The organism is Embleya sp. NPDC055664 (assembly GCF_053618075.1).
In genome coordinates this window covers 22,288-79,958 of sequence record NZ_JBSHGZ010000029.1, presented here as the reverse complement: position 1 = coordinate 79,958, position 57,671 = coordinate 22,288, and the positions used below count along the sequence as shown (strand labels likewise).

At 72.1% G+C, this 57,671-nt stretch carries 50 protein-coding genes and 2 pseudogenes; 32 read left to right on the top strand and 20 right to left on the bottom strand.

The features are described 5' to 3' along the window. Positions 1-263: 263 nt before the first annotated feature. Entirely contained in the window at positions 264-425 is a 162-nt protein-coding gene (locus tag ACWGR4_RS34710; RefSeq protein ID WP_380009711.1) for a hypothetical protein, read from the bottom strand. Between the two features lie 356 nt (positions 426-781). On the opposite strand from ACWGR4_RS34710, the gene ACWGR4_RS34705 reads away from it, so the two are divergent. From ACWGR4_RS34705 to ACWGR4_RS34690, 4 genes are all read left to right on the top strand, one after another. After that, positions 782-934: a hypothetical protein gene (locus ACWGR4_RS34705; RefSeq protein WP_380009708.1), complete on the top strand. Its 153-nt coding sequence runs from the start codon at positions 782-784 to the stop codon at positions 932-934. Positions 935-1,097: 163 nt separating this feature from the next. Further along, positions 1,098-3,026 (top strand): DUF4135 domain-containing protein, encoded by a 1,929-nt coding sequence (locus tag ACWGR4_RS34700; protein ID WP_452128775.1) that lies wholly within the window; start codon positions 1,098-1,100, stop codon positions 3,024-3,026. Then, the gene (locus ACWGR4_RS34695; protein ID WP_452128776.1) at positions 3,023-4,330 is read left to right on the top strand and encodes a hypothetical protein; all 1,308 of its coding nucleotides are present in this window, start codon (positions 3,023-3,025) and stop codon (positions 4,328-4,330) included. Before ACWGR4_RS34700 ends, ACWGR4_RS34695 begins: the two co-directional genes overlap by 4 nt. After that, positions 4,327-5,631, top strand: a complete 1,305-nt coding sequence (locus ACWGR4_RS34690; protein WP_452128777.1) for a JmjC domain-containing protein — start codon at positions 4,327-4,329, stop codon at positions 5,629-5,631. Before ACWGR4_RS34695 ends, ACWGR4_RS34690 begins: the two co-directional genes overlap by 4 nt. Here the strand turns inward: ACWGR4_RS34690 and ACWGR4_RS34685 are convergent. Both ACWGR4_RS34685 and ACWGR4_RS34680 read right to left on the bottom strand, forming a co-directional pair. Beyond that, entirely contained in the window at positions 5,618-7,093 is a 1,476-nt protein-coding gene (locus ACWGR4_RS34685; protein ID WP_452128778.1) for a sensor histidine kinase, read from the bottom strand. The genes ACWGR4_RS34690 and ACWGR4_RS34685 overlap by 14 nt on opposite strands. Beyond that, positions 7,087-7,821, bottom strand: a complete 735-nt coding sequence (locus ACWGR4_RS34680) for a response regulator transcription factor (protein ID WP_452128779.1) — start codon at positions 7,819-7,821, stop codon at positions 7,087-7,089. The genes ACWGR4_RS34685 and ACWGR4_RS34680 overlap by 7 nt, the downstream gene beginning before the upstream one ends. Positions 7,822-8,213: 392 nt before the next feature. Here ACWGR4_RS34680 and ACWGR4_RS34675 point away from each other — a divergent pair. After that, positions 8,214-8,666: pseudogene (locus ACWGR4_RS34675) on the top strand (MMPL family transporter); the annotation flags it as partial. Between the two features lie 242 nt (positions 8,667-8,908). After that, complete coding sequence (locus tag ACWGR4_RS34670) at positions 8,909-9,301, top strand: hypothetical protein (protein ID WP_452128780.1); 393 nt, start codon at positions 8,909-8,911, stop codon at positions 9,299-9,301. 89 nt (positions 9,302-9,390) lie between these two features. On the opposite strand, the gene ACWGR4_RS34665 is transcribed toward ACWGR4_RS34670, so the two are convergent. After that, on the bottom strand, positions 9,391-10,287 hold the full coding sequence (locus tag ACWGR4_RS34665) for a sigma-70 family RNA polymerase sigma factor (protein WP_452132856.1): 897 nt from the start codon (positions 10,285-10,287) through the stop codon (positions 9,391-9,393). Between the two features lie 102 nt (positions 10,288-10,389). Between ACWGR4_RS34665 and ACWGR4_RS34660 the strand changes: the two genes are divergently transcribed. Further along, positions 10,390-10,851: a carboxymuconolactone decarboxylase family protein gene (locus ACWGR4_RS34660; RefSeq protein ID WP_380009685.1), complete on the top strand. Its 462-nt coding sequence runs from the start codon at positions 10,390-10,392 to the stop codon at positions 10,849-10,851. A gap of 151 nt (positions 10,852-11,002) precedes the next feature. Here ACWGR4_RS34660 and ACWGR4_RS34655 read toward each other — a convergent pair whose 3' ends face one another. Then, positions 11,003-11,782: an alpha/beta fold hydrolase gene (locus ACWGR4_RS34655; RefSeq protein ID WP_452132855.1), complete on the bottom strand. Its 780-nt coding sequence runs from the start codon at positions 11,780-11,782 to the stop codon at positions 11,003-11,005. Positions 11,783-11,969: 187 nt separating this feature from the next. Here ACWGR4_RS34655 and ACWGR4_RS34650 point away from each other — a divergent pair. Together ACWGR4_RS34650 and ACWGR4_RS34645 are read left to right on the top strand one after the other, a co-directional pair. After that, positions 11,970-12,940 (top strand): annotated as a pseudogene (locus ACWGR4_RS34650) (S1C family serine protease). Positions 12,941-13,159: 219 nt separating this feature from the next. Continuing rightward, positions 13,160-13,807 carry a hypothetical protein gene (locus ACWGR4_RS34645; protein WP_452132854.1) on the top strand — a complete coding sequence of 216 codons (648 nt, stop codon included), beginning with the start codon at positions 13,160-13,162 and terminating at the stop codon, positions 13,805-13,807. On the opposite strand, the gene ACWGR4_RS34640 is transcribed toward ACWGR4_RS34645, so the two are convergent. Next, positions 13,790-14,347 (bottom strand): hypothetical protein, encoded by a 558-nt coding sequence (locus tag ACWGR4_RS34640; RefSeq protein ID WP_452132857.1) that lies wholly within the window; start codon positions 14,345-14,347, stop codon positions 13,790-13,792. The two genes, ACWGR4_RS34645 and ACWGR4_RS34640, sit on opposite strands and share 18 nt — an antisense overlap. On the opposite strand from ACWGR4_RS34640, the gene ACWGR4_RS34635 reads away from it, so the two are divergent. After that, entirely contained in the window at positions 14,282-14,443 is a 162-nt protein-coding gene (locus ACWGR4_RS34635; protein ID WP_452132858.1) for a hypothetical protein, read from the top strand. The two genes, ACWGR4_RS34640 and ACWGR4_RS34635, sit on opposite strands and share 66 nt — an antisense overlap. A 267-nt stretch (positions 14,444-14,710) precedes the next feature. Further along, complete coding sequence (locus ACWGR4_RS34630) at positions 14,711-14,926, top strand: hypothetical protein (RefSeq protein ID WP_452132853.1); 216 nt, start codon at positions 14,711-14,713, stop codon at positions 14,924-14,926. Positions 14,927-15,069: 143 nt separating this feature from the next. Here ACWGR4_RS34630 and ACWGR4_RS34625 read toward each other — a convergent pair whose 3' ends face one another. Further along, positions 15,070-15,993, bottom strand: a complete 924-nt coding sequence (locus ACWGR4_RS34625; RefSeq protein WP_452132852.1) for an anti-sigma factor RsbA family regulatory protein — start codon at positions 15,991-15,993, stop codon at positions 15,070-15,072. A 197-nt stretch (positions 15,994-16,190) separates the two neighbouring features. Here ACWGR4_RS34625 and ACWGR4_RS34620 point away from each other — a divergent pair, with 197 nt between their 5' ends. Beyond that, positions 16,191-16,766, top strand: coding sequence for a DsbA family protein (locus ACWGR4_RS34620; protein WP_380009664.1), 576 nt, complete (start codon positions 16,191-16,193; stop codon positions 16,764-16,766). 85 nt (positions 16,767-16,851) lie between these two features. Here ACWGR4_RS34620 and ACWGR4_RS34615 read toward each other — a convergent pair whose 3' ends face one another. The 3 genes from ACWGR4_RS34615 to ACWGR4_RS34605 all read right to left on the bottom strand — a co-directional run bounded on the left by ACWGR4_RS34615 (position 16,852) and on the right by ACWGR4_RS34605 (position 20,751). Continuing rightward, complete coding sequence (locus ACWGR4_RS34615; protein WP_452132851.1) at positions 16,852-18,288, bottom strand: MFS transporter; 1,437 nt, start codon at positions 18,286-18,288, stop codon at positions 16,852-16,854. A 163-nt stretch (positions 18,289-18,451) separates the two neighbouring features. After that, positions 18,452-19,030, bottom strand: coding sequence for a TetR/AcrR family transcriptional regulator (locus tag ACWGR4_RS34610; RefSeq protein ID WP_452132850.1), 579 nt, complete (start codon positions 19,028-19,030; stop codon positions 18,452-18,454). Positions 19,031-19,194: 164 nt separating this feature from the next. Next, complete coding sequence (locus ACWGR4_RS34605) at positions 19,195-20,751, bottom strand: class I adenylate-forming enzyme family protein (protein ID WP_452132849.1); 1,557 nt, start codon at positions 20,749-20,751, stop codon at positions 19,195-19,197. 423 nt (positions 20,752-21,174) lie between these two features. Between ACWGR4_RS34605 and ACWGR4_RS34600 the strand changes: the two genes are divergently transcribed. The 3 genes from ACWGR4_RS34600 (at position 21,175) to ACWGR4_RS34590 (ending at position 25,823) form a co-directional block, all read left to right on the top strand. Further along, on the top strand, positions 21,175-24,234 hold the full coding sequence (locus tag ACWGR4_RS34600) for a hypothetical protein (protein WP_452132848.1): 3,060 nt from the start codon (positions 21,175-21,177) through the stop codon (positions 24,232-24,234). 246 nt (positions 24,235-24,480) lie between these two features. Next, a complete protein-coding gene (locus tag ACWGR4_RS34595; RefSeq protein ID WP_380009628.1) occupies positions 24,481-24,891 on the top strand; it encodes a BlaI/MecI/CopY family transcriptional regulator in 411 nt (136 codons plus the stop codon). Positions 24,892-24,893: 2 nt separating this feature from the next. After that, positions 24,894-25,823, top strand: coding sequence for a M56 family metallopeptidase (locus ACWGR4_RS34590; RefSeq protein WP_380009875.1), 930 nt, complete (start codon positions 24,894-24,896; stop codon positions 25,821-25,823). Between the two features lie 52 nt (positions 25,824-25,875). On the opposite strand, the gene ACWGR4_RS34585 is transcribed toward ACWGR4_RS34590, so the two are convergent. After that, the gene (locus ACWGR4_RS34585; protein WP_380009625.1) at positions 25,876-26,106 is read right to left on the bottom strand and encodes a helix-turn-helix transcriptional regulator; all 231 of its coding nucleotides are present in this window, start codon (positions 26,104-26,106) and stop codon (positions 25,876-25,878) included. A gap of 229 nt (positions 26,107-26,335) precedes the next feature. On the opposite strand from ACWGR4_RS34585, the gene ACWGR4_RS34580 reads away from it, so the two are divergent. Further along, entirely contained in the window at positions 26,336-26,776 is a 441-nt protein-coding gene (locus ACWGR4_RS34580; RefSeq protein ID WP_439679260.1) for a hypothetical protein, read from the top strand. Between the two features lie 322 nt (positions 26,777-27,098). On the opposite strand, the gene wecB is transcribed toward ACWGR4_RS34580, so the two are convergent. After that, a complete protein-coding gene (gene wecB, locus ACWGR4_RS34575) occupies positions 27,099-28,235 on the bottom strand; it encodes a non-hydrolyzing UDP-N-acetylglucosamine 2-epimerase (RefSeq protein WP_452132847.1) in 1,137 nt (378 codons plus the stop codon). A 46-nt stretch (positions 28,236-28,281) separates the two neighbouring features. Beyond that, positions 28,282-29,694, bottom strand: coding sequence for a glycosyltransferase family 2 protein (locus ACWGR4_RS34570; RefSeq protein ID WP_452132846.1), 1,413 nt, complete (start codon positions 29,692-29,694; stop codon positions 28,282-28,284). A gap of 245 nt (positions 29,695-29,939) precedes the next feature. Between ACWGR4_RS34570 and ACWGR4_RS34565 the strand changes: the two genes are divergently transcribed. The 3 genes from ACWGR4_RS34565 (at position 29,940) to ACWGR4_RS34555 (ending at position 32,612) form a co-directional block, all read left to right on the top strand. After that, positions 29,940-31,208, top strand: a complete 1,269-nt coding sequence (locus ACWGR4_RS34565; RefSeq protein WP_452132845.1) for a glycosyltransferase 87 family protein — start codon at positions 29,940-29,942, stop codon at positions 31,206-31,208. Between the two features lie 82 nt (positions 31,209-31,290). Beyond that, positions 31,291-31,971: a hypothetical protein gene (locus tag ACWGR4_RS34560; RefSeq protein ID WP_452132844.1), complete on the top strand. Its 681-nt coding sequence runs from the start codon at positions 31,291-31,293 to the stop codon at positions 31,969-31,971. A 62-nt stretch (positions 31,972-32,033) separates the two neighbouring features. Next, a complete protein-coding gene (locus tag ACWGR4_RS34555; protein WP_452132843.1) occupies positions 32,034-32,612 on the top strand; it encodes a TetR/AcrR family transcriptional regulator in 579 nt (192 codons plus the stop codon). 235 nt (positions 32,613-32,847) lie between these two features. Here ACWGR4_RS34555 and ACWGR4_RS34550 read toward each other — a convergent pair whose 3' ends face one another. From ACWGR4_RS34550 to ACWGR4_RS34540, 3 genes are all read right to left on the bottom strand, one after another. Then, complete coding sequence (locus ACWGR4_RS34550) at positions 32,848-35,049, bottom strand: beta-glucosidase (RefSeq protein ID WP_452133980.1); 2,202 nt, start codon at positions 35,047-35,049, stop codon at positions 32,848-32,850. Between the two features lie 363 nt (positions 35,050-35,412). After that, entirely contained in the window at positions 35,413-35,607 is a 195-nt protein-coding gene (locus tag ACWGR4_RS34545; protein ID WP_380009869.1) for a ferredoxin, read from the bottom strand. 20 nt (positions 35,608-35,627) lie between these two features. Beyond that, positions 35,628-36,884: a cytochrome P450 gene (locus ACWGR4_RS34540; protein WP_380009601.1), complete on the bottom strand. Its 1,257-nt coding sequence runs from the start codon at positions 36,882-36,884 to the stop codon at positions 35,628-35,630. Positions 36,885-37,024: 140 nt separating this feature from the next. Between ACWGR4_RS34540 and ACWGR4_RS34535 the strand changes: the two genes are divergently transcribed. The 4 genes from ACWGR4_RS34535 to ACWGR4_RS34520 all read left to right on the top strand — a co-directional run bounded on the left by ACWGR4_RS34535 (position 37,025) and on the right by ACWGR4_RS34520 (position 39,642). Beyond that, the gene (locus tag ACWGR4_RS34535; RefSeq protein ID WP_452133979.1) at positions 37,025-37,648 is read left to right on the top strand and encodes a TetR/AcrR family transcriptional regulator; all 624 of its coding nucleotides are present in this window, start codon (positions 37,025-37,027) and stop codon (positions 37,646-37,648) included. Between the two features lie 256 nt (positions 37,649-37,904). After that, positions 37,905-38,192: a hypothetical protein gene (locus tag ACWGR4_RS34530; RefSeq protein ID WP_452133978.1), complete on the top strand. Its 288-nt coding sequence runs from the start codon at positions 37,905-37,907 to the stop codon at positions 38,190-38,192. A 371-nt stretch (positions 38,193-38,563) separates the two neighbouring features. Then, positions 38,564-38,959 carry a nuclear transport factor 2 family protein gene (locus ACWGR4_RS34525; RefSeq protein WP_452133977.1) on the top strand — a complete coding sequence of 132 codons (396 nt, stop codon included), beginning with the start codon at positions 38,564-38,566 and terminating at the stop codon, positions 38,957-38,959. A 212-nt stretch (positions 38,960-39,171) separates the two neighbouring features. Beyond that, complete coding sequence (locus ACWGR4_RS34520) at positions 39,172-39,642, top strand: group III truncated hemoglobin (RefSeq protein WP_452133294.1); 471 nt, start codon at positions 39,172-39,174, stop codon at positions 39,640-39,642. Between the two features lie 387 nt (positions 39,643-40,029). On the opposite strand, the gene ACWGR4_RS34515 is transcribed toward ACWGR4_RS34520, so the two are convergent. Continuing rightward, the gene (locus ACWGR4_RS34515) at positions 40,030-40,881 is read right to left on the bottom strand and encodes a PAC2 family protein (RefSeq protein WP_380001121.1); all 852 of its coding nucleotides are present in this window, start codon (positions 40,879-40,881) and stop codon (positions 40,030-40,032) included. Between the two features lie 349 nt (positions 40,882-41,230). Between ACWGR4_RS34515 and metH the strand changes: the two genes are divergently transcribed. From metH to ACWGR4_RS34490, 5 genes are all read left to right on the top strand, one after another. Further along, on the top strand, positions 41,231-44,707 hold the full coding sequence (gene metH / locus ACWGR4_RS34510; RefSeq protein WP_380001119.1) for a methionine synthase: 3,477 nt from the start codon (positions 41,231-41,233) through the stop codon (positions 44,705-44,707). Positions 44,708-44,778: 71 nt separating this feature from the next. After that, positions 44,779-45,627, top strand: coding sequence for a putative RNA methyltransferase (locus ACWGR4_RS34505; protein ID WP_380001117.1), 849 nt, complete (start codon positions 44,779-44,781; stop codon positions 45,625-45,627). A 130-nt stretch (positions 45,628-45,757) separates the two neighbouring features. Next, positions 45,758-46,462, top strand: coding sequence for an HAD family hydrolase (locus ACWGR4_RS34500; RefSeq protein WP_380001115.1), 705 nt, complete (start codon positions 45,758-45,760; stop codon positions 46,460-46,462). Between the two features lie 599 nt (positions 46,463-47,061). Next, the gene (locus ACWGR4_RS34495; protein WP_380001112.1) at positions 47,062-48,435 is read left to right on the top strand and encodes a sensor histidine kinase; all 1,374 of its coding nucleotides are present in this window, start codon (positions 47,062-47,064) and stop codon (positions 48,433-48,435) included. Next, entirely contained in the window at positions 48,432-49,109 is a 678-nt protein-coding gene (locus ACWGR4_RS34490) for a response regulator (RefSeq protein WP_078978583.1), read from the top strand. Before ACWGR4_RS34495 ends, ACWGR4_RS34490 begins: the two co-directional genes overlap by 4 nt. A 30-nt stretch (positions 49,110-49,139) precedes the next feature. Here the strand turns inward: ACWGR4_RS34490 and ACWGR4_RS34485 are convergent, their stop codons facing one another. Then, positions 49,140-50,051 carry a RecB family exonuclease gene (locus ACWGR4_RS34485; protein WP_452133293.1) on the bottom strand — a complete coding sequence of 304 codons (912 nt, stop codon included), beginning with the start codon at positions 50,049-50,051 and terminating at the stop codon, positions 49,140-49,142. A gap of 170 nt (positions 50,052-50,221) precedes the next feature. On the opposite strand from ACWGR4_RS34485, the gene ACWGR4_RS34480 reads away from it, so the two are divergent. Continuing rightward, complete coding sequence (locus tag ACWGR4_RS34480) at positions 50,222-51,661, top strand: cellulase family glycosylhydrolase (RefSeq protein WP_380001108.1); 1,440 nt, start codon at positions 50,222-50,224, stop codon at positions 51,659-51,661. 533 nt (positions 51,662-52,194) lie between these two features. Here the strand turns inward: ACWGR4_RS34480 and ACWGR4_RS34475 are convergent. Continuing rightward, positions 52,195-53,370: a M50 family metallopeptidase gene (locus ACWGR4_RS34475; protein ID WP_452133292.1), complete on the bottom strand. Its 1,176-nt coding sequence runs from the start codon at positions 53,368-53,370 to the stop codon at positions 52,195-52,197. A 95-nt stretch (positions 53,371-53,465) separates the two neighbouring features. On the opposite strand from ACWGR4_RS34475, the gene ACWGR4_RS34470 reads away from it, so the two are divergent. Together ACWGR4_RS34470 and ACWGR4_RS34465 are read left to right on the top strand one after the other, a co-directional pair. After that, a complete protein-coding gene (locus ACWGR4_RS34470) occupies positions 53,466-54,374 on the top strand; it encodes a tRNA (adenine-N1)-methyltransferase (protein ID WP_380001104.1) in 909 nt (302 codons plus the stop codon). Between the two features lie 98 nt (positions 54,375-54,472). Beyond that, entirely contained in the window at positions 54,473-55,234 is a 762-nt protein-coding gene (locus tag ACWGR4_RS34465; protein WP_452133291.1) for a hypothetical protein, read from the top strand. Between the two features lie 33 nt (positions 55,235-55,267). Here the strand turns inward: ACWGR4_RS34465 and ACWGR4_RS34460 are convergent, their stop codons facing one another. After that, positions 55,268-55,555 carry a ferredoxin gene (locus tag ACWGR4_RS34460; protein WP_078978591.1) on the bottom strand — a complete coding sequence of 96 codons (288 nt, stop codon included), beginning with the start codon at positions 55,553-55,555 and terminating at the stop codon, positions 55,268-55,270. Between the two features lie 224 nt (positions 55,556-55,779). Here ACWGR4_RS34460 and arc point away from each other — a divergent pair, with 224 nt between their 5' ends. Beyond that, a complete protein-coding gene (arc, locus tag ACWGR4_RS34455) occupies positions 55,780-57,546 on the top strand; it encodes a proteasome ATPase (protein WP_380001099.1) in 1,767 nt (588 codons plus the stop codon). The last annotated feature ends 125 nt before the right edge of the window (positions 57,547-57,671 follow it).

Below are 57,671 nucleotides of genomic sequence, written 5' to 3'. Positions count from 1 at the left end.
TATTGATCGGCTTGTTTGCCATGGATATCGGCGGGTGTATGCGCAGGTCGGGCCATGGGTGGGCGAATTTGATCATCGCCGGCCGACAGGATCGATGAAGATCGATGCGCGCATTTTTGGCGACGGCATATCGTCGCGGTTCCCGAGGAAGGGGAGTCCTCGATTTCGGGATCGTCCGGGTGCCGGCTCGGCCGGGACGGACGCATGAATGTGGTCCGGGCGCTCGTCGAGCCGACGATGCCGCCGTGCTCGGTGCGCGTGGATCAGGTGCGTACGGCCGTCGCCGTCGTGGCGGTGTGCCGCGCGGCGTGCTCCGGGCGCGGCCGGCTCATCACGCGGGCGAGGTACCGGCCCAGGGACAACAGCGCCCAGAGCGGTACCCCGAGGAGGGTGAGGGCGAGGAACAGGCCGCCGATGAGGAACATGAATCGGAAGTATGCCGGACGAGATGGGGCACGTCACCCTCTTCGGGTCGATCGACTCGGCTCCGCCCCGGGACCGACGCCCTCCCCGATCCCGACGGATCGTCCGGAGGAGCGATTTCCGGCCTGCCGGCAGATCCCGCCCGTCGGCGCCGGGCCCGCCGTCGCCGACCGGGAAACGGGGCCGGGCGCGGTCGGACAACGGGGCCGGGCGCGGTCGGACAAGTGTCCGGAATTCGGCTGCCGTCCCCAGGAATTCCCGCCAATGATGAGATCTGTCGGCGGGTATGTGGGCCTCTCCGCCCGTGATCGATTCGCCGACCCACCCCTCACCGAAAGCATACGGAAGGGAGATTGCGATGGAATTGCGCGGCGGTACGGAACTCCACATCGAATCGGCCGACGAGGACGAATCGTTCGACATTCTCGTGGGTGACCTGGAGTTCGAACTCGTGGACGACCGGCTCCGTCCTCCGACGAGCTGTACCCACTACGGGTACTGCCCGGCCTGAGGCTGAGCCCGCACGTCGGATGCCGTGCCCGAGGGTGCGGCATCCGGCGTGTTCCGGCGCATCCGACGCCCGGATTCGCACATCCCGAGCCCGGCCCGAGTCCGGCCCGAGTCCGGCCCGAATTCCGCTCGAGCCCAGCCCCGTCACGGAAGGACGATTCGTCTTGGCCACCACGCTGCCGGTTCCCGTGCTCGACCGGCTGATCCGGCATGTACGGGAGGGCGGCGCCCAGGAGGTGTTCCCGCCCGTCGTCACCGACGGACCGGCCGAAACCCTGGTGCCCGACGGCGCGTTGGGCGGCGAGGGGGACGCCGACCAGGTGACCGCGCTGCTCGCCGAGGACCGGTTCGCCCCCTTCCGGCGCGCGATGGAGCGACTCGACGCCTGGAGCGTCCGCGCCGCCGCCGGCATCGGCGCCGACCTCCTGGCGCCCGGCGTACTCGACCCGGTCGACTCCGCGCTGTTCGGCCCCACGCTGAGCGCGATCTTCACCGCCTGCCACCACTCCCCGGCGTCGGTGGCCGAACGCCTGGCGGAGCTGCGCGTCACCCAACTCCAGTCCGCGCTCGACCTGTTCCTCGTCCGCATGGGCACCGACCTGGGTGCACCGAACCGGCCGCGAGATCCGCGCCTGGCCGGTCCCGTGGTCGAACTGCGCGCGCACGGAGCGGAAACCCACAACGGCGGACTGCGGGTGCTACGACTGGCGTTCGCGGGCGGCGGCGCGCTCGCGTACAAACCGCGACCGGCGAACGGGGAAGCCCTGTTCCTGGCCGACGGCACGATCGGAGACGACCGGCAACCCGCGGAACCGGGCGGCCTGTTCGAGCGGATCAACGCACTGCCGGAAGCCGCCGGACCGGTGCGACTGCCGACCCTGGCCACCTGGACCGGTAGCGGTCCCGGCGCGCGCGGCTACAGCTGGCACGAGTGGATCGAAGCACCGGCCGAGCAGGGTCCCGTCCGCGTCGACGGCTCCACCACGATGACCGGCACGGTCCTCACCCCCGAACAGGCGCGCCGCTTTTGGCATCGGGCCGGCAACCTCGCCGCGACCTGTGTCGCCTTCGGCATCTCCGACCTGATCGGCGGCAACGTCCCGGCCGGAGCGCGCCCGCACCGGGCGCACGACGAACCCATGCTGTACCCGGTGGACCTGGAGTGCTACTTCACCGGATCGAGCGGACTGCGCGCCACCGGCCTCCTGAGCCCGGCCCCGTCGCCCGCCGAGGCCACCGCCGACGACTTCGAATACCCGCCCGGCCTGGAGGACACCGCCGACTGGCGGGCCCTCGAGGGTGGCGCGCTGGTCTGGCGACGCTCGGCCGACGGGACGCTGCGACTGCTGCCCATGGACCGCCCGCCGACCCGAACGGTGGTCCCCTCCGCCGTCGCGGATACCGAGGGCGGGTTCGGCCGCGCGCCCCACCTCCTGTCGATGCTGCGCGGCATGTTCGACGCCTGGACGCTGCTGTGCCGGCACCGCGAGGCGGTGCGGCGCGAACTGGAACCCCGGGCGCGCCGGGCGTACATCCGCATCGTGCCACGCCCGACCGCCGACTACGCCCGGGCCATCGACGCCCGACTGCGCGGCACCACCGCGGAATGCTACCCGGACGGCGAACCGTTCGGCGTCGACGAGAAGGCGCAGCTGAGCCGCTGGGACGTGCCCTACTACTTCTGTGCGGCGGCCTCGGCCGACGGCGACCCGGCCGCCCCCGGCGCACCGCTGCTCACCATGGCCCCGGCGCCGGAACCCTTCCTGGCCACGCCCGTTCCGCTCCGGGAGAGCCCCGAGGCGGAGGTCCCCGATTTCCCCACTGCCGGACTGCACCGCTACGCCGACCCCACCCTGGCCGCGCTCGGCCCGGCCCTGCGCGACGCGGTGGTCGGTGTGGTCGAGCAACTGCCGGACACCCGAGCCCTGATGGACCCCGCACTGGGGGTGACGCTGCGCTGGTCCGAGGGCGGCGCCGAAGGCCGGGTCGACTTCGACTGGCCGCGGGCGAGCCGGCGGATCGGCTACGAGTGGGCCGGCGGCACACTGCGCATCCACCTGGTCAAGCTCGACACCCCCACGGAGGCGTCGTGAGCGGCACGGCGACCGGAAGGGCCGGAACGACCGGGCTGCCGGCCCCTACCGGCGGGTCGACCGACGAGCGGACCGGGGCCGACTGGCGCGATGTCTGCGCCCGCGCCTGGGATCGCGAACCGGCGCGCGTATCGCACGTCGTGCCCCCGATCGACGCGGTCACCGCCTTCCGTACCGCGACCGCGATGAGCGGCCCGTTCCGCGCCGGAGCGCGCCCCCGATCGGTCTCGGCCGTGCGCTTCTTCACCGTCGACGGCCGACTCGCTGCCCCCGGCGCCCTGTTGCCCACCGAGGACGACTACGACCTCGATCGTTACGCGGACCGGCTCGACGACGAACTCGACGGCAAGGGCTGGCTGCTGACGATCCGGCACCCCTTCGTCCTGGACTTTCCCCGCTGGGCGCGAGCCCGGGACGCGCTGGCCGGACTGTGGTCCGGGATCGGGTGGCCGGCACTGCCGCTCACGTCGGAGCTCTGCTTCGGCCACGACTTCCGCACCCCACCACCCGCGCCCGGGACGGACGTGCTGACCTGGGTACTCGCCGGCACCCATCGGCGCGACGCCGGCGCGGGCGACGTGCTGTACCACCCGGCGGCGGCCGTGGAGCCGGACGGGGGCGAGGAGTTCTCCGATCGGGCCGCCGTGTTGCGGATCACCGTGCCCACCGATCCGACCACCGCGCTCCCGGCCGTACGCGGCGTGCTCCAGGACCTGATCCGCCGGGACCCGGTGGCCGCCCAACCGATGCCGTACCTGCCCTATCCGCCGCCGGAGAACGCGGACGGCTCGACGCCGCCGATCGCCGAGTTCGCCGAGGTCGCGCGGGTGCTCGGCCGGGTGGCGGGCGACCCGGACGGGGAGTTGACCCGCACGGTGCGCCGCCGCTGGGCCGCCCGGCGCACGGCGGCCGGCCTCGAACCGGTACCCGAACCCCGCTCCGCCACCGCGCCCGGACCCGGCATCGAACCGGCCATCGACGCCCACTCCCGATTCCGGCTCGTCGCCGAGGTCCTGCGGGTGCCCGAGGGCCCCGCGGCCGAAGTATGGGCGGTCAACGGCCTGTTGCTCCCGGTACGCGGCGCACTGGCCCCGCGCGTCCTGGCCGCACTGGACCGGCGGCGCACCAGCGACCTCGCCGAGGTGTGCGCCGACGTGGGCGTGACCGGGCACACCACCCGTGAGGAAGGCGTCCTGACCCTGCTGCGCGTGCTGTACCGGGTGCGCGCCATCGAATCGGCGGCCGAGGCGGACACGACCGAAACGACGGACACGACCGAAGCGACGGCGGGGGAACCGACATGACCGACCGCACCGGTGGCGTCGACGTCATCGACGGCCTCGACTGGGACCTGATCGCCGACCGCTACTGGGACCGCCGTCCGGTCCTGATCCGCCTCCCGGGCGGCCCGTCGGCCCACCCCTTCCGCCCGGACGACGTGTTCGGCTCCGCCGTGGCCGCCACCGCTGCCAACGCCGCCGGGGAGATCCCCAAACACGTGCGCTTCGCCGTCGACCGTGACCTCAAGTCCCGCCCCGACGGCTGGTTGCCGCTCGCCGAGGACGACTCGCTCGACGGCTACGCCACGCGCCTCGCCGAACGCCTCGACGGCCGCCGGTACTCGCTGACCGTGCAGGCGTTCCACGCCTTCAACCACCCGCTGTGGCGCCGCGAACGGGCTTTCTACGACGGCGCCTTCCGCCGCTTCGGGCTGCCGCTGAGCAGCGCCATCACCACGATGTTCCACGGCAACTACGAGCACACCCAGATCGGCGCGCACAAGGACCGGTTCGCGTCGTTCATGTTCGCCCTCCAGGGCCGCAAGGTGATGCGCTTCTGGCCGGAGCGGCCGTGGACGGAGGCGGTCACCTCGGTGCTGGACTACGAGCGTTACCTGCCGGGTTCGTTCGCGGTCGAGGTGCACGCAGGCGAGATGCTCTACTGGCCGTCGAGCCACTACCACGTCGGGGAAAGCGCGCTCGACGACACCCCCGCGACGAGTGTGAATGTCGGCCTGCCCCGCGAATTCACCCGCGTCGCCTTCGAGGTGGCGGAGTATCTGACCGACCCCACCCCCGAGTCCATGCTCAGCGAGGAGATGGAGACGGCCGGGCTGCCGCCGCTCGCGGGACCGTCCTGGGCGCCACCCGACCAGGACGAAAGGCCGCTGTCGGCAGATGTGTTACCCGCCGCGCTCGACCAGGCGGTGGACTTCTTCCGCTCCGGCGCGAACGAGGAGGCGGCCCGCGAGTGGGTGGCGACGTTGTCGCTGCGCCGCTGGACGGCCGGCGGCTTCTTCCCCGCGCCGCCGCCCGCGCCGCACCGGTCGCTGACCGACGAGGTCGCCGTCGGGCTGCCCGCCGACGAGCCGGTGCGTTGGCAGGACATCGGCGCGGTACGGATCGTCGCCGCGTGCGGGCACACCACGCGCACGCCCCTGCCCGCCGAGGCCGTTGCCCGCCTGCTCGCCGCGCTGCGCGCGCCCGCACGGGACCAGCGGGTCGGCTCGCTGCTCGACGAACTGCCCTCACCCGCCCGGGAGGACGGCCGACGCCTCCTGGAGGACCTGACCGGCTTCCACGCCCTCACCGTCACGGGGGATTGAGCCCGCGGATCGGCCCGCCGGCCCCACCGACCCGGCCGGCCTCCGTCGTCTTCGCCTCCGCCAAGGCGGGCAACCGCACCTCGACCACCGTCCCCCCACCGGGCGCCGGCCCGATCGTGATCGTGCCGTGGTGCATCTCCACGATCGCCGCGACGATGGACAACCCCAGACCGCTGCCGCCCTGGGTGCGACTGCGGCTCTTGTCGGCCCGATGGAACCGGTCGAAGACGTGCGGCAGATCGGCGGCCGGGATGCCCGGGCCGCGGTCGCGGACGGTCAGCACCGCCTCGCCGCCGGCGGCGCGCAGTTCGACCTCGGCCGGGGTATGCACGGGCGTATGCATCCGGACGTTGCCGAGCAGGTTGGCCGCCAACTGCCGCAGCCGGTCCTCGTCCCCGAGCACGCTCACCCGATCCCCGACCGGCAGGCCGGCCCAGGTCAGTGGTCGGTCGGGCTCGATTGCGGCGGCGTCGCGGCAGGAGTCGGCGACCACCCGGGTCAGGTCGACCGGTTCCAGGTCGGTGTCCTGTTCCTCGTCCAGGCGCGCGAGCAGGAGCAGCGCCTCGACCAGGCCGTTCATCCGGCGTATCTCGGCGCGCATCCGGCTCACCGCGTCGTCCACCGCGGCCCGGTCGGGCAGCGCGCCGCGCTGGTACAACTCGGCGTATCCGCCGATGGATTGCAGTGGATTGCGCAGTTCGTGCGAGGCGTCGGCGACGAATCGGCGCAACCGTTCCCGGGAGGCGTCCCGCGCGTCCAGCGCGGCCTGGATCCCGTCGAGCATCCGGTCGAGCGCGATGGCCAGTCGGCCGACCTCGGTGCGCGGGCCGATCAGCGGATCGTGCACGCGCTGTGCGTAGTCGCCGGCGGCAATCGTGTCGGCGACTCGGGCGGCGCGCTCCAGCGGCCGCAACTCCCGCCGCACGAACAGCGCGGCGAGCAGGGCCAGGGTCGGCAGCGCGATGCCGACGGTGGCCAGCACGACGTAGAGCGCGTGGTCGGCCGCCGCCTCGGTCTCGCGCACGCTCAGTGCGATCAGGGCGGTGCGCCCGTCGGTCAACGCCTGTACCCGCACCCGGAAGCTCTCCCGCGACCCCGGTTGCGCCGAGCCGGTGGTGAACGTGGCGCCGCTCGCGGGCAGCGGACCGGTCAACCTCGGTCCCGGGCCCTGGGGTTGCCGGTGCACGACGGCGAGCGCGACGTACAGGCCGCCCGGGTACTCCAGCCACACGCCCGGATCCAGGCTCATCGGCGCGTTGCTGCGCTCGCGGGTGTCCAGCGCGCGCAACGCGGCGGCGGTGGTGTCCAGTTGCTCGTCCAGGCGGTCGAACAGCGACTCCCGGAGCACCCCCACGGTCACCGCGGCGCAGGTGTTCAGCACGACCGTGCACACCACGATGATCACCACCACCAGGCGGCGGTGCAGCGGTTGGGTGCGGATCCCGGCGCGCAACCTCAGCACGGCGGGGTGCGCAGGCAGTAGCCGACGCCGCGCCGGGTGTGGATCAGCGGCGGACTCTGCCCGTCGTCGATCTTGCGACGCAGGTAGCTGATGTAGGTGGCCACCACGGTGTCGTCGCCGTTGAAGTCGTAGGACCAGACGTGCTCCAGGAGCCGGGCCCGGGTCAGCACCCGATCCGGGTGCAGCATCAGGTAGCGCAGCAGGCGGAATTCGGTGGGGGACAGGTCGATGTGCCGGCCCGCGCGGCGCACCTGGTGGGCGGAGGAGTCGAGTTCGAGGTCGGCCACGCGCAGGACGTCGCCGCCGGGGTCGGCGCGGCGGGTGCGGCGCAGCACCGCCTCGATACGCGCGGTGACCTCGTCCAGTCCGAAGGGTTTGGTGATGTAGTCGTCGCCGCCGGCGGTCAGCCCGCGCACCACGTCCTTGCGGGTGTCGCGTGCGGTGAGGAAGACCACGGCGACGGGCAGGCCGTCGGCGCGCAGCCGGCGCAGCACCTCGAAGCCGTCGCCATCGGGCAGCATGATGTCGAGCAGGACCAGTTCCGGCAGGAAGTCCCGGGCCACGGTGAGCGCTTGTCGTCCGGTGGCGGCGGTGCGCACGTCGTAGCCGACGAAGCGCAGGAACCGGGTGACGGTGTCCACGATCGCGGGTTCGTCGTCGACGACCAGGAGGCGACCGCGCTCGGTCGGCGGCGCGGACGAACCGCCCGATGGCTCCGCAGTGTTCATCTGGTTCCTTCTCGATGCGCGTTTCGCCGGACGGACGGGCCCCGGTCCGGTACCAGCGTGGCGCACGAACCGGCGGGCATTCCATGGGAGTGGTGTGTGAATGGGGCCTTTCGCGGCCCGGTTCAAGGGGGTTGCCAGGCGGTCGGCTCGTGGCGTGGACGGGATCGGGCCGACCCGATCCCATCCCCGTGCCGTATCCGTCCGGGAGTTCGTGATGTCCTCGCTGTTGTATCGCCTCGACCGTTTCGCCTATCGCCGCCGCCGGTTCGTCATCGCCGCCTGGGTCCTGATCCTGGTGGCCTCGGCGGCGGCCACGCTCGCCCTGATGAAACCATTCGCGTCGCGCAACGACATCCCGGGCACCGAGTCGCAGCGCTCCCTCGGCCGGCACCGGGCCGATCGTGAGCTTCCTGCCGATCCTGCCGATCGGCATCCTGTTCGGCCTGGCCATGGACTACGAGGTGTTCCTGGTCTCGCGGATGCGCGAGGAGTACACCCACGGGCGGCCCGCGCTCGACGCGCTGCGGGTGGGCTACGGGCACAGCGCCAAGGTGGTCGCCGCCGCCGCGCTGATCATGGTGTCGGTGTTCGGGTCGTTCGTGTTGTCCGACAACGTGGTGGTCAAGGGCATGGGCTTCGCGCCGGCCGCGGGCGTGTTGTTCGACGCGTTCGTGGTCCGGATGACGCTGGTGCCGGCCGTACTGGCGGTGCTCGGCGCTCGGGCCTGGTGGTTGCCCCGGGCCCTCGACCGGTTCCTGCCGGACGTGGACCCGGAAGGCGCCGGACTGGCGCGCCGACTCGACGGCGCCGGCGCCGTGCCGACGGAGCGGGTGCCCACGTACTGAACGAGACCCGCTTTCCGCGATCCGGGCCGGTACTCCGGTTGTGCGCTGGTGCTCCAGGCCCTCGACGGCATGTCGTGGGCCGTGGCCGCGCGAGCGGAATCGAGCGACGGATCGGATGTGGTGGACGTGCTGCGGGGCGCTACGGGGGCACCTGAGGCGGGTGGTACGCCCGGTGGGTGGCCCCGACGCCCGATGGGAACAGGTGTTCGAATTCGGGTTCGATCGGGGCTACCATGATCGGCATGACCGAGCCACCGGACGTCGACGCACTGGAGGCGTCGTTCTCCGGTGGCCGCGCGACCCTGGGGCAACGCGTCGACGCCACCCGCGCGCAGGCGGCCCGCGCGGACGCGGAGACGCCGCGCCACGGCCGGCCCGGACCGCCGCCACCGGCGGAGGGCACGTGGGTGTGGGTCCGGCAGCCGGAGGACCGCGGCGTACTGCTGTGTCGTGTGGTGCGCTGGGAGCGCACCGCGTCCGGCGCCTGGGCGCTGCGCGTCGACCTGCCGATCTGGGCCGGATACCGGGTTCCGGGCGGGTACGAGATCGACGGGTCGCACCACCTGCAGATCGCGCCGACGCACGCGCTGATCGAGATCCCGGGCCAGGACTACAGCCGCATCCCGCGCCCGTAGGGCGTACCCGCGTCACGGCGACGCGTCGCGCGTCGGCGGTCGGCGCGAGGCCGAAGGCCCTTCGCACCGACCGCCGTGGGGCGATCCGGTCAGCTCGTGAGCATGCTCAGGTCGATCCCGGCCAGCCGCTCCGGGTCGGTGAGGATGTCCAGCGAGGTGATCCGCCCGTCCTCGATCGTGAACGCCATCACCGACAGCGGCGTGCCGTCGGAGGCCAGCGAGACCACGCCCGGCGTGCCGTTGATCAGCGCCGGAAGCGCGATCTCGGCGAAGCGGGCGAAGGTGATCGCCTGCGACGCGACCTCGGCCGCACCGCGCCGGACCAGGCTCGGCCGCAGCGTGCCGCCGTCGGAGCGGGCCACCACCTCGGGGTGGAGCACGGCGACCAGGGCCTCGAAGTCGCCGCCGCGCGAGGCGGCGAGGAACGCGTCGACCACCGCGCGCCGCCGACCCGGGTCGGGCTCCGGCGCGGGCGAGACGCCCTGGACCCGCCGCCGGGCCCGACTGGCGAGCTGCCGGGTGGAGGCGAGCGTACGGTCCAGAACCGGGGCGATCTCGTCGAACGGCACGCCGAACATGTCGTGCAGGACGAAGGCCAGCCGCTCGTCCGGGGCCAGCGTCTCCAGCACCACGAGCAGCGCGATGCCGACCGAGTCGGCCAGCAGGATCTCCTGCTCGGGATCCATGCCGTCGGGACCGCTGACGATCGGATCGGGCAGGCGCACGAACCCGTCGTCGTCCTGCAGCGGATCCTCCCGGCGCGCCGTCCGCGACCGCAACATGTCCAGGCACACCCGGCCGACCACCGTGGTCAGCCAGCCGCCCAGGTTTTTCACCTCGGAGATGTCGGACCGACTCAGCCGCAACCAGGCGTCCTGAACCGCGTCGTCGGCCTCGCCGAGCGAGCCCAGCATCCGGTAGGCCACCGCTCGCAGATGCGGCCGGGTCTCCTCGAACCGCTGCGCCAGGAAATCTTCTTCGCTCACCTGTCACATCTCCATCGGCCGTTTCGTCAGTGCAGTGAAGGACGATAACCGGCCGGTACTCGAACGAACCGACCGCCCACGATCGAGAGAGAAGAAGACGTCATGAGCGCTCGGATGAAGAACCCCGCCATGGTCCTGCCCGACACGATGAAGGGCATCCAGTCCATCTACAAGGCGATGTACTCCGGCGGCGTGCCGCAGGAGATCCTGGAACTGGTCCACCTGCGCGCCAGCCAGATCAACGGCTGCAGCGCCTGTGTGTTCGCCGGCGTCGCCGGCGCCAAGAAGGCGGGCACCACCGACGAGCGGCTGCACGCCGTCGCGGCCTGGCGCGAGGCCCCCTTCTTCTCCGACGCCGAACGCGCCGCACTGGCCCTGACCGAGGCTTCCACCCGGCTCGCCGACCACAGCGGCCAGGCCGTACCGGACGCGCTGTGGGACGAGGTCGCCGACCACTTCGACGAGCGGCAGCTGTCCGCGATCATCCTGATGATCTCGATCACCAACTTCTTCAACCGGATCAACACCACGATCGAGGAGCCGGCCGGCGCCTCCTGGGGCTGAGCCGCCGCGGCACGGGGCGATACCCGGGATCCCGCGACGGTCCCGGGGCCGACACCACGCGCGGAGGGCGTGCGTGGTGTCGGCGGAACGGGGGTCGAAGGCGTGCGGCGGACACACCTTCGACGGTCGCTCAGGACACGCGGGGCAGGGCTCAGGAGCCGACCGGCAGGAACGCGTCGAGGATCGGGAGCAGCAACTCGGCGCGTCCGGGCACGGCCATGTGCGTGGTGTCCGGCAGGACCGCGAGCCGGGACGAGGGGATCAACCCGTGCATGAGCGCGGCGTGTTCCACCCGGATGAAGTCGGTGTCGCCGATCACCAGGAGGGTGGGCGCGGCGATCGCGCGCAGCTCGTCGTCGGTCCATTCGGTGAAGCCGTGCGCGACGGGCTGGAGCTTGGCCAAGGTGGCTCCGAAGGCGGTCGGGTCGGGGGCGACCCGGGCGTACGCCTCGACCATCGCCTTGAAGTCGGCCTCGGTCGGCAGGCGCGGCGAGGTCTGCTCGGGGGCGGAGATCTCCGGGAAGTAGCCGTCGTGCCGACAGTGCGTGGCCAACAGGGCCAGCCGGTTCACCCGTTCCGGCGCGCGCACCACGGCACGCAGCGCGGTCAGGCCGCCGAGGCTGTAGCCGAGCAGGTCGGCCCGATCGATGTCGAGATGGTCGAGCAGCGCGATCACGTCGTCGGCCAACACCTCCAGCGACATCTCGCGGTCGGAGTCGGCGGTGTGCCCGTGCCCCTGCAACTCGACGCCGATCAGCCGCCGGTTCGCGGCGAGCGCGGGCAACAGCGCGCCGAAGGACAGGTCGATGGTCTGCGCCCCTCCGTGGAGTAGAACCAACGGGGGCGCGGCTCCCTCGACACCGTGCTCCTCGTAGTACATCTCGATCCCGTTGACCGGCGCGTAGCCGGCGGTGCGTGCACTGATCGTCATCCCACTGCTCTCCTGACCCTCGTCCGAGTGAATACGCGACGTCACACTCATTGGACCGCCGGAGCCGGCAAAACTCATCGCGGGCACCCGAACGTGCGGGCGCGCTCCGGGTTGCGGTGTCGGGTTTTGGGGTGGGCTTGGGGGTGCTCTCAGGTGGTCTTCATCTGCGGGATCGAGAGTCTCGGGTATGACGGAAGACAATGCGGGGCGCGCGGAGTCCACCGGGAGCAAGACGCGGGCCCCGGGTCGGCGGCGGGTGAAGCGGGCCTTGCCGGTGCCGGTGGTGGCGGCCGTGGTGGCCGGCCTGGTCGGCGGGTTGTCCGGGGTGGTCGTGGTGCGCCACTTCGAGGACGCCGACCACGCGCCGCCGGCGGCGATCGGCGGGGCGCCCGTGCGCAACGCCTCCGCGGGCGGGGGCGCGGGGTCGGTGTCGGCGGTGGCGGCGGCCGTCCGGTCGAGTGTGGTCGAGTTGCGGGTGACCTCGCGGCGCGGCTCGGTGACGGGTTCGGGGGTGGTCCTGGACACCGCCGGCCGGATCCTGACCAACGATCACGTGGTGACCGGGGCGGGTCCCGGCGGCCTCACGGTGGTCTTCGCCGACGGTCGCACCGCCGCCGGCACCGTGTCGGCGAGCGACGCCGCCCACGATCTCGCGGTGGTCCGGGTGAGCGGTGTCGGCGGCCTCACCCCGGCCGTGCTCGGCGACTCGGCGTCGTTGCAAGTGGGCGACGGGTGGTCGCGTTCGGTTCGCCCCTCGGCCTGGGCGGCACGGTCACCTCCGGTGTGGTCGGCGCGCTGAACCGGCCCATCACGACGTCCGGAGAGAGTGCGGTCGTGCCCGACGACGCGAGTGGCGTGCGTACCTCGCCCATCGCGGCGACCGACGCGAACACGGTGACCTACCAGGCGATCCAGACCGACGTCGCGTTCGGCTCGGGCAGTTCGGGCGGCCCGCTCGTCGATCTGTCCGGCCGGGTCGTGGGCATCGACTCGGCCATCTACGACACCACCTCCGAGGGCGGCAACGACCTGCCCTGGGGCGGCAGCAGCGGTGGCAGCGGCGGCGCCGAGGCGGACGCCGGCAGTGTCGGCATCACCTTCGCGATCCCGATCGATGTGGTCAAGACCTTCCTGAACACCCTCGGCCCCGACGCCTGACACCGACCCGAGTCGATCGTGCCTACCCGCGTGGGCCGGGCACCGGGTGGCGGACCCAGACGTTCGGCTCGACGTACACCGCGTGCCGTCGATGTCGGTCACGACACGGCAGCCTGCCACAACGACCGAGGCGCGGGGCGGCGGGTACGCGCGGGGGAACCCGTTCGGCGCGGGCCGCGTCCATTCGCCGGATGTGGCGACGGAAGGGGAGTCCGGGCGATGGGTGGACGGCGGGTCACCGTGGGGACGGCGTGGCTGCGCGGGGCGGTCGTACCGGTCGTGATGGCCGTGACGGCGGCGGTGACGGTGACCGCGTGCAGCGATTCGGGTGGGGGTGGGTATCGGCGGTCCTCTCCGGACCAGGCGCCCTCCGCGCTGCCGTGGACCGGGGATGGGGCGCGGCTGGCCCTGGCGACGGTGCGCACCCGGGCCGCGGTGTTCCGGCTGCGGGTGCCCACCGACCGCTGGGTGCAGGGCGATTCGGCGGCGGTGTCCGGCTCGTACTGCCCGGGCGTGCGGGTCGTGGTCAATCGGGGCATGGCCGGCCCGGACCTGGTGATCCAATCCTTCGGCACGGCCTGCGACCCGCGCACCATGCCGGGATGGGAGGGCCTGAGCCCGAAGGACCTCTACCGCACCGAGTCCGACATCCCGACGGACCGCCCGGTCGAAACCGTACCCACTCCGCTCGGGCGAGCCGTGATGTTCGCGGGCACGGACGGCGGACCGACGGCCGTCGTCTTCCTCGCCTCCCCGCTCCTGCCCGACCACCCGACCCTGGTCATCCGTACCGGCGGCCAACCCCAACTCTTCGCGACGACCCAACTGGCCGACCTCCTCCACAACGGCCTACTCCCGGCGGAGTAGCCCCGGGCAGCGCGGGTCGGCGGACGAGCCGTTCGACTTCGCGGCCGGGATGGGAGCCGGACACGAGCGGTGTGCACCGCTTGCGCAGGGCCCGGGTCCAGTGGGCGGCGGCATCGCGGCCGTGCAACGCGGTTGCCACGCAGGCGACTTCGTGCGCGGACAACCCGAGCGGGGCGTCCGCGACCGGCGGCGCCGGTCAGGCACGGCCACCGCCGGCGTCCCCGCCCATGCGTGGTGGTGCTCGCGCGGCACCGCGCGGTACAGGACGGTCCGCCGCGGCCGGTGCACGGCCACCTCCAAGACGCGGTTCGCGAGCAGTACGCCGGCCCCGCTCCTCGTACACCGCGCCCGCGCCGGCGGGAAAGCACGGATGGTCGGCGCCGGGCGAGCCCGATCGGGTCCAGCGGGTGCCCGCCATCGCCGGCGGCGGCGAGCAGGGTGCGCGGCACCCGGTGCACGGTCGTACGAGGCCGCGTGCGGATTGGGCAGCGGGCCCTGCTCGACGAGGGTGGCCCGATGGCCGGCCCGGGCGCGCTCCAGGGCGGTGAGCAGGCCGACCACGCCGCCGCCGACGATCACGGTACGCATCACCGTCCCCACATCGGCGCCGCCGCGGTGTCGCCGACGAGCGGTTGAGCCCTTTTCGGAGTGCCGCCTCCCCGGGCCGCCCCCGTCGCTCCGGCCGCGACGGCCCGCCCGCCGTCCCGGTCGATCACCCGGACGGGCCAACCCCGCCCCGCCCGTCTCGACGGCCGACCACGTGCCGGTGACCTCGTACTCCGTGTCCCCGCACGCGGATCGGGACCACCCGGCCCGGCTCGGCGCGGCTCCGGCCCGGATGCGCGCGGGACCGCCCCCGGATTGCATGGTGAAGCCGGTGAATCCCAGCACACGGGAGCGGAAATGCATGTGATGCGAGCGGTCGAAGGTCCGGACAATGTCGTGTGGCACGCGATGGAGGGCGAGGACACCGCGTTGTGCGGCGAGACCCTGCCGAACTTTCGTGAAGTGCACGGCAGTCGCCGGCGGGAGACGTTCTGTGTGGCGTGCATGATCGAGATCGAACAGATCGCGGCGCCGGGCGCGACGCCGGACGCGACCCCGACGTCCCGACACTGAATCCCCCACCAGTTCGTCCCACCAGCGTCCCACCAGCGTCCCACCAGTCTTTCCCACCCCGCGGCCCCGACCTCACCCGCCCGCTCCTCCGGGCGAACGAGGCCGGGGCCGTCGCGCGGCGGCTCCCGGTTTCGGGCGACCGATCAGTCCGACACCCGCAGGCGCAGCCGCACGGTGGTGCCGGTTTCGGTGGAGCGGATCTGGACCAGGTCGCAGATCTGGTTGGCGATCCACAGGCCGCGGCCGCCGTCCTGATCGGTGGTCGGGCGGTGACGGCCGGCGAGCGGGTCGGTGATCCGGCCGGCGTCGTGGACGTCGCAGAACAGGTGGGCCCCCTCGGACCACAGCACGATCGTGCCGGCCGCACCGCCGTGCACGACGCTGTTGCCGGTGATCTCACCGATCGCGAGCAGCGCGTGATTGACCCGGGTCCGCGTCGCATCGGGCAGTATCCGGCGGACCAGCGTCCGGACACCGGCCAGTTCGCCCGCCCGGAAGGCCAGGCGTTCGGCGTGCCCCGGGGCGGCCGGCAGCGGCGGGCTGCGCAGGGTCGCCGCGTACACCTCGGCGTCCGGGCGCGAGCGCCGCTCGCCGGTGGCGCCGGTCGGCGGCGGGGGGTGGGCGCGCCGCGCCTCGGCGATCACCTCGGGGTGCAGGCCGCAGACGTCGTACGGACACAGCAGCCACCACGCCTCGTCGGCGAAGGCCAGGTCGAGCAGCACCTCGTGGTGACCGCACTCGACCAGTTCGGCGGCGTCGCGGCCGACCCAGATCGGCTCGCCGATGCCGCGCCGGCCCCGCGGGCCCTGCGCCGCCGTCCACTCCCGCCAGGCCGGAATGATCCGCGCCGGATTGCGGCCGACCCGCTCCATGTCGATCCAGGTCACCAGGTCGGCATCGGCGGCCAGTTCCTTGCGCAGCGCGCCGGCGCGCGACTCGATCACCGCGACGGCGACCGCCTCGCCCGCGCGCAATCCCGCGCGCACGAAGGCCGCCGTGCGCTCGACGAAGTCGTCGAGGCCCGCGTACAGCAGCGCCTCGTGGCGAAACCTCGGGGCCGCGTCCATCCGGGCGTCACCTTCCCCAGTGCCGGGTGGGCAGTCGTTCCCGACCGGCCGGTTCCAGTGAACCTACCCGATGACCGCAAATGCGCCGAAGCACCCCGGACGGCCGCGCAGGCGGGCGACACGGCACGCGACCGACCGGTTACCCCGAACGGGCGGTCGGAGGAGTCGCGGCGCGGCCGGCCGGACAGAGGCGAACAATGAGCTTCCGCACCGCTCCCGGCGCGCACGGCACGGCCCTCGTCTACGGCCCCCAGGACCTCGCCCGCTGTCTGGACCTCTACGCCGACCCGCGCTGCCCGTTCTGCCGACGCATGGAGGTGGGGCTCGGGCCGGTGTTCCGGCGACTGGCGGACGAGGGCCGGTTCGTACTGCGGTACCACTTCGCCACCTTCCTGGACGTACGGCTGGGCGGCGAGGGTTCGCATCGCGCGGTGAACGCCCTGCGCGGCGCGGCGGACGTCGGCCAGGGGCCGTTCCTGGACTACCTGCACGTGCTGTACCAACGGCAGCCGGACGAGTCGACGGACACCTTCGCCGACCCCGACTTCCTGCTGGACGCCGCCGGCGAGGTGCCCGGGCTGCGCGGCGCCGACTTCGACCACGTCGTGCGCGGGTTCACCCATCGGGCCTGGGTGGACCGGGCACAGGCGGACTTCGCCGAATCCGGGGTGACCGGCACCCCGACCGTACTGCGCGACGGCACCCCGCTGACCGTCCTGGACGCCTCGGGCAAGGCCCTGCGCCCGAAGGTGTTCCTGGCCCAACTGCACTGACCGCGCCCGGTGTTCGACCGGCCGCGACCTCGTGGGCACGCCCTCCGTAGAGGGCGCGCCCACGAGGTGTCGGTGGTGCGGGAGGTCAGACGCCGACCGGGACCTTCGGCGCCGGGGCCTCCGTCGCCGACTGCGCACGAGCGCGCGGGATCAGCGCGGCGGTGACCGAGCCGACGCCGGCGAGGACGACGCCGACCCACAGCGCCGGGACGAGGCCGTCGACGAAGCTCTCGGGCGAGGCGAAGCCGCCGTTGGAGCTGAAGACCGAGGCGAGCACCGCCACGCCGAGGACGCCGCCGAGTTCGCGCAGCGCGTTGTTGGCGCCGGAGGCGACGCCCTGCTGGTCGGTACGGACCACGGACATCAGCAGGCTCGCGGTGGGGATGAAGTACAGCGACATGCCCAGCCCGCACAGGATCAGGGCCGGGATCTGCTGCGCGTAGGTGACGTCGGTCGACGCGGTGACCGCGAACCAGGCCAGACCCGCCGCGCTCAGCGCGAGACCCGCGATGACCAGCGGCCGGCCGCCGATCCGGGCGGACAGCGGGCCGGCGAGCGGGGCGATGACCACGGGCATCATCGTCCACGGCAGGATCCGCAGACCCGCGTCGAGCGGCGAGTAGCCCTGGACACCCTGGAGGTACTGGGTGAGCAGGAAGATCGAGCCGAAGACGCCGGCGAACATGAGCAGCCCGGAGAAGGTCAGGGCGGTGAAGGCACGGTTGCGGAACATCGTCATGGGCAGCATGGGCTGTGCGGCGCGGCGTTCGTAGCCGACGAAGACGGCGATCAGGGCGGCACCGACGGCCATCGGGGCGATGACGCCGACGCTGGACCAGCCGTGGCCCTCACCGCGGACAAGGCCGAAGACGAGGCCGAGCAGGCCGAGGCTGACGAGGACGGTGCCGACCAGGTCGAGGCGGCTGTTGGGGCCGTGGCTCTCGTCCACCTTGCGCAGCGTGAGCGGGACCAGGACCAGGCCGAGCGGGACGTTCAGCCAGAAGATCCACTGCCAGGAGCCGTGTTCGACGACGGCGCCGCCGACCAGCGGGCCCAGGGCCACCGCGAGCCCGTTGATGCCGCCCCACAGCCCCAGGGCCATCGGGCGTTTCTCGGGGGCGACCGCGCGGGTCAGGATGGTGAGGCTGAGCGGGAGGATCGCGGCGGCCCCGGCACCCTGCAGGGCGCGGGCGAGGATCAGCGTCTCGGAGTTCGGGGCGATCGCGGCGATCGCGGAGGCGACCGTGAAGATCCCGATGCCGGTCGCGAAGATCCGGCGGCGGCCGAACCGGTCGCCCAGCGCGGCGCCCAGCATGAGCAGCACCGCGAAGCTGAGGGTGTAGGCGTTCACGGTCCATTCGAGCTCGGATATCCCGGCGTCGAGGTCCTCGCGGATGGACGGCAGCGCGGTGGTGACGACGAGGTTGTCGAGCGAGGCCATGAAGAGGGCGAAGCTGGAGGCGAGGAAGGTCCACAGGACGGTGCGCGATCCGGTCGCGGGTCGCGCCTGCTGCTGGCTCATGGGATCCCTTGGGTCGAGGTCCGGACGTAGTGATCGATGACTAACTTTGACGCTCAGGATTAGTTATTGATTACTAACTATTGCGGGCAGGGCTCTGCCATCGGCGTCGGGGCGGACGGAGAAGGGCCCGCGAGTGGTGCGGGCGGGTCGGGTGGGGCGTGGGTCAGTCGGACGGTGCGGACGCGGGCAACTCGGGGGCGGGTGGCTCGGGCGCCGGCGGCTCGCCGAACCGCTCGGAGTCCTCGCACGGATCGCAGTGGAGCAACTTGCCGTCCGCGGAGAGAACGTCGTCGAAGTACCGGTTGCGGGGCAGGTCGAGCGAGGCGATGACGTTGCAGAGCATGCCGCGCGCGAAGAAGTTGGTCAGCTCCTCGCCGTCGACCCCGGTGACCTCCCGGGCGAACGCGTCCAGCCGGTTCCAGAACCCGCGGATCTCGGACCGCAGTTCGGCGTCCTCGGCCGCGGCGTAGGCCTGCAACTGGATGCGCAGCAGATCGGTGTCGGTGTCGAGGAAGTCGTGGTAGGCGTGCGCCATCGCATGCATCGCCGGGTAACCGGTGAGGCCTTCGGTGGCACGGCGGAAGCGCTCCTCGACCCGATCGAAGGCGTACTCCACGGTGGCGAGGAAGAGCGCCTTCTTGTCGTCGAACAGACGGAACAGGTACGGCTGCGAAACCCCGACACGCTTCGCGATCGCCGACGTGGAGGTGCCGTTCAGACCACCCTTGGCAAACTCGGTCACGGCAGCACGAATCACCGCAACACGACGCTCGTCCGCACTCATCCGAACAGTGCCGGCCACACGACTGGTAGGAGCTGCCATGCCAAGTAAGTTATTACTCAATAACCATCCCGTCAACCCCACCCCACCTCCCCTTCGAGGCCGGGGCCGGAGGTGGTCGCACGTCAGATCGGAGGTCGGCTGTCGGCCATCTCCCGCAGCGACTTCTTCAGTACCTTGTCGAGGGTGCCGAGGGGGAAGGCGTCGACGAAGTAGATCGCGCGGGGGACCTTGTAGTCCGACAGCCGCTCGCGGCAGGCCGCCAGGATGCTCTTCTCCAGGGTGTCCTCGTCGGGTGCGTCCGGTTTGCGGATCACGAAGGCGACCACGACCTCGCTGAGGAAGTCGTGGTGTTTGCCGACCACCGCGACCGATCCGACGCCGGCGACGGCGCCGACGACGTCCTCGACCTCGCGGGCCGAGACGTTCTCGCCGCCGACCTTGAGCAGGTCCTTGTCGCGTTCGCGGTAGAACACGTTGCCGCCGGCGCCGAGTAGGACCATGTCGCCGGTGCGGAACCAGTCGCCGACGAACGCGGCCTCGGTGGCCTGCGGATCGCCGTGGTACTCCAGGAACAGCTGTACGCCGCGTTGGCCGCGCAGCCACAACTCGCCCACCTCGCCCTCGGCGCACTCCCGGCCGGTCTCCGGGTCGACCACGGCGCAGGCGTACCCGGGGGCGGGGCGGCCCATCGAGCGGGCGGGCAGGTACTCGGTGGGTTTGCCGGTGATCGCGTGGGTGACCGTCTCGGTCATGCCGAACGCGGCGTACACGCGCAGTCCGAGCATCGTGTCCAGGGCCGGGGCGACCTGTCCGAACACGCCCACCCGCAGGGCGGTTTCCGGGCGGTTCGGGGCGGCGAGCACACCGAAGCAGAACGGCATCAGCGACATGTGGGTGATCCCGTGCCGGGCGACCACGTCCCAGAACCGGCTGGTCGACCACTTGGGCGTCAGGACGGCGGTCGCGCCCACGCCGAGTACCGAGAAGAACGACCAACTCTGCGCGTTGACGTGGAAGAAGGGCAGGTGGATCAGGTAGCGGTCGTCGGGGCCCAGGTCGATGCTGCGCGGACCCGAGCGGCTTGCCCAGATCGCGTTGGCGTGCGTGTGTACGACGGCCTTGGGGCGGCTGGTGGTGCCGGAGGTGAACATGATCCCGAACGGGAGCAGCGGTTCGATCGGGCGTCCGGTCCAGGTCGCGGCGTCGCCGTACAGGTCGGCGAAGGAGACCGTGTCCGGGGCGGCGCCGTCGATGACCGCGACCCAGTCCAACGCGGCGCCGGACTGCGCCAGCGGGGCGGCGAGGTGGGGTTGGGTGACGGCGGCCACGCAGCCGGCGCGCTCGACGAAGTAGGCGATCTCGGCGGGGGTGGCGCGGGTGTTCGTGGTCACCGCCACCGCGCCGACGGTCGCGCAGGCCAGCCAGGCCAGCACCATCTCGGGGCAGTTCTCGCTGTGGACCAGGACCTTGGCGCCGCGGCCGATGCCGCGTCCGGTCAGGCCGGCGGCCAATCGTTCGGTGTCGCGCAGCAGTTCGGCGTAGGTCCAGGTGCGGCCGGTGCCCTCGGCGGGTTCCCACACCAGCGCCGGATGTTCGGGGCGGTGCTCGGCCCAGTGCCGGAGCAGCCAGGGGATGTCCTGCCCGTGCACCTGGAATCCGTCGATCGTGCCGCCCGCCATGGTGATCCCCTCGTGCTCGTCGTCCGCGCGACCCGCGTCGGCACGGGAACGATAGGCAAGGGTTTTTGACGACGTCAAGGATATGGCGAAAACAGGTTCTCGTGGAGGGCGTGTCCGCCCTCTTCTTTCGGGAGGATTTACCGGCCGCCCTTGCCCGTGCGCAGATCCGCGAAGTCCTCCCCTGGGTCGCGCCGCGCCGGCATGCCGGCTGGTGCCGAGGGTGGGGAGCGGGTCCCGGTGGAGGCTGACGCGCGTGCCGTGGTGGTGGGGACCGGCCGGTGGGATGCGGTCGGTTCGGAGGGGTGCGGAGGGCACGGAGGGCACGCGCCGGCTTGGGCGGAGGTTGCCGCGGCGCTGACTCGGCTCGGGTACCGCACGACGGAGGTCCATACCGGCGTTCCGGGCGCGGAGTCGGGCAGCGGTGTGGCGGATACGATCGCCGCCGCCCGGGTGGTCTACGTCGCCGGGTACGGGCGGATCGGGCCCGACGTCGCGGTCGGGCGGTGGATCGCCGATGCGGAACGGGGTGACGCGCCGACGCTTTTTCTCCTCGATATGTATGGGGCCGACGCGGCTGCGGTGCGGGCATTGGTGAATCGCTCGGATACGTCCGCACAGGTGTGGGTGATTGCTGCCGGCGTGGGGGAGCCGGGTGTGTGCGACGGGGGATTCGGGCGGGCCCTGGTCCGGGTTTTCGACGAGGTCGCGCGTACCGGACTGGATGCCGACCCGGCGCGCTCGCACGTCGCCTTCTCCGTGGTGTCCCGGCGGATCCGGCAGGCGATGGGGGAATCGCCCGGTCGCGGCCTTCCCGTGTACAGCACGCCGACGCCTCCGGCTCGGGACGAACCGGTCCTGCCGTTCCTTCCCAACCCACGCTTCGATCCGACCGCGCCCAGTGTCGCCGGCATCGATCCGGCGTTACGGGCGTTCCTCGAATCCGGGGTCGTCGGGTACAGCGTGGCCGAGGGTCGCGCCGGTGTCGGGTTTGTGGGGCGGCGTTCGGGGCTGCGGGGGTTGGTCGGCTGGGCGGACGATGTCGACGTGGGCGGGCTGCGGGTGATTGCCGGTGGTCCCGGCGCGGGCAAGTCGGCTCTGCTGTCGGTGCTTGCGTGTGCGGCGCACCCCGTATTGGTCGCCGCCGCTCCGCAGGTGCGGCGGCGGTTGCTCGCCGACGATCCTCGATGTTGTCCCGCCGTGGCCGTGCACTTGGCGGCCGTGCATGCGCGGGGGCGTACGCGGCACGAGATCCTGGCCGCGATCGTCCGGCAGCTCGTGCCCGACGATCCGCGCCCGGACGACCTGTTCGATGCGGGGGCGTTGGCGCGGCTGCTCGGGGACGGGCCGCACATTCCGGCGATCCTGGTCGACGCTCTCGACGAAGCCCTCGAACCGGCCGCGACCTGTGCGGACCTGGCCGACCTGGCGTGGATTCGGCGCGCCGACCACCGTCCGGCGGTGCGCTTGATCGTGGCGGCACGGCGCCTGCCGATGTTCGATCGATTGTTCGAATTGGCCCGCGCCCAGGATGGGTTGCTCGACCTGGATGCCGCCGACCCGGACGAGGTACGGGCGGACCTGGCCGCGTATCTCCGGGGTCGGTTGGCCGAGGTGCCCGCGTATCGGCCGGCTGCGATGGGGGCGATCCGGGAGAGCCTGGCCCGGGCCGTCGCCGATCGGCTCGCGTCGCGTGGCGGGGCGGGGGCCGGGTGGGGGGCGTTCCTGATCGCCGACGTCTTCGCCCACTACCTGGCCGCCGTCCCGCCGCCCGCCGACCCGGACGAGGCGGCGCGATGGGGCGGCCTGGCGCCGACCGACCTGCCGGCCGTGCTCGATCTGGATCTGGGCGTACGGGCCGACGGTGAGCACATCCGGGCGATCCTGGCCGCGCTGGCACATGCGCGCGGTGAGGGCATGCCGGCGGACGTCGCGCTGCCCCTGGCCGGACTGTTCGCGCCCGACCTCGACCCCGAGCGGGCCCGCGCGCTGCTGCCGGATGCGCTGTTCCACGTGCGGGCGACCCCCGACCACGACGGGACGCTCCTGTACCGGCTCTTCCACCAGGGACTCGTCGAGCACCTCATGTGTCACCCGCGATCGTCTGCCGAGGCGGGTGTGCCGACGGCCGGGGCCGTGCTGGATCGACTGCTGGGGTGTGTCGGGCGTGAGGGGGCGCGGCGTCGGTGGGATGTGGCTTCGCCGTATGTGCTGCGGCATGTCCTGGTGTATGCCGAGGCGGCCGGGCGGCTGGGCGAGGTGTTGGCCGATGACGCGTACCTGGCGTGGGGCGACCCCGCCGATCTGCTGGCCGCGTTCGCTCGGGCGGGGATGTCGGAGCGGCGGATGGCCGCCGTCGTGCATCCGACGCCGCCGCCGCACGGGGCCGTACCGCCCGCCCGGCGGCGGCTGCTCGCGTTGGAGGCCCATCGGCGCGGCGCACCCGCGTTGGCCGCATGGCTCAATCGCACGACCGCGCCCGGTGCGTGGAAGCCGATCGCCGCCGGTGGCACCGGGCTCGTCGACGAACCGCGCGGGCCCCGGCACGGCCACGGGCGCGCCGTGTGGGCGGTGGCCTGTGCCACGGTCGCCGGCCGGCCGGTCGTGGTCACCGGCGGGCAGGACGACCGGATCCGGATCCGCCGCCTCGACATCCCCGACCCGATCGGCGCCGGCCTGGCCGAACCCGTCTGGTGGGTGCACGCGATCGCCTGCACCACCGTGCGCGGCCGGCCGATCGCGGCCACCGGATCCCGCGACAACGCGGTCCGGCTCTGGGACCTGACCGGTCGGGTCCGACTCGGCGAGCCGCTGACCGGACACACCGGGTGGGTGACCGCGTTGGCGTGCACCACGCTGCACGGCCGGCCGATCGTGGTCAGCGGATCCGCCGACGCCACGATCCGGATATGGGACCCGCTCACGGGCCGGCCGATCGGGACGCCCCTGACCGGCCACACCGGACCCGTACACGCGCTGGCCTGCACCGTCCTCGACGGCCGCCCCGTCGTGGTCAGCGGCTCCGCCGACCGCACCGTACGGGTGTGGGACCCCGCCGACGGTCGGCCCGTCGGCGCACCGTTGACCGGCCACACGGGCGTGGTGCACGCGCTCGCCTGTACGACCGTGCGCGGCCGTCCCGTCGTGGTCAGCGCCGCCGGCGACGCCACCGCGCGGATGTGGGATCCGCGCGCGGGCACCCCGCTCGGCCGACCGCTGACCGGTCACGCGGACAGCGTGCACGCCATCGCGTGCGGCACGGTCGGCGGCCGATCCGTCGCGGCCACCGGTGCCGACGACCACACCGCGCGAATCTGGGACCTCGACGCCGGCCGTCTCCTGGACCGCATCCTCCTCCCGGCCCCGTCCCGCGGGCTCACCTTCACCCCGCGAGGTCTGCTGATCGCCTTCGACATGGACATCGGCCTGTGGGCCCGACAGCCCGCCGACACCTCGGGTCGGCGCGGGACCGGGGGCGTCCCGTAGCGTCGGGGGGTGCGGGGCCGCAGTGGGTGCGGCCGGTGCCGTGGATGTCGGCGGCGATACTCTACATAGGTGTAGAAAGCACAGAGGCGCAGAAAGCATCCGGGCGCGGAAGGCTCGGAGCACGGATGTGGAACGGTGGAGCGGCGGCGCGGCGCCACCTCGCCACCTCGACGCCACATCACCACCACCTCCGCACGACACCGACACCACCTCGGCACGACCCGCGGCACGACTCCCGGAGGCGATATGACGGTCCGTCCAAATCCCGGCAAACCGTCGGCGCGTGCGGTGCGGCGCGGCCCGGGGGAGCTGGAGTCGGAGGTGCTGGCGCTGCTGTGGGTAGCGCGCGGACCGCGGACCGCGGCCTGGGTCCAAGCCGAACTGGCCGGTGATCTCGCCTACACCACGGTGGTGACCATCCTGTCCCGCCTGCACGACAAGGGACTGCTCGCCCGGGCCCGCTCCGGACGGGCGTACGCCTACACCCCGGTCACCGACGAGGCCGGCATCGTGGCCCGCCGGATGCGCGCGCTCCTCGACCACGAGGCCGATCGCCAGGCGGTGCTCGCCAGCTTCGTCTCCGAACTCTCGGCCGCCGACGAGTCGATCCTGCGCGCCCTGCTCGGCGCCGCCGGACCGGCCGAGAGCCGGGGTTGAGCATGCCGCTCGCGCTCTACCTGCCGCTGCTGCTGCCGCTCACCGCGTTCCCGGTGGCCCGACTTGCCGGCGACCACCTGCACCCGCGCACCGCCACCCGCCTGCTCACCGTCGTCTCGGTGGTCCTGTCCGTGTGCAGCACCCTGTGCCTGGCGCTGCTGGTCGTGGTCGGCACGGCCCAACTGCCCGGCAATCCGCTGCCCGACGGCTGGTCGGACACGGAGGTACGCGACGCGATCCCGCACGTCAGCCTGTTCGGGATCCTGGCCATCCCCACCTTCCTGGCCATCCTGACCGCCGTCGCCGTCACCCACCGGCGCGACCGGGTCGAGCACCGCCTGGCGTTGAACGCCGTCGCGGGCGCGCCCGCCGGCGGCGAACTGACCGTGCTGCCCGACCCGACGCCCTACGCCTACGCCCTGCGCGGACCGCCCGACCGCATCGTGGTCTCCACCGGGATGCTTCTCCCGCTCGACGACGAGGAGCGCCGCGCGCTGATCGCCCACGAGCGGGCCCACCTGAGGGGCCGTCACCACCTCGCGCTCGCCGCCACCCGACTCGCGGCCTGCGCCCATCCGCTGCTGCGTCCGATCCACACCACCGTCGCCTACACGGTCGAACGCTGGGCCGACGAGGACGCCGCCGAAGCCCTCGGCGACCGGCGCACGATAGCCCGCGCAGTGGGCAAGGCGGCGCTTGCCGCCAAGGGCCGCCCGCCGTTCGCCGCACCCGCGTTCGCCGCGCCCGGACCGGTGCCGCGTCGGGTCGCCGCCCTGCTCGGTCCACCGCCGCCCACCGCGTGGCCCACCCCCCGCTCCCGCGCGGGCGTCGCGGCCCTGGTCGCCGCGACGGGCACCACGGTGTCCGTACTGGCCTCGCTCAACGCCGCGGTCGCCCTGGTCCTGCTCCTGATCGCCGCGACGCCGTTGTAGCGCGTGTCTCCACGACATGCGCTCGGCCCAAAACCGCGCCGCCGACCGCGCGCTACTCGCGGGCCACGCGCTCGCGGGTGGCCGCGGAGGCGCGGTACATCCGGCGTCGTTGCCCGTCGACCGTCCGGTGCTCGGACACGAGCGTGCCGTCGCCCTCCATACGGCGCAACATCGCGTACAACCGCTCGGCGGCGACCTCGAACCCCTGCCGCCGCAACTCGCCGAGCAGCCACGGCCCACAAAACTCCCGCTCGACCGCGACGCGAACGATCTGCCGCCACATGGCACCCCGCTGAGCCCTACCCACCGCGCCCGAGCCCCCTTCCGCGACTTCCGCTACTTGCGTGACTTGCGCGACTTCCGCGATCAAAACTTCTACAACGATGTAGAAACCATACAGCTCGCCTGCCGACCCCCATCGCCCCGGTCGCGGAACGCGCAGCCGTTTCGGGCCGAGACACGCGGGGTGGGAAAGTGACCCAGGGGCAGGGTGGGTAACGGAGAATGACGGGGTGCTTCCAGATGACGATTACCTGTTGAAGATCGGCCGACTGACCTATTCCGTGACGCTCGTCGAGGGGCTTGTGCTCTCCGAACTGTCCCGCCTGACCGGCCTGCCGCCCGGCTTGCGGGCGCGCAAGTTGACCGGGCGTTCGGCCGGGGCGATCGGCAAGGCGCTCCAGGATCCGGGGAACATCGGCCACGTCACCGACCCCGCCGTGCGCGAGTGGTTGCGGGTGGCGGGCGAGGAACTCGCGGCGGTGGCCCGACTGAGCCACGCGCTGCTGCACGCGCGCCCCGCCGAGGCCGGCGAGGAACCGCGCCTGCATCGGTGGCCGGCCGAGGTGGGGGAGAGCTTCGACATCACCCACGCGTGGCTGGACACCGCGCAGTCGACCGTCGACGACGCGATCCGCCAGGTCGACCGCTCCCGCGTACCCAGCCGGGTCTGACCCGACCACCGCTCTTCCGACTTCCCGGCCGGCGGATCCGGCCCCGCGCCACCCGCCGGCCCATCCGGTCCCTCCGGCCTGTTGCCCGAGCCCACCACGCCCGGCCGCCTGCCGCACAGGGCCCGCGACCCGCCTCCGATCGCCGCTCCGACGCACGTGGTGCGCGGCGGGCGCGGGTCGGGTCGGGGGCCTCCGGTCCCGGGCGCGGGGGCGCGGTGCGGGAGGCGGCCGGCGCGGCGCTACGGTGGCCGACCGCCGCCGGGCCGGCCGTTTCGGGCCTGGCATCGGCGAGCCTGATCCCGGACAGCCTGCGCCGATCGCCCTACGCCGCCACCGGTGCCGCCACCCCGGCCAGCCGCCCGGTCAGATGAGCGATGCGCGCCGACGCGAGCCCGTCCCCGTACGGACTGGCCGTCGCGGCCAACCGAGCCAGCCGCTCCCCGGAGTCGGCCAGCCACGACCGCGCCGTGTCGCCCAACTCCGGACCCGGCCGGACCAGCACGGCGAAGCCCGCGTCGATCGCCTCCGGACGCTCGGTGGAGCGACGCACCACCAGCAGCGGCCGGCCCAGCACCGTGCACTCCTCCTGGATGCCGCCCGAGTCGGAGACCAGCAGCGCGGCGTGCCGGGCCAGGGCCAGGAACTCGCCGTAGCCCACCGGCTCGACGGTCGTGATCCGCCCGAGCAGCGCGGCCAGGCCGAACCGGTCGACGGCGGCGCGGGTCCGCGGGTGCATCGGGAACAGCACCGGCGTGCCGGCCCGGGCGATGGCGTCCAGCTCGGTCAGCACGGCCCGTAGCGCCTCGGCGGTGTCGGTGTTCTCGGGGCGGTGCACGGTGGCCAGGACGTAGCCGTCGGGCCGCAGACCGTACCCGGCGAGCAGCGCGGCCCGCGCGGCCCGGTCGGGGAGTCGGCGCCGGACCACCTCGACCACGGTGTTGCCGGTGACCTCGATGCGGCTCTCGTCGACCGACTCGGCGCGCAGGTTGGCCGCGTTGGTGGCGGTGGCGGCGCACAGGACGTCGGCGACGTGGTCGACCATGACCCGGTTGTGCTCCTCGGGCATCGCCCGGTCGAAGCTGCGCAGCCCGGCCTCGACGTGGACGAGCGGGATGTCGCGGGCGTTGGCCGCCAGCGCGCCGGCGAGGGTGGCGTTGGTGTCGCCCTGGACGATCACCGCGACCGGCCGCCGCTCGGCGAAGGCGTCGTCGAGCTGGTCCAGCGAATGGGCGATCTGCCCGGCGCGCGGACGCCCGCCGACGCCGGTCAGCAGTTCGGGGCGGGGCAGGTCCAGATCGCGCAGGAAACGCCCGGACATAGCCTCGTCCCAGTGCTGGCCGGTGTGCACCAGCCGGGCGGCGGGGCCGAGTTCGTGGATCAGCGGGGCGAGCTTGACCAGTTCGGGGCGGGTGCCGAGGACGACGGCGACACTGGCGGCGGGCAGGTGGGGCACGTTCACGTACGGATCTCCGAGCCGGGGGGCGGGAAGTGGCAAAGAATCGGGGTCAGGCTTCGAGCGCGGTGGGTACGCCCGCGAGCTCGACCTCGGCGTTGCGCCGGGTCTTCGCCCAACCGTTGCGGCCGCGCGCGAGCCGGACGGCGGCGCGGCAGGCGACCACGAACAGGTGGTAGGTGTACAGCCACATCAGGACGCCCCACCCCAGTCCGGTGAGCCATCCGCGGTCGGCGTGCACCCGTTTGCGATAGGCCAGACCCCACGCCACCATCGGCACCGCGGCGAGTACGAACGCGGCGGCCATCACCGGCCCGAAGCGGAACTGGAAGTCGGCCGTCTCGTCGGGGAACACGATCAGTCCGACCCCGGTGATCGCCAGGGACAGTGGCGTGAGCAGCACCAGCAGGACGCACACCAGCGGCTGGAGGAAGGTGTAGAGCACCTCGGCCTTGCCCGACCAGCGGTAGTGCGGGGACGCCAGCACCCGCCGCGTGTAGCGCAGGCACTGGAGGTTGCCCTGGGCCCAGCGGGTGCGCTGGGCCAGAAAGCGGCGGGAGGAGGGCAGGCCCTCCTGGGAGACCTGCGCCTCGGCGACGTGGGTGAGCCGCCAGCCCGCCAGGCGCAGTTCGAGGCCGGATTCGTAGTCCTCCAGCAGCGCGCGCTCGGGCCATGGCCGACCGTCGTCGCCCGCGAGCGAGTCGAGGGCGCCGAGCCGGACGAACTGACCGTTGCCGCCCAGTCCGACACTGCCGGTACGCCGGCGCAGCAGCTGCATGCCGGTGTTGTTGGCGCGGAACTCGATGTCCTGCATGCGGACCAGGAGCCGGGCCCGGGCGTTGGCGAACCGGCCGCGCTCGGGCAGCGGGCGCGGGTCGTCGACGTTGCGCATGCGTACGCCGATCTGTACGGCGCCGGTGTCGGGGCGCCCCATCGCCTTGTCGGTGCAGACCATCGCGAGGGCACCGGGGTCGAGCCGGCCGTCGGCGTCGATCACGCCGACGATCATCCGCGCGGGGTCGGCGTCGACGGGCAGCCAGGCGCGGATCTCGCGGTAGGCGGCGTTGAGCGCGGCGCCCTTGCCTATCCGCGCGTTCGGGCGTCGGCGGCTGACCAGGTGCACCCGCTCGTCGTGTTCGGCGGCGGCCAGGACCAGTTCCGCGGTGCGGTCGTCGCTGTGGTCGTCGACGACCCACAGGTGCGCGTGCGGGGCGGAGCGACGCAGGCCGGCGAGCGTCTGCGCGACCACGGCCTCCTCGTCGCGGCAGGGGACGACCAGGTGCCATTCGAAGGCGGTCGGGTCGCCGGGATCGGCCGGCCGGTTGTGCCGGAAGGCGTGCCGGGTGCCGGCCCAATAGATCAGGAAGCGGCCGAACACCAACAGCATGTAGACGAGCAGGCCGAGGGACAGCGCGGTGGCCGCCCAGAGAATGCCGCTCTGGTGGGCCAGGACGTACTCACGCACAGCGCCGGGGATGAAACTACCTCCAGTTTGAATCCAAGGCACATGTGCTCACATGGTTGCTATTTTGGTGCACAAAACGCCTCACGCACCATTGAATCTAAGGCAAATCCGGACAATTTCCAACTCGAAAGCCGAGTGGCGCGCCTCACCCCGACCGACACGCAGGCGCCGACACCCGCGCCGGCACCCGCCCGACGGGTTAGTTTCGTCGCATGAGACGACCCGTCGGGTCCGGTTCACATCCCATGGTTCGGCCGGATACGGCGGCGCCCCCGCGCCCCGGTCCGGCCGCGGCGTGGGCGCGGTGGGGACGGCTCGGGGAGCGACGGCGGATCGTCGGATGGACCCTCGCCTGCGCGTGCTCGATCGCCGTATATCTGTATGTGCGCCACCTCAGCCACCCGTCCATGGTCGACCTCGTGGTCTACCGCGCCGAGGGGCTGGCGGTGCGCGAGGGGATCGACCTGTACGGCCCGCTGAACACGCCGCACGGCCTGCGCGCCACCTACCCGCCGTTCGCCGCGCTGTTGTTCGTGCCGTTCACCTACCTGCCCCTGCGGGTGCTGCTCGGGGTCGGCGTCGCGGTGAACCTGCTGCTTGTCGCGGTCGTGGTGCGCCTGTCGATGCGGTTGGTGGACCCCGAGGGGCGTCGGCTCGGGCCGGCGGTGGTGCCGGCGGCCACGACGTTCGCCATCTGGTTCGAGCCGGTGTTCACGACCATGCGGTACGGACAGGTCAATCTCGCCGTGGCGGCCATGGTCCTGTGGGACTTCACCCGGCCGCGCGGGGCCGCGTTGCGCGGGGTGGTGCTCGGGATCGCGACCGGGATCAAGGTCACCCCGGCGGTGTTCGTCGTGTACCTCCTCCTCACCGGGCGGCGCCGCGAGGCGGGCACGGCGCTGGCGACGGCGGCGGCGACCGTGGCGTTCTCCGCGATGGTGCTGCCGGGGGTCACCCGACGGTTCTGGACCGACCTGGTCTTCGATCCGGAGCGGGTCGGGCGGCTGGAGAACGCCGCGAACCAGTCGATCCGCGGCCTGCTCACCCGGCTCGCCGGCACCCGGGACCTCGGCCTCGGCTGGACCGCGGTGATCGTCGTAGTGAGCCTGCTCGGCCTGTGCTGCACGCTGATCGCGTACCGGCGGCGCGGGGACGCGTGGGGCCTGCCCGCGTGCGCGGTGACCGGATTGCTGGCCAGTCCGATCTCGTGGAGCCACCACTGGGTGTGGTGCGTGCCCATCGCCCTGCTGCTGTGGACCACGCTGCACGGCCCGCACACCCGGGCGCACACCGCGCTGTTCGCCGGTCTCCTGGTCTTCCCCAGCTTCCTGGTCTGGTCGGTGCCGCACCTGCCCGACCAGGAGTGGCACATGACGGATTTCGAACTGTTCCGCTCGTCCTGCTACGTGGCCTACGGCCTGGCCTTCGTGCTGGTGGCGGCCCACCCGGGCCGGGTACGCCCGACGCGTGTGCCGCGCTCTTCGGTCGAGTTGACTGCCGGAATCCGGCAATGACCCGCGCGGGAGCGGATCCCTAGGCTCGGCGGATGATCGTCGGGCCGGTTCCGGAGGGAATCGGTCGAGGTACGGAGGACGCATGGGCAGGATCCGCATACGCTCGGTGGCCGTCGCCGCGTTGGCGCTCGGGGTGGCCGCGGTCGGGTGTTCCACGTCGGAGGACGAGTCCGGCGGCACCCCCACCCGGGTGAACACGGCGATGGGCGCGACCACGTTCCACGCCAAGGGGTCGACCACGGCGGTGGCCGGCGGCACCCAGGAGATCTGGTCCGACCCCCGTCAGGGGATGCACATCGTGATCACGATCGGCGGAACCGAACCGGCCGGCGAGATGTTCTGCCACGGCACGGACCTGTACATGAGCACCGACCTCGCGGTGGAATCGCTGCGCAAGGCGGGTGGCGCGGCCTACGACGTACCCGCGGACCTGAAGCAGTCCTTCGTGCGGGGACCCGCCAGGGACGGGTGCGGCATGTTCTACGAGGTCGCCTCCTCGGCCAAGGAGGACAGGAAGCTCGCCGCCACCGTCGCCGGCGTGCCGACCACCGCGATCGTCGCCCACCGGGGCACCACCACCGACACCTACTTCATCGCCGCCAAGGACAAGCCCTACGTGCTGCGTCTGGACTCCAACCGCGCCGGCCACGTCTCCACCACGAACTACGACTCCTTCGGCGCCCCGGTGACCATCCGACTGCCCACCGAGGACCGGATCGTCTCCATGAAGGACTTCCAAACCAAGGCCACCCTCCCCCGCTGACCCCGCGCCCCCCTGCCTCACCCGAACCCTTCGGCGGCCGGGAACGCCATTAGGGTGGCGGCATGGTGAAGCGTGGCCCGTATGGGAAGGGTGAGGCGAAGCGGCGGGAGATTCTTCGGGTCGCGCTGGAGGTTTTCGCCGAGGAGGGATACCGGGGGACCTCGCTGCGCAAGGTGGCGGCGCGGTGTGATCTGAGCCTGCCCGGGCTGATGCACTACTTCGCGTCCAAGGAAGATCTGCTGACGCAGGTGCTTCGGGCCCGGGACGAGGAGAACGGGCGGCTCTGGGACGAGTACGAGGGGCCCGATCCGCACCTGGAGATCGTGCGCGCGGGGGCGCGGGCGGCCGGGTTGATCGAGTTGTTCGTGTCGATGGCGGCGGCCGGCAGCGATCCGGAGCATCCGGCGCACGCGTTCTTCGCCGAGCGGTATCCGCGGGTGCGCGGGCAGATCCGGGAGCTGTTGGCCCGGCAGGCGCGCAACGGCGTGATCGAGAGCACGATTCCGCCGGAGCGGCTGGCGGCGCTGGTGCTGGCGGTGGCCGACGGCATCCAGTTGCAGTGGCTCAACGATCGTTCGGTGGACATGGAGCAGGCGCTCGAAGACCTGTTGGAACTGATCGCACCGCCGCGCCCCGACTAGGGCGTGTCTTCAGTCTCCCGTCGGGCTCCACGGCGCCCGGCACCGCACCTCGCCGCCCCGGAGAAACAGGCGAATAGAACCACTGTGCACCTGCTTCTCCGGCACGCCGATGCACGGCACCGGACACCGCGGAGCCCGACGGGAGACTGAAGACACGCCCTGGCGCCCGCGTCCCGGGCAGGGGTGGGCGGGGAGCCCACGGGGAAGGGGTCCCCGCCCACCCGACTCGCCGCGCTCAGCCGACGGGGGCGGCCACGCGGGCGGCGAGTTCCGCGAGTTGGTCGTGGGGGATGATGCCGCCGGCGAAGTCGGCGATCACCTCCAGCGGGACGCCCTGCGCGGCGCGCAGCAACATCGGGTCGTCCGCCAGGCGCGAGGCGATCGCATGCTCCGTCGCGGCCAGGCACTCCAGGAGCAGCGGGCCGCCGACGGGGTGGGCCAGCCATTCGCCGAGGGTGCTGCGCAGGTCCAGGCCGGTGCGCGAGGAGTCCTCGACGTCGACCTCGACGGTCAGGCGCACGTCCCGCGAGGACGCCGCCGCCTCGATCCGGTAGGTGCCGCCCTCCACCCGCCAACCGTCCTCGCGCACGCTGTAGTAGGCGAGGTCGGTCCGGGCGAAGGACACCACCACCTCGCGGCTCTCGCCCGCCTCCAGCCGCACGGAGGCGAAGCCGCGCAACTCGCGGACCGGACGCTCCACGCGGGACCCCGCCGGCGCCGCCGAGTAGATCTGTACGACCTCGCGCCCGGCCCGGTCGCCGATGTTGGTCACGGTGACCCGGACCGTGAACCCGGCACCCTCGTCGGTGCTCTCCACACGCAGGTCGCCGTAGTCGAACGTGGTGTAGGACAGGCCGTGCCCGAACGGGAAGGCGACCTCGCGGCGGGCCGCGTCGTAGCCCCGGTAGCCGACGAAGACGCCCTCGGCGTAGCGCACATGGCCCTCGGAACCGGGGAAGGACAGGAAGCTCGGCGCGTCCTCCAGGCGCAGCGGCACGGTCTCGGCGAGCTTGCCGGAGGGGTTGACCGCGCCGAACAGCACCCGGGCGAGCGCGCCGCCGCCGGCCTGGCCGAGCAGGAACCCCTCGACCAGCGCGGGCACCCGGTCGTGCCAGGGGGCGGTGCGCACCACGCCGCCGTTGGACAGCACCACCACCACCCGCGGATTGACCGTCAAAACCCGGTCCAGCAGCGCGAGTTGGTCCGCGGGCAGGTCGATGTGCTCGCGGTCGAAGCCCTCCGACTCGTCCTGGCGGGCCAGGCCGAGGAAGAGGACGACGGTGTCGCTCGCGGCGGCCACGCGCACCGCCTCGTCGGCCAACACGGCCGGATCGGCGTCGGGTTCGGGGCCGTCCGACAGCGGGTATCCGGCCGCGAACTCGACCCGGGCGCCGTCGGCCAGCGCGCGCAGCCGGTCCAGCGGTACGTCCACCCGGGTCGGCGTCACCTGGGAGCTGCCGCCGCCCTGGAAGCGCGGGGTGCGGGCCAGTTCGCCGAGCACCGCGATGCGCCCGGCGGTCGGGTCCAGGGGCAGCAGGCCGCCGTCGTTGCGCAGCAACACCACGCAGTTGTCGGCGGCTTCGCCGGCGAGGCGGTGGTGGTCGTCGTAGGGCGCGGTCGAGCCGTCGCCGGCCGGCCGGGCGCCCCGGTGGGCGAAGCGGATCAGCCGGGCGACCGAGCGGTCCAGTACGGCCTCGTCCAACTCGCCGGAGTCGACGGCGGCGACCACCTCGCGGTCGGTACGGCCGCCGGTCGGGGGCATCTCCAGGTCGAGGCCGGCGCGCAGCGCGGCGACCCGGTCGCGGACCGCTCCCCAGTCGGACATCACCAGGCCCTCGTAGCCCCATTCGGCGCGCAGGATGTCGGTGAGCAGCCGGGTGTTCTCGGACAGGGTCACGCCGTTGACGCCGTTGTACGCGCACATCACCGCCCACGGATCGTCGTCGCGGACGATACGTTCGAAGGCGCGCAGGTAGATCTCGCGCAGCGGGCGCTCGTCGATGTCCGCGCTGACCCGCATCCGTTCGGTTTCCTGGTTGTTGGCCGCGTAGTGCTTCAGGGTGGCCCCGACGCCGGCGTCCTGGAGGCCGCGCACCATCGCGCCGCCGAGCGCGGCGGAGTGCACGGGGTCCTCGGAGAAGTACTCGAAGTTGCGTCCGCACAGCGGCGATCGTTTGATGTTGATGCCGGGTCCCAGGAGTACGCCGATGCCGTGCGCGGCGGCCTCGACGGCGATCGCGCCGGCGACGCGGTGGGCGAGTTCGACGTCCCAGCTGCTGCCCAGGGCGACGGCGGGCGGATAGCACGTCGCGGGGGCGGCGGGGCGCAGGTCGAGCTGGCCGTTCTGCGGGTCCTCGCTCTGGAGCCGCAGTCCGTGCGGGCCGTCGGACATGGTGACCGCCGGGATGCCGGCCGCGTCGAGCCCCTTGGTGGTCATCTGTCCCGCACCGCTGGTCAGCGCGGCCTTGTCGGCGAGGGTGAGATCGTGCTCCACCGGGCGACTCCGATCGATGGCTTCGTGGGCGGGCCGGGGAGGGCACCGCCCGGTGCGAAAACCATAAGGTGATCGGTTTTCATGGTCAAGGGTGCCCGAAGGGCGTCGGATCCCGGGGACCTCGGGCTCGGCGGTGTACATCGTGTACACCAGCACCCATGGCGCCTGCTCGGCCGCCGCGTCCGGGTCTCTTGTGGTCGATTCGTCAAACAAACGGCGGTGACGGGGCCGGGACCGGTCCCGTCGTCGGGCCGGTCCCGGGAAGCGCCGTTCCTCGTATTCCCCGGTGGTGCCGTTCCGCAGGTGCTATTCCTCGATGACGCGGAGCGCGCCGGAGGGGCACAGGTCGGCCGCCTGGCGGGCGGCGCGGTGGGCGCGGGGTTCGGGGTGCGGCGTCAGTACGGTGACGAGGCCGTCGTCGTCCTGGTCGAAGAGTTCGGGTGCGCTCAGCGCGCACAGGCCCGCGCCGACGCAGACGCTCCGGTCGCCGGTCACCCGCAGCGCGACCCGTTCGGGGGCGGTCACCACGTCACCGGGAGTTCGTTGACCCCCTGGATCGAGGCGCCCGGCCGCAGTTTCACGTCCTCGACCGGGACGGCGAGTCGCAGCGTCGGCACCCGATCGAACAACGCGGCGATGATCACTTCGAGTTCGAGGCGGGCCAGGTTCTGGCCGAGGCACTGATGGATGCCGTAGCCGAAGGCGAGGTGGTGACGCGCCGAGCGCCGGATGTCGAAGGTGTCCGGATCCTCGAAGACCGAACCGTCCCGGTTGACGATGGAGTTCGCCACGATCACGCCGTCGCCCGCGCGGATCAGTTGTCCGTCGATCTCGATGTCGGCGACGGCCACGCGCCCGCCCGCGATGTCGGCGATGGCGAGGTAGCGCAACAACTCCTCGACCGCGCCCGGGATCAGGGTGGGATCGGCACGCAAGGCGGCGTGTTGTTCGGGGTGTTCGAGGAGGGTGATCACGCCGAGTGAGGTCATCGACGCGGTGGTCTCGTGGCCGGCCACGAGCAACAGGACGGCGGTGTCGACCAGTTCGGCGCGGTCGAGCGCGCCCTTGGCCACGTACTCCGTCACCATGTGGGACAGCAGGCCCGGACCGGGGTCTTGTTCGAGCCGGGCGATCAGTCCGCCGAGGTAGTCCTCCAGCAGGTCGCGCGCGGCCACCGCCTCCGGCCCGTCCACGGCCTGGAGCAGGCGCCTGCTCGCGTCCTGGAACAGGTCGTGGTCGGCGTACGGGACGCCGAGCAACTCGCAGATCACCATGGAGGGCACCGGTAAGGCGAGTCGGGTGACGAGGTCGGCGGGCGGACCGTCGGCGATCAGGTCGTCGATCGCGGCGTGCACGATGCGTTCCACATCCGGGCGCATGCCCTTGATCCGCCGCACGGTGAACTCGCTGATGGTCATCCGCCGCCGCGGCCCGTGCTCGGGCGGGTCCAGGGCGAGGAAACCGGGCTTGCGGTTGCGCAGCGCGTACAGACGGGGTGAGGTCAGCGGGAAGTCGGGGTTCGCGCGATTCGAGGACAGTCGGGGGTCGGCCAGTAGTTTCCGGGCCGCCTCGTACCGGGTCACCACCCACGCCGGGCGGCCGTCGTACAGGGTCACCCGACGCAGCGAACTCGGCGCGTCCCGTAGCGTGTTGTAGGTGTCGGGCAGTCGGTAGGGACAGGTGCGGTCGCTCGGGAAGGCGGGAGCCTCGTCGGGGCCGGCCCCGGTCGGGAAGGTCGGGGTCTCGTCGGTGGGGAAGGTCGCAGCGGTCTCGGTCATCGATCCCCTCGCAGCCTTGATCTGATAGAGAACGAGTGGTTCTCTGCTTGGGAGGCTAGGCTCATCCCACAGAGAACGCAACGATCTCTCGATAACTTTGAGGAGTTGACCTGTCACCGAATGTCGGCCCGGCGGTCGGGGTGAGCGTCGACCATCGCAAGGGGCCACGCCGCCGCGGCGAGGAGTTGGAGAACGCCATCCTGACGGCGACGCTGGCCGAACTGATGGATGTCGGCTACGCCGGACTGACCATGGAGCGGGTGGCCGCCCGCGCTCGCACGGGCAAGGCCACGCTCTATCGGCGCTGGCCCAGTCGCGCGGAACTGGCCATGGACGCATGCAAGTTGATCGGCGTGGGCGAGGGCGAACCACCCGACACCGGGGAACTGCGCTCGGACATGATCGCGCTGTTGCGGGAGATGGCGGCCAAGTTGGCCGGTCCGCTCGGCGGCATCCTGCGTGGACTGCTCGCCGAGACCACGCACGACCCCGAACTCGCCCGCCTGGTTCGGGAGCGGATGCATACGGTCGGCCCGGAACGGACCCGTCGGGTGCTCGAACGCGCCGTCAAGCGAGGTGAGATCGACGCCGGGGTGCCGACCTCGCGCCGAGCGGGTGTGGCCACCGACCTGCTGCGCAACGAATTCCTGTTGTTCGGGGCGCCGATCGCGGACGAGGTCGTGATCGACATCGTGGACGAGGTCTACCTGCCGCTGGTGCGGATGCGTTCGGCTCCGGCCGTCGGGCCCGAGTCGGGGGCGTGAGGGCGGGCGTCGACGCGGGACCGGCCGGCGGATCGCGGCCTTGTCGGACGCCGCCCGGATCCGCCGGACACCGGGCCCGGCCGGGTCGGTTCGGGGACCGGCCGACGATCGAGCGGACCTCGGCGATCAGGCGGGCGACCGGCGGCTCGGGCGCACGTTCGGTCCACATCACTGTCAGGACGGACGGTGCCGCGTCCATGACCGGGATCCAGCGCACGCCGGCGCGATCGCCTTCGGCGGGGCCACGGTCGCCAACGTGCTCGGTGTCCCCGCCGGCACCCTGGTCGGCGGACTCACCGACTGGCGCATCGTGTTGGTCGACCTGGGCGGTCCGGGGCCGGTGGTCGTGGTCGCGCCGGCCCTCCTGCTGCCGCCGATGCCCGCGTCACAACCGGTGCGGCTGCGCACCCTCGGCGAGCAGTTCCGCAACCCGATCGTGCGCGCCGGCGTGCCGGCCACCCTCCTCCTGGTGAGCGGCCACTTCGCGGCGTTCACCTTCGTCAGCCCGATCCTGCAGGACCGATCCGGGATCGACGAGACCTGATCGGTCCGGTCCTGCCGGCCTTCGGCCCGGCCGGGGGATCGTCGGCAACTTCCTCGCCGGCGCCGCCGCCGGCCGCGACGTACGCGGCACCATCGGCCTCGCGCTCGGCGCCCTGTTCGGCGGCGTCCCGGTCGACACCGTCTGCACAGCCGGCGTACTGCTCTTCGGCGCCGCCCTGAGCGCGCTGACCTCGCTCGCCGTGTGGGGAACCCGCAGGATCCGACCGGGACTTACTTCGGTCGGAGCGCGCCCGACCCGGAACGGTCATTACCCGCAGGGAATTGTCGGTCCCGGACGCCGAACGGAAGATTGTCGTCACGGGCCGCCGCACCGGCGGGCCGCCAACCCCCCCACACCCCCGGAGGTTCGCCATGTCCGCAGTCAAGTCGACGGCCGAGGTCATCGCGCAGTTCAACGACGCGTTCACCAAGCACGACCCGACGCTGATCGAGGGCCTGGTCGGCGAAGGTTGTGTGATGGTCACGGTCCAGCCCGCCCCGGACGGGACCCGCTACGAGGGGCTGGAGGCGTGCGAGACCTTCTGGAAGGACCTGGCGGCCGACCCGAAGGTCAGCTTCCAACCCGAGGACGTCTACGTCTTCGACGACCGCGCGGTGATCAAGTGGCGGGTGACATTCACGCCGGGCGAGGTGAACGAGGTGTTCGGCGAGGCGCACGCCGAGTCCATCACCGTGGCGGGCGTCAACCTCATGCAGGTGCGCGACGGTCGCATCGTCGAGGGGCTGGGGTACAGCAAGACGCCGTGATCCGCGGCGGGCCCGACACGGGGCGGGTCCGCCCCGGGAAGGGCGGGGGCCCCCCCCCCCCCCGGGGGGCCCCGGCCCCCCGGGGGGTGCCCGGTCACGACACCCCCAAGGCGGGCCCGTCGTCCACCGGCGCGGACGACGGGTTCGGCACAAACCGCGCGGGCGAGGTCCCAGGACCTCGCCCGCGCGGCCCGTCCACCTACGCTGGCAGCGTGAAACCCGCACCCCTCGGCACGCCCCGCCCGGACATCCAGACCCGCGCCGACCTGGAAACCCTCCTGCGCCGTTTCTACGAGGCCGCCTTCGCCGACCCGGTCATCGGCGCCCACTTCACCGAGATCGCGGGCACCAACCTCGAGACCCACCTCCCACGAATCACCGATTTCTGGGACCGCGCCCTGCTACGCGGCGCCGACTACCGAGGCGACCCGCCGGCCATCCACCGCACCCTCCACGAGAAAGCCCCCCTCACGGCTCACCATTTCGGCCGCTGGCTCCAGCTATGGCACGCAGCGGTGGACGGCGCCCACACAGGCACCCGAGCAGAACGAGCAAAATCCCAAGCCGACCGAATAGCCCGATCCATGCTCCGCCACCTACCCACCCCCAACCCCCCGGCCGAACACCCCCAGCCCGGCTTCATCCCGCTGACCACGCTCCACCTACGCCACCCCAACACATGAGCACAACCGCCCCACAACCCAACGCCAAACCCCCCGATCCAGCCACGCGGCACCCCCAGTCCACCCCAGCAGCCAGCCCATCCAGCGACCAAAGACAGGCAAGCCACAGCCGGGCCCCCGACTCGGGCCCCATCCAGCCCGTCCGGCGTTCGAGGACCCCCGGTCCGTAGCCCGGCCCGGCAGGCGCCCCGGCCCCCGTCCAGCCCGTCCGGCGTTTGAGGACAGGCGGGGCGCAGCCCGGCCCCGGAGGCGACTCGGGCCCCATTCGGCCCGTCCGGCGTTCGAGGACCCCCGGGCCGGAGGCCGGCCGCCGCCGCCGACGCGACCGGCATCGGCATACCCCGCCCACCGCCCCAGCCCCATCAGGGCCATGTGGCCGCGAGCCTTTCACCCCTCCGGCTGATCACCCTTACGCTTCAAATACCGCTCGAACTCCGCCGCGATCGCATCGCCCGACGCCTCCGGCAGATCCTCCGTGTCCCGCGCCGCCTCCAGCGACCGCACATACTCGGCCACCTCGGTGTCCTCGGCCGCGAGCTGATCCACGCCCACCTGCCACGCCCGCGCGTCCTCCGCGAGCTCGCCCATCGGCACGTTCACGTCGAGGAAGTCCTCCAGCCGCCGCAACAGCGCCAGCGTGGCCTTCGGCGACGGCGGCTGCGCCACGTAGTGCGGAACCGAGGCCCAAAACGTCAGCGCCGGCATGCCCGCGTGCGCGCACGCCTCCTGGAACACGCCCACGATCCCGGTCGGCCCCTCGTACCGCGACTGCTCCAGCCCCACGTTGCGCGCCACCACCGGGTCGGAGGTCGTCCCGTTGACCGGGACAGGCCGCGAGTGCGGCGCGTCGCCCAGCATCGCGCCCAGCACCACCACCGTCTCCACGCCCAACTCGTGCGCGAAGCCCAGCAGTTCGTTGCAGAACGAGCGCCAACGCAGGTTCGGCTCTATCCCGTGCACCAGCACCAGGTCACGACGCGGCTCGGTCAGCCGGACCACCGACAGCCGCGTGGTCGGCCAGGTGATCCGCCGGGTTTCGCCGTCGAGCCATATGGTCGGCCGATTCACCTGGAAGTCGTAATAGTCCTCGGCGTCGAGCGCCGCGAACACCTCGCCCTTCCAGACCCGGTCCAGGTGCTCGATCGCGGCGGAAGCGGCGTCGCCGGCGTCGTTCCAGCCCTCGAACGCGGCCACCATGACGGGGTCGATCAGCTCGGGCAGGTCGTCGAGCTCGATCACCCAGTGCCTCCTTCCGGCCGGGGCCGGGATCCGTGCGCCGCGGCCGACCGTACGTGGGGACCGCGAGAGCTGTACGGTCCCCACATTACGGGTTGCGGCACCCGCGACCAGACCCGCCGGCGCCGACTTCGCCCACAGTGAAATCCGCGCCCCGCCCACCGACCCGCGCGGCCAACCCACCACAAACGGCCCGGTAAACGTGTGTGACCACACGGTGACCAGTGGGACACGTCACCCGCGAGTCATCGAGCTCCCGACGAGGATCGCATTAAGCTGGCGCTCTGGCCCGAGCCGTCACGACGGCACCGGGCAAGCCGACAGCCGTCGCACCCATCGGAGACGCATTCTCATGACAGCAACCCCGCAGCAGCTTCGCGAAGCACTCGCCACCCGCGTCGTCGTCGCCGATGGAGCGATGGGAACCATGCTCCAGGCCCAGGATCCCAGCCTGGACGATTTCCAGGGCCACGAAGGCTGCAACGAGGTCCTGAACGTCACCCGACCCGACATCGTGCGCAACGTGCACAAGGAATACTTCGACGTCGGCGTGGACTGCGTCGAGACCAACACCTTCGGCGCCAACCTCGGCAACCTGGGCGAGTACGACATCCAGGACCGCATCTACGAACTCGCCGAAGCCGGCGCCCGGATCGCCCGTGAAGTGGCCGACGGCTACACCACGCCCGACCGCCCCCGCTGGGTGCTCGGCTCGATCGGCCCCGGCACCAAGCTGCCCAGCCTCGGCCACGTGCCCTTCGCCACGCTGCGCGACGCGTTCGAGGTCAACGCCGCCGGCCTGATCGACGGCGGCGCGCACGCCCTGCTCATCGAGACCAGCCAGGACCTGCTGCAGACCAAGGCGTCCATCATCGGCGCCCAGCGCGCCCTGAAGAAGGCCGGCGTCGACCTGCCGATCTTCGCCCAGGTCACCGTCGAGACCACCGGCGCCATGCTGATGGGCTCCGAGATCGGCGCCGCGCTCACCGCGCTGGAGCCGCTGGGCATCGACTTCATCGGCCTCAACTGCGCCACCGGCCCGGTCGAGATGAGCGAGCACCTGCGCCACCTCTCCCAGCACGCCGGCATCGGCGTCACCGCGATGCCCAACGCCGGCCTGCCGATCCTGACCAAGGACGGCGCGCACTACCCGCTCAGCCCCGACGAACTGGCCGACGCGCACGACACCTTCACCCGCGACTACGGCTTGGCCCTGGTCGGCGGCTGCTGCGGCACCACCCCCGCGCACCTGAAGGCCGTCGTCGAGCGGGTGCACGGGCGCGAGCTGACCCCGCGCAACCCCCGCCACGAGCCCGCCGCCGCCTCGCTCTACCAGTCGGTGCCCTTCCGCCAGGACCTGTCGTACCTGTCCATCGGCGAGCGCACCAACGCCAACGGCTCCAAGGCGTTCCGCGAGGCCATGCTCGAAGGCCGCTACGACGACTGCCTCGACATCGCCCGCGACCAGACCCGCGACGGCGCGCACATGCTCGACCTCAACGTCGACTACGTCGGCCGCGACGGCGTCGCCGACATGCGCGAACTCGCCGGCCGCCTCGCCACCGCCTCCACCCTGCCGATCATGCTCGACTCCACCGAGCCCGAGGTGCTCGAAGCGGGCCTGGAACTGCTCGGCGGGCGCGCCGTGGTCAACTCGGTCAACTACGAGGACGGCGACGGCCCCACCTCCCGCTTCCGGCGCATCATGCCGCTGGTCAAGGAGCACGGCGCGGCCGTGGTCGCGCTGACCATCGACGAGGAGGGCCAGGCCCGTACCGCCGAGTGGAAGGTCCGCGTTGCCGAGCGGCTGATCACCGCCCTCACGCAGGAGTGGGGGATCAAGGTCTCCGACATCATCATCGACGCGCTCACCTTCCCCATCGGCACCGGCCAGGAGGAGACCCGCCGCGACGGCATCGAGACCATCGAGGCGATCCGCGAGATCAAGCGCCGCCACCCCGAGGTGCAGACCACCCTCGGCCTGTCCAACGTCTCCTTCGGCCTCAACCCGGCCGCGCGCATCGTGCTCAACTCGGTCTTCCTCAACGAGTGCATCGAAGCCGGCCTCGACTCGGCGATCGTGCACGCCAGCAAGATCCTGCCGATGGCGCGCATCCCCGAGGAGCAGCGCGAGGTCGCCCTCGACATGGTCTACGACCGCCGGCGCGAGGACTACGACCCGCTCCAGCGCTTCCTGGAGCTGTTCGACGGCGTCGACGCCAAGTCCGTACGCGCCACCCGCGCCCAGGAACTGGCCGCACTCCCGCTGAACGAACGCCTGGAGCGGCGGATCATCGACGGCGAACGCGCCGGCCTGGAGGAAGACCTCGACGAGGCGCTGCGCGAACGCAGCGCGCTGGTCATCATCAACGACACCCTCCTGGCCGGCATGAAGGTCGTCGGCGAGCTGTTCGGCTCCGGCCAGATGCAGCTGCCGTTCGTGCTCCAGTCCGCCGAGGTGATGAAGTCCGCCGTCGCGCACCTGGAACCGCACATCGAAAAGGTCGAGGGCGAGGACGGCAAGGGCACCATCGTGCTCGCCACCGTCAAGGGCGACGTGCACGACATCGGCAAGAACCTCGTCGACATCATCCTGTCCAACAACGGCTACAACGTGGTCAACATCGGCATCAAGCAGCCGGTGTCCGCCATCCTCGAAGCCGCCGAGGAACACCGCGCCGACGTGATCGGGATGTCCGGCCTGCTGGTCAAGTCCACCGTGATCATGAAGGAAAACCTCCAGGAGCTGAACACCCGCGGCCTGGCCGCCGGCTACCCCGTCATCCTCGGCGGCGCCGCCCTCACCCGCGCCTACGTCGAAGAGGACCTGTACGACATCTACGCCGGCGAGGTCCGCTACGCCCGCGACGCCTTCGAGGGCCTGCGCCTGATGGACGCCCTGATGGGCGTCAAGCGCGGCGTGCCCGGCGTGGAGCTGCCCGCGCTGCGCCGGCGCAAGGTCGCCGCCGCCAAGGTGATCGAGACCGAGCCCGAGGAGATGCCCGCCCGCTCCGACGTCGCGGTCGACAACCCCGTGCCCACCCCGCCGTTCTGGGGCGACCGCGTGGTCAAGGGCATCCAGCTGAACGACTACGCGTCCTGGCTGGACGAGCGCGCCACCTTCATGGGCCAGTGGGGCCTCAAGCCCACCCGCGGCGGCGACGGGCCCTCCTACGAGGAACTCGTCGAAACCGAGGGCCGCCCGCGCCTGCGCTACTGGCTCGACCGCATCGTCACCGACAACCTCCTCGACGCGGGCGTGGTCTACGGCTACTTCCCGTGCGTGTCCAAGGGCGACGACCTGATCGTGCTCGACGACTCCGGCAACGAGCGCACCCGCTTCACCTTCCCGCGCCAACGCCGCGACCGGCACCTGTGCCTGGCCGACTTCTTCCGCCCCGAGGAATCCGGCGAGATCGACGTCGTCGGCTTCCAGATCGCCACCATGGGCCCGCGCCTGTCCGGCGCCACCGCCGAACTGTTCGCGGAGAACTCCTACCGCGACTACCTCGAACTGCACGGGCTGTCCGTACAACTCGCCGAAGCCCTCGCCGAATACTGGCACGCACGCGTGCGCGCCGAACTCGGCTTCGCCGGCGAGGACCCCGCCGACCTCGACGGCATGCTCAAGCTGCACTACCGCGGCGCGCGCTTCTCGCTCGGCTACGGCGCCTGCCCCGACCTCGAGGACCGGGCCAAGATCACCGCACTCCTGGGGCCCGAGCGCATCGGCGTCGAACTGTCCGAGGAGTTCCAACTCCACCCCGAACAGTCCACCGACGCCATCGTGCTCCACCACCCCGAGGCGAACTACTTCAACGCCCGCTGACCCACCCGTCCACACCGGCCGCAGCCGGGGCACCCACCGCCCCGGCCGCACCGGCGGCCCGAACGAGGCACATGCTCGGCGACGTCCTGCACACCCTCGCCTGCCCGCACTGCGGCGCCGACCTGGCGGGGGAGGACACCGGCCTGCGCTGCGCCGCCGGACACACCTTCGACATCGCCCGCCAGGGCTACGTCAACCTGCTCACCGGCAGCGGCCCCACCGGCACCGCCGACACCGCCGCCATGGTCGCCGCCCGGGTCGACTTCCTCGGCGCCGGCCACTACGACCGGCTCGGCGACGCGCTCGCCGCCGCCTGCGCCGACGCACCCCCCGGCACCCTCGTCGACGTCGGCGCCGGCACCGGCCACCACCTCGCGCGCGTCCTCGACGCCCTGCCGGACCGCCGCGGGCTCGCCCTGGACATCTCCAAATACGCGCTGCGCCGCGCCGCCCGCGCACACCCCCGCATGGGCGCGGCCGTCTGCGACGCCTGGCGCCCCCTGCCGGTGCGCGATGGCGTCGCCGCCCGCGTACTCAACGTGTTCGCCCCGCGCAACCCGCCCGAACTGCACCGCGTCCTGCACCCCGACGGGGCCCTGATCGTCGCCGCCCCCGCCCCCGGACACCTGGGCGAACTCGTCCCCGCCCTCGACCTGCTCCGCGTCGACACGGACAAGCAGGAGCGGATCGACGCCAAACTCGCCCCCTGGTTCACCCCCCGCGACCGGCGCACCCTCACCTACCCCATGACGCTCGACCACACCGCGATCGCCACCGTGGTCGCGATGGGCCCCAGCGCCTGGCACACCGACCCCGAGCAGCTGCGCACACGGCTCGCCGCGCTGGCGAACCCGCAGGTCGTGACCGCTTCGATCACTGTTTCCGCATACGACCCCGTTCGGCGGTTGCCCAATCCCTGACGACGCCGCACAATCGAGGACCCGCCGGAGCCAACCGGCGGATCCGACCCCTGGAGAGAACCCGCGTGAGGAGATTCACCCACCCCATCCACACCACCACGCCGCGAACCGGCGGAGAGGCGGCCACCCGATGACGGCAGCGCTGACGACCACCACCGGAGCCCGCCCGGGCCACGGCCTCCAAGCAGTCCTGTTCGACATGGACGGCACCCTGGTCGACACCGAACGCCACTGGTTCGCCACCGAGACCGCGGTGATGGCCGACCTCGGCTTCACCCTCACCGCGCAACACGCCGAGCAACTCCTCGGCAGCCCCATGGAGCGCGCGGTCACCTACCTGCTCTCGGTCTCCGGCCTGGACGTGCCGCCCGCCGAACTGGAGCACCGGATCAACGCCGACATGGTGCGCCGCCTGCGCGACGGCGTCGACCTGCGCCCCGGCGCCAAACGGCTGCTCGCCGAGGTCGACGACGCGGGCGTGCCGTGCGCGCTCGTCACCGCCTCCCAGCGGGTGATCGTGGACGCAGTCCTGCCCTCGATCGGCGCCCACCACTTCCGCCTCACCCTCGCCGGCGACGAGATCGCGCGCACCAAGCCGCACCCCGACCCGTACCTGACCGCGGCCCGCCGGCTCGACGCCGAACCCTGGGCCTGCGTGGTCGTCGAGGACTCGCCCACCGGAATCGCCGCCGGCGAGGCCGCCGGGTGCGCCGTGCTGGCCGTGCCGAGCATGACGCCCATCCCGCCCGCGCCCACGCGCACCGTGGTCGACTCCCTCGAAGAGGTCGACCTCGCGTACCTGCGCGACCTGGCCCGGGCCCGCGTCGCCCGCTGACCGGCGCCGCCGCCGCGCCCGCCCCACCCACAAACAGGTGGGAGCGGGCGGCCCCGAAGGCCCGCCCGCTCCCACATCCCCGTGTTTCCCCGTACTGCTTTGCTCGTTCCCCGCGGTTCCCCCGAACCGCGGTTCCCGTACTCCCCGGATTCGTTCCCCGCGATTCCCCCGAATCGCGGTTCCCGGGTCCCCGTGTTCCCCCGAATCGGAGCCCCCGTGCTCCGACCCGCAGTTCCCCGTCGGACCTGTCGACCTCCCGGCGGCGGTTTCCCCCGTCCCCGTGACCGCCGAGAGGTCTCCCGGTCGTGCTCCGCCCGATCCCCGAAGGAATCGGACCCCCGTAGTACTACCCCCGTAGTACTGCCCGTGGTTCCCGTTGCCGGGTTCCCCGTGTGATGTCCAGTGTTCGCGATCGGAAAGGGCAGGGCTTCAGGGAAGTCCCTCGCGTTGTCCGCACTCCCTCGCGCGCCCCGCCACACCGTTGAGTACGGACCGCGACTCCGCCCCTGGGAGGAGATCGCCCCACCGCTCCTCCCAGGGGACGAGACCAAGGCCCCAGGGGGTCAAAACCCCCGGCCGGGGGCCCTACCGTAAGAGACGTGCGCGCCGTGACCCCCGACCCGGACACCCCCGCCGGGACCTCAGACCGACCCGCCCCGAGCGATCTCGCGCCCCGGGTCGTGCGACCACGCGCCGGCCTCGCCGACATCGTCCACGAACTCGGCCGCGACGCGCGGCAACCCTGGCCGCGCCCCACCGTGCTCGACCTGGCCCTGGTCGTCCTGCTGTCCGTCTTCGCCGTCGGCGGCCTGTACTTTCGCGAACTCGGCCTGCGCGACGTGCGCGACCCCGACGTGTGGGGCGTACTGCTCGCCCTGCTGACCGCCGTGCCGCTGCTGTGGCGCGGCGCGCACTCGCTGCGCGTCCTCGTTGCGGTCAGCGCCGCGGGGCTGCTCCTCGCCGGCGCGCACTACGAGTCCGCGGGCGCCGGCATCGGCCAGATCGTCGCGCTGTACGCCGTCGCCGTCGGCCGCTCCCGCGTGCCCGCCGCCGTCGCGCTCGGCTTCACCGAGAGCGCCACCGTCGTCTGGCTCGCGCTCCGCGACAGCGACATCGTCTTCCTCGACGTGGTGGCCAACCTCGCCGCGATCTTCGCCGTCTGGGCCTTCGCCCGCAGCGTCGGCTTCCGCCGCGCCTACACCGCCGAACTCGAGGCCCGCGCCGACCGCCTGGAACGCACCCGCGAAGCCGACACCCGCGCCGCGATCGCCGAGGAACGCGGCCGCATCGCCCGCGAACTGCACGACGTCGTCGCCCACCACGTCTCGGTGATGACCGTGCAGGCCTCCGCCGCGCAGCGCATGGTCGCGCGCAACCCCGACCGGGCCAAGGAGGCGATGGCCGCCGTCGAACAGACCGGCCGCGGCGCCCTCGTCGAGATGCGCCGCCTCGTCGGCATCCTGCGCGACACCACCGACGCCGTCGGCGGCCCCAACGAGGGACACAACGCCCCCCAACCCGGCCTGGACCAACTCGACACCCTCGTCACCCAGGTCCGCGAGGCCGGCCTGCCCGTCGAGCTGTCCCTGGAGGGCGCCCCCTGCGCCCTGCCGCCCGGCATCGACCTCGCCGCCTACCGGATCGTCCAGGAAGCCCTCACGAACACGCTCAAGCACGCCGGCCCCGCCGAGGCCCGGGTGCTGCTGCGCTACAGCCGCACCGAACTCCTGGTCCGCGTCGCCGACGACGGCCGCGGCGGCAGCACCGCGCCCACCGGCGAACGCACCGGACACGGCCTGCTCGGCATGCGTGAGAGGGTCTCCCTCTACGGTGGACGCCTGTACGCAGGCCCCCGCGCCCAGGACGGCTTCGAAGTCCTGGCCCGCATCCCCCTGTCCGCCACGAACCCCACCGACACCGCCGCCCCGCCGGACGGTGTCGCCCCCGACCGACTGGAGCAGACCCGCCCATGACGATCCGCGTCATCCTGGTCGACGATCAGCCGCTGCTGCGCACCGGCTTCCGGATGATCCTGGAGGCCGAGCCCGACATCGCCGTCGTCGGCGAGGCCGCCGACGGCGAACAGGCCGTCGAACAGGTCCGCGCCCTGCAACCCGACGTGGTGCTGATGGACATCCGCATGCCCCGGATGGACGGCGTCGAGGCCACCCGCCGGATCGCCGGATCGGGCCGCGACGGGGAAAACGCCGCCCGCGTCCTCGTGCTCACCACGTTCGACCTCGACGAATACGTGGTCGAGGCGCTGCGCGCGGGCGCCAGCGGCTTCCTGCTCAAGGACGTGCCCGCCGACGACCTCGTCGCCGCCATCCGGGTCATCGCCGAGGGCGAGGCGCTGCTCGCGCCCAGCATCACCCGGCGCCTGCTCGACATGTACGCCGCCCGGCTGCCCTCCGCCGAGGACCCCACCCCCGACACGCTCGCGATGCTCACCGAGCGCGAGGTGGAGGTGCTGCGCCTGGTCGCGCGCGGGATGTCCAACGCGGAGATCGCCGCCGAACTGTACGTCAGCGAGACCACCGTCAAGACGCACGTCGGCCACGTGCTGACCAAACTCGGCCTGCGCGACCGGGTCCAGGCCGCCGTGTACGCCTACGAAAGCGGCCTGGTGCGCCCCGGCGCCATCTGAGCGCCCGCCCGGCCCCGTCGGACGGGACCGCTACGGGGCCGGCACCACCGGCAGCGGATACACCGGGGGTGTGCCACCGAACTCGGGGCACACCTCCCGGTGGTCGCACCACCCGCACAACTTCGACTTCCGCGGCAGCCACTCGCCCGTGCGCGTGGCCAGGTCGATCGCCTCCCACAGCGCGCGCAGCTTGCGCTCGACCGCGAGCAGCTCGCCCTCGTCCGGGTCGTAGGTGATCACGTCGCCGCTGCCCAGATAAACCAGCTGCAACCGGCGCGGCACCCGGCCGTGCCGGCGCCACAACACCAGGGCGTAGAACTTCATCTGGAACAGCGGCTTGTCCTGGAACATCGGCGACGGCGCCTTGCCCGTCTTGTAGTCCACCACCCGCAGATCACCCCCCGGCGCCACATCCAGCCGGTCCACCACCCCGCGCAACACCAGGCCGTCCTCCAGCGTGGTCTGCACGTACAGCTCGCGCCGGGCGGGCTCCAGGCGGTTCGGATCCTCCAGCGTGAAGTAGCGCTCCACCAGCTTGTCGGCGTCCGCCAGCCACGCACCCAGACCCGCGACGTCCTCGCCGAACAACTCGGCCAGCTCCGGCCGCTCGGCCAACAACGCATCCCACGCCGGCCGCACCATCGCCACCGCCCGCTCCGGCGTGCGCTGCCCGCTCGGCAGATCGAACAACCGCTCCAGGACGGTGTGCACCACCGTGCCGCGCGTGGCCGCCGCGCTCGGCTTCTCCGGCAGCTTGTCGATCACCCGCAGCCGATACAGCAGCGGGCACTGCATGAAGTCGGCCGCCCGCGACGGCGACAACGACACCGGCGGCCGCGACTCCCGCACACCGGCCTGGGCGGGCACCGCGACACTCGGCGCGGCGGCGGGATCGACATCGGCCGACGCGACGCCGGCGGCTTCGGAGGAGCTGGCACTCATGCCGCACACCCTATGCGCGCACGGCGACACCCTGTGCGCCCGCGCGGGTCGAAGGCCCTGTCCATCGCGACTACCAGTCAGTAGAGTCCGGCTCCGCGAGGCGCGATACCGGCCCGCGAGTCCCACGCACGCCCTCCCCGTCCCCCACCCCTCGTCACGACGGAGGCCCCATGCGCGTCCCCACCCGCACCCGACTGCTCGGCGCCGCGACACTCGCCGGCGGCCTGCTCCTGGCGGGCCTGCCCGGCCCCGCGTACGCGCAGGGCGGGCACCACGGCCGCGGACCCGACAAGATCACCGTCGGCGACCGCACCTTCATCGCCGACGAGCACGGGCGGGCCACCCAGTGGCGCGGCTTCAACATCGGCGACAAGGCCCACCGCGGCGCGCAGGCGTTCAAGGACGTCACCGAGAACCAGTTCCGCGAACTGTCCTCGCGCGGCTTCAACCTCGCCCGGGTGCTGTTCTTCTGGGACGACCTGGAGCCGCGCCCGGGCCGCTACGACCGCGACTACCTCGCCCGCATCGGCCGCATCCTCGACTGGGCCCGGAAGTACGACGTCAAGGTGATCCTCGACGCGCACCAGGACGTCTACGGGCCCTACTTCTCCGACCACCGCGGCAACCCCGAGTGGACCACCCGCGACGAGGGCCTGCCGTACGAGCCGGTGCCCGGCGACTGGTTCGCCGAGTACTACACGCCCGGCGTCCAGGCCGCGTTCGACCACCTGTACGAGGACCGCGACCTGCGGCGCGCGCAGGCGGCCATGTGGACCAGGGTCGCCGCCACGTTCGGCCGGCACCCCGCGGTGCTCGGCTACGACCTGATGAACGAGCCGATGGGCCGCTTCCGCGACGGCGAGGACATCCCCACCGCCGCCGCCCGGCTCGAATCGACCCAGATCACCGACACGTGGAACCGGCTCACCGACGCGATCCGCCTCGTCGACCGCCGCAACTGGATCTTCGTCGAACCCACCCCGATCGTCGGCCTCGGCGTGCCCACCGCGCTCGGCCCGATCAGCGACGACAAGGTCGCCTACGCCCCGCACTTCTACGAGACCGCCATGGAGACCGGCGCCGACTACGACCCGGCCGGCGGCTTCATCGAGAACTACGAGGCCGCGATCACCGCCTACCCCAAGGCGAACAAACTGCCGCTGATCGTGGGGGAGTGGGGCCCGCCCGACCAGTCGCTGCCCAACATCCCGCTGTTCTACCGACGCATGACCGCCGCCATGGACCGCTTCGGCACCGGCTGGGCCGGCTGGCAATGGTGCAACGGCGGCGGCTACTGCACCTTCGACGCCGACGGCCGCATGAAGCCCAACAACAAACTCCTGATCCAGCCCTACGCCCGCGCGGTGGCCGGAAACCCGGAGTCGTACACCTACGACATCGACACCCGCACCTACACCCTGACCTTCACGACCCGGCGGGGCGCCGATGCTCCAACGGAGATCACCCTCCCGAAGGACGTATACGCCGAACCCCCGACAATCCGCGTTGCCGGGCCGGGGCGGGCCCGGGTGGATACCCATGGCACCGTCGCCCGCGTCGACACCTCGGCGGCGGGGCGGTACACGGTGACGGTCACGCCGGGGCGTTGAGCCGGTAGGGAGGTGGGAGTGGGCTGGGGCGACGGGGGAGGGGCTACGCGCGGTGGGGGCGTGAGCGAGGGTGGGGCAGCGCGGGGTGGGTCGTGGCGCGGGCGGAGGGCTGCACGTCTGCTTCGCAGCCGCGGCGGGTCGTCGCTCCGCCCCGAGACGCCCGTCCGCTACGCGCCCGGGGGCGCTGCGCTGCGCGGGGGACCGCTTTGCGCTGCGGTGCGCGTCCGCTACGCGGCCGACGGGCAGCCCAATCAGCCCCCGCGCCCACTTCGCGACCAGGGCAGCCCAATCAGCCCGGCCGGCGTTCGAGGCCAAAAAGGGTCCGCGATGACTCGTCGCAACCTCGGCGCGCGTCGTAAGCAGCGCCCCCGGCCCGGTAGGGGCAGCCCAATCAGCCCGGCCGGCGTTCGAGGCCAAAAAAGGTGCGCCACCACCCGGCGCGAGCTCGACGCGCGCCGCAAGCGAGCCCCTCAGCCCGGCCGGCGCATGAGGCCAAGCAGCCCGGGCCGGCGCATGAGGCCAAAAGCCCGCACTCACCCTCGCATCATGGCCAAAAACGCATGCTCCACATCCGTCCGAGCCAGCACCCCGTACACCCGCCCATCCGGCTCCACGACCAGATACTCACTCGCGGGAGCGCCCCGCATCGCCACCAACAACTCCTCACCCGCCAAATCCGCCGGCACCCGCATCCCCTCCGCCAGATCCCGCGCCAACGCCCCCACCGCCACCCACGGCCGCCGATGCTCCGGCGTCGCCAACACCGCCGACTCGCGCACCAGCGCGACCGGCTCCCCGCCCCCGTCCACCACCACCAGCCCCCGCGCCCCCTCCTCGTGCGCCCGCCGCAACGCCTCCGCCAACGGCACGCTCGCCGCCACCGGAATCGCCCGCCGCGTCAGCACCCGCACCCGCAACTGCGGCAACCGCTCGCGCAACCGCTCCGCCCGCAACGACTGCACCGCCCCCGCCCACATGAAACCGGCCACCAACGCGCCGAAGATCATCGTGTACGTGCGTGCGCCCGCATCCGCCCCCAACGACCACGCCACCGCGGCGACCAGCACCACCACCGCCAGCACCCGCCCGGCCCACGACGCCGCGATCGTGCCCGCCAACGGCCGCCCGCTGACCCGCCACACCACCGCCCGCAACATCCGGCCACCGTCCAACGGCAACCCCGGCAGCAGATTGAACGCCGCCACCAACAGATTGGACACCGCCAACAACGCGATCATCCGCCCCGGCAACGTGTCCACGTGCAACGCCAGGCCGATCAGCCAAAACCCGCCACCCAGCACCAACGACAACGCCGGCCCCGCCGCCGACACCAGGAACTCGTGCCGCGCCGTCTCCGGCTTGTCGATCTCCGACACCCCGCCCAGGAACTGGATCGTGATCCGCCGCACCGGCAGACCCAGCCGCAGCGCCGTCACCGCGTGCGCCAACTCGTGCACCAGCACCGACACGTACAACAACACCGCGAAGCCGAACGACAACACGAACCGCCACGGCCCCAGATCCGGGAACAGACTCTGGAACGTCGGCGCGAACAACACGGTGATCACCGCCGCGATCACGAACCACGTCGGCGCCACATAGACCGGCACCCCGAACGGACGCCCCATGAGCAGGCCACGCCTCGGCTCCCGGCGCGGAGCCTCGTCCTGCCGCACCCGGCGTCCCTGCGGCCTGCTCGAATCAGTCACGCTCAAGATGCTATGCAACCGAGCCCCGGTTCGACCCCCATGGGCCCCGGACCCACGCGTCGGAGCGTCGCCGCCGACCGACTAGGCTGACCCCCATGTCCGAACCGACCGGTACCGCGCGCAGGCGCGGACCCTTCCAGGTCGGGGACCAGGTTCAGCTGACCGATCCCAAGGGCCGCCACCACACCTTCACCCTCGAAGCGGGCAAGGCGTTCCACACCCACAAGGGCTCGTTTCAACACGACGCGCTGATCGGCGCCCCCGAAGGAACCGTCGTACGGTCCACCGGGAACACCGACTACCTCGCGCTGCGACCTCTGCTCCCCGACTTCGTCCTGTCCATGCCCCGCGGCGCCGCGGTGATCTACCCCAAGGACGCCGGCCAGATCCTCGCGATGGCCGACATCTTCGCCGGCGCCCGCGTCGTCGAGGCCGGCGTCGGCTCCGGAGCGCTGAGCACCTTCCTGCTCCGCGCCATCGGCGACAGCGGGCAGCTCGCCTCCTACGAACGCCGACAGGACTTCGCGGACATCGCCCGCAAGAACGTCGAACGTTACTTCGGCGCCCCCCACCCCGCGTGGAAGCTGACCGTCGGCGACCTCCAGGACAACCTCGTCGAGACCGGCGTCGACCGCGTCATCCTCGACATGCTCGCGCCCTGGGAATGCCTCGACGCGGTCTACAAGGCGCTCGCCCCCGGCGGCCTGGTGTGCTGCTACGTGGCCACCACCACACAGCTCTCGCGCACCGTGGAGACCATGCGGGTGATGAACTGCTTCACCGAACCGCAGCCGTTCGAGTCGATGGTGCGCTCCTGGCACGTCGAGGGCCTCGCGGTGCGCCCCGACCACCGGATGATCGGACACACCGGCTTCCTGGTCACCGCCCGCCGACTGGCCGACGGGGTGGAACCGCCGCTGCGCCGGCGCCGCCCGTCCAAGGGCTCCTACGGCGACGACTACGCCGGCCCCGGCGCGGAGGCGGGCGACTCGGCGGCATCCTGACCCACCGTCAGCGACGGGTCGAATCGCCGGTAATGGTTGAGACAAGGCGGGCCGGAACCCTGTACCGGGGCCCGGCCCGCCGCATATGGTCATCCACCGTGGCGGACGATCACTCTGAGAACCGGCCCGTGCGCGGCGACAGTCCCCGCGGGCTCGCGACCACCGACGGACCACCCGACACCACGATCCCCCCGCACCGCGAGATACCCGACGTACGCAACGGCATCGCCTTCGCCGCCGCGGGCATCGTGTTCCTGTTCATCGTCGTGACCGGCCTGGTCATCTGGGCCGCCGCATCCCTCGACGGCGGCATACCCGGCGTCACCGCACCGGCCCGGGGCCGCCCCAACCAACAGGACCCCCCGGCCGCGCCGCGCACCCTCGAACCCACCCACGCCGGCGGCACCACCACCGAGCAGGGGCGAAAACCGGCCGGCCCACCCACCGAGACGGTGCAGGCCGCACCGCTCGCGGGCAACCGCCGACCCGCCGGCGGCCCGAGCGCCGCCGAACTCGCCGGGCTCGCCCTCCCCCTCGACTGCCCCGGCGTCGGCACCCGCGTCCACAACGTGCTCACCGACCCCGACGGGCCCACCGTGGTCCGCGTCACCTGCGCCGCCGGCTCCGGCAGCCCGCCCACCGCGCTGCTCGCCTACGCCTGGGACGCCGGCGCGCCGCGCCTGGTGGCCACCCTCCTCGGCACCGACGAGGGCCTGCTGGTCGACGACTTCACCCGCGCCGGCGACACGATCACCGCACACGCGCAGGGCTGGTCCACGCCCGACATCCCGCGCTGCTGCCCCGACACGAGCACGACACTGCGCTGGCGACTGACTCCACTCGGTGCCCAACGGATCTGACGCGTCGCCAGACACGAGACCACAAAGCGGAATTCAGGAGGCTTCCGGCCCGAATACCTCGACCCCGTCGGAAACACGACGCATGTGGATGCATTCCCCGGGACACTTGCGTGTGGCGTCGATCACGTCCACGAGCAGCGGCGCGGGCACCGGAACCACCGCGCCCGGCTCGGTGCGCAGCTCGTCGTCCGCGCCCTTGACGTACGCCAGCCCGTCGATGTCCAGCTCGAAGACCTCCCGCGCGTACTGGACGCAGATGCCGTCCCCGGTGCAGAGATCCTGATCGATCCAGACCTCGAGGGGTTCGTTTTCCGCGGACATGCGGCCTCTCTCTTCACCGATTCGTACCGACACGCGACCAACAGACCCTACTCGCGCCTGCTTCCCGACGCGGTCGGGTGGGTATCTGATCCTCACAAGCGTGGGGGCAATCGCACGGGTGAAGATCGGACACGCCCGGACAGTCTTGCTGATCAAGGGGTTTCAACCCCTCCTGCCATAGGTAGGGTCGGAGACGTCGCAGCTCCCAGGAGGAGGTGAGGGCCGTGGCAGTCCACGACGACGACATGAACCGTGGTGGGAGGCCGGCTCGGGGTACGGACGACCTCGTAAGCCAGGTTTCTTTTCTAGAGCAGGAAGTCGCCGTCCTGCGTCGCAAGCTCGCCGACTCACCGCGCCAGAGCCGTTTGCTCGAGGAGCGGGTCGTCGATCTTCAGACGTCCTTGGCCGGCATGACCACACAAAACGAGCGACTGGTCGCGACCTTGCGAGAGGCCCGCGATCAGATCGTGGCCCTCAAGGAGGAAGTGGACAGACTCGCCCAACCCCCCTCGGGGTTCGGCGTGTTCCTACAGGCCAACGAGGACGGCACGGCCGACATCTTCACCGGCGGGCGCAAGCTGCGCGTGAACGTCAGCCCCAACATCGAGCCCGACGAACTCCGGCGTGGCCAAGAGGTCATGCTCAACGAGGCCATGAACGTCGTCGACGCCATGGAGTACGAGCTGATCGGCGACGTCGTGATGCTCAAGGAACTCCTCGAGGACGGCGAACGCGCCCTGGTCATCGGGCACACCGACGAGGAGCGCGTGGTGCGCCTCGCCGAGCCGCTGCTCGACGCCCCGCTGCGCGCGGGCGACTCGCTCCTGCTCGACTCCCGCTCGGGCTACGTGTACGAGCGGGTGCCCAAGAGCGAGGTCGAGGAACTGGTCCTCGAAGAGGTCCCGGACATCGACTACACCAAGATCGGCGGTCTGCGGAACCAGATCGAGATGATCCGCGACGCGGTGGAACTGCCCTACCTCCACCCCGACCTGTTCAAGGAACACGAGCTGCGCCCGCCCAAGGGCATCCTGCTCTACGGTCCGCCCGGCTGCGGCAAGACGCTGATCGCCAAGGCCGTGGCCAACTCCCTCGCGAAGAAGGTCGCCGAGGCCCAGGGCAACGAACAGGGCAAGAGCTACTTCCTCAACATCAAGGGCCCCGAACTCCTCAACAAGTACGTCGGCGAGACCGAGCGGCACATCCGCCTGGTCTTCCAGCGGGCCCGCGAGAAGGCCAGCGAGGGCACCCCCGTCATCGTCTTCTTCGACGAGATGGACTCGCTCTTCCGCACCCGCGGCTCGGGCGTCAGCTCGGACGTGGAGAACACCATCGTCCCCCAGCTGCTGTCCGAGATCGACGGCGTGGAGGGCCTGGAGAACGTCATCGTCATCGGTGCCTCCAACCGCGAGGACATGATCGACCCGGCCATCCTGCGCCCGGGCCGACTCGACGTGAAGATCAAGATCGAACGTCCGGACGCCGAGGCGGCCAAGGACATCTTCGCGAAGTACCTCAAGGTCTCGCTGCCGCTGCACGACGACGACCTGGCCGAACACGACGGCAACCGCGACGCCACGGTCACCGGGATGATCCAGGTCGCGGTGGAGCGGATGTACTCGGAGAACGAGGAGAACCGCTTCCTGGAGGTCACCTACGCCAACGGTGACAAGGAGACCCTGTACTTCAAGGACTTCAACTCCGGCGCGATGATCGAGAACATCGTGGGTCGCGCGAAGAAGATGGCGATCAAGGACTTCCTGGAGCACCGCCAAAAGGGCATCCGGGTGGCCCACCTGCTCGCCGCGTGCGTCGACGAGTTCAAGGAGAACGAGGACCTGCCCAACACCACCAACCCCGACGACTGGGCCCGGATCTCCGGCAAGAAGGGCGAGCGGATCGTCTACATCCGTACCCTGGTCTCCGGCAAGCAGGGCGACGAGGCCGGGCGCTCCATCGACACGGTGGCCAACACCGGTCAGTACCTCTGATCCCCATCGAGCATCGATTGACCACCGCCGCCGCGGCCCCCGGTGCGGGGGCACAACCGGGGGGGGCCCCGGGCGGGCCCCCCCCAACAGGGTCGGGTTAAAAAAAAACAGCCCCCCACACAAAA

Excerpts from the sequence above, each read along its gene's own strand:
- ACWGR4_RS34710 (WP_380009711.1), bottom strand. The coding sequence starts at position 425 with ATGTTCCTCATCGGCGGCCTGTTCCTCGCCCTCACCCTCCTCGGGGTA.
- ACWGR4_RS34705 (WP_380009708.1), top strand. The coding sequence starts at position 782 with ATGGAATTGCGCGGCGGTACGGAACTCCACATCGAATCGGCCGACGAG.
- ACWGR4_RS34690 (WP_452128777.1), top strand. The coding sequence starts at position 4,327 with ATGACCGACCGCACCGGTGGCGTCGACGTCATCGACGGCCTCGACTGG.
- ACWGR4_RS34680 (WP_452128779.1), bottom strand. The coding sequence starts at position 7,821 with ATGAACACTGCGGAGCCATCGGGCGGTTCGTCCGCGCCGCCGACCGAG.
- ACWGR4_RS34670 (WP_452128780.1), top strand. The coding sequence starts at position 8,909 with ATGACCGAGCCACCGGACGTCGACGCACTGGAGGCGTCGTTCTCCGGT.
- ACWGR4_RS34660 (WP_380009685.1), top strand. The coding sequence starts at position 10,390 with ATGAGCGCTCGGATGAAGAACCCCGCCATGGTCCTGCCCGACACGATG.
- ACWGR4_RS34655 (WP_452132855.1), bottom strand. The coding sequence starts at position 11,782 with ATGACGATCAGTGCACGCACCGCCGGCTACGCGCCGGTCAACGGGATC.
- ACWGR4_RS34645 (WP_452132854.1), top strand. The coding sequence starts at position 13,160 with ATGGGTGGACGGCGGGTCACCGTGGGGACGGCGTGGCTGCGCGGGGCG.
- ACWGR4_RS34630 (WP_452132853.1), top strand. The coding sequence starts at position 14,711 with ATGCATGTGATGCGAGCGGTCGAAGGTCCGGACAATGTCGTGTGGCAC.
- ACWGR4_RS34625 (WP_452132852.1), bottom strand. The coding sequence starts at position 15,993 with ATGGACGCGGCCCCGAGGTTTCGCCACGAGGCGCTGCTGTACGCGGGC.
- ACWGR4_RS34620 (WP_380009664.1), top strand. The coding sequence starts at position 16,191 with ATGAGCTTCCGCACCGCTCCCGGCGCGCACGGCACGGCCCTCGTCTAC.
- ACWGR4_RS34615 (WP_452132851.1), bottom strand. The coding sequence starts at position 18,288 with ATGAGCCAGCAGCAGGCGCGACCCGCGACCGGATCGCGCACCGTCCTG.
- ACWGR4_RS34605 (WP_452132849.1), bottom strand. The coding sequence starts at position 20,751 with ATGGCGGGCGGCACGATCGACGGATTCCAGGTGCACGGGCAGGACATC.
- ACWGR4_RS34595 (WP_380009628.1), top strand. The coding sequence starts at position 24,481 with ATGACGGTCCGTCCAAATCCCGGCAAACCGTCGGCGCGTGCGGTGCGG.
- ACWGR4_RS34590 (WP_380009875.1), top strand. The coding sequence starts at position 24,894 with ATGCCGCTCGCGCTCTACCTGCCGCTGCTGCTGCCGCTCACCGCGTTC.
- ACWGR4_RS34585 (WP_380009625.1), bottom strand. The coding sequence starts at position 26,106 with ATGTGGCGGCAGATCGTTCGCGTCGCGGTCGAGCGGGAGTTTTGTGGG.
- ACWGR4_RS34565 (WP_452132845.1), top strand. The coding sequence starts at position 29,940 with ATGGTTCGGCCGGATACGGCGGCGCCCCCGCGCCCCGGTCCGGCCGCG.
- ACWGR4_RS34560 (WP_452132844.1), top strand. The coding sequence starts at position 31,291 with ATGGGCAGGATCCGCATACGCTCGGTGGCCGTCGCCGCGTTGGCGCTC.
- ACWGR4_RS34555 (WP_452132843.1), top strand. The coding sequence starts at position 32,034 with ATGGTGAAGCGTGGCCCGTATGGGAAGGGTGAGGCGAAGCGGCGGGAG.
- ACWGR4_RS34550 (WP_452133980.1), bottom strand. The coding sequence starts at position 35,049 with ATGACCACCAAGGGGCTCGACGCGGCCGGCATCCCGGCGGTCACCATG.
- ACWGR4_RS34540 (WP_380009601.1), bottom strand. The coding sequence starts at position 36,884 with ATGACCGAGACCGCTGCGACCTTCCCCACCGACGAGACCCCGACCTTC.
- ACWGR4_RS34525 (WP_452133977.1), top strand. The coding sequence starts at position 38,564 with ATGTCCGCAGTCAAGTCGACGGCCGAGGTCATCGCGCAGTTCAACGAC.
- metH (WP_380001119.1), top strand. The coding sequence starts at position 41,231 with ATGACAGCAACCCCGCAGCAGCTTCGCGAAGCACTCGCCACCCGCGTC.
- ACWGR4_RS34505 (WP_380001117.1), top strand. The coding sequence starts at position 44,779 with ATGCTCGGCGACGTCCTGCACACCCTCGCCTGCCCGCACTGCGGCGCC.
- ACWGR4_RS34500 (WP_380001115.1), top strand. The coding sequence starts at position 45,758 with ATGACGGCAGCGCTGACGACCACCACCGGAGCCCGCCCGGGCCACGGC.
- ACWGR4_RS34490 (WP_078978583.1), top strand. The coding sequence starts at position 48,432 with ATGACGATCCGCGTCATCCTGGTCGACGATCAGCCGCTGCTGCGCACC.
- ACWGR4_RS34485 (WP_452133293.1), bottom strand. The coding sequence starts at position 50,051 with ATGAGTGCCAGCTCCTCCGAAGCCGCCGGCGTCGCGTCGGCCGATGTC.
- ACWGR4_RS34480 (WP_380001108.1), top strand. The coding sequence starts at position 50,222 with ATGCGCGTCCCCACCCGCACCCGACTGCTCGGCGCCGCGACACTCGCC.
- ACWGR4_RS34470 (WP_380001104.1), top strand. The coding sequence starts at position 53,466 with ATGTCCGAACCGACCGGTACCGCGCGCAGGCGCGGACCCTTCCAGGTC.
- ACWGR4_RS34460 (WP_078978591.1), bottom strand. The coding sequence starts at position 55,555 with ATGTCCGCGGAAAACGAACCCCTCGAGGTCTGGATCGATCAGGATCTC.